Source organism: Leifsonia sp. CL147, from assembly GCF_900114565.1.
GTDB lineage: Bacteria > Actinomycetota > Actinomycetes > Actinomycetales > Microbacteriaceae > Leifsonia.
Genome location: NZ_FOTM01000001.1, coordinates 449885 through 507555 on the forward strand (window position 1 = coordinate 449885; position 57671 = coordinate 507555).

Genomic DNA, 57671 nt, shown 5'->3' on the forward strand with positions numbered 1-57671 from the left:
GAACATCCATGCCGACATCACCGAAGCAGTCGGTCGCACCCCCCTCGTCAAGCTCAACCGGATCGCCGCCGACGCCGCCGCGACCGTCGTGGTGAAGCTCGAGTCGTCCAACCCGGCCGGAAGCGTGAAGGACCGCATCGGCGTCGCCATCGTGGATGCGGCCGAGAAGTCCGGCGCGCTGCGCCCCGGCGGCACGATCGTCGAGGGCACCAGCGGCAACACCGGTATCGCGCTCGCGATGGTCGGCGCCGCCCGCGGTTACAAGGTCATCCTCGCCATGCCGGAGACGGCGAGCAAGGAGCGCCGCGTGCTGCTGCGTGCCTTCGGCGCCGAGATCGTCCTGACCCCCGGTCCCGATGGGATGCGCGGAGCCGTCGAGAAGGCGCAGGAGATCGTCGCTTCGACCGAGAACGCCATCTGGGCGCAGCAGTTCGCCAACGAGGCCAACCCGGCCGTCCACCGCGCCACCACCGCCGAGGAGATCTGGGCAGACACCGACGGCGGCGTCGACATCCTCGTCGCCGGGATCGGGACGGGCGGCACGATCACCGGTGTCGGCCAGCTGCTCAAGGAGCGCAAGCCCGAGGTGCAGGTCGTCGCGGTCGAGCCGATCGACTCCCCGATCCTCACCGGCGGCAAGCCCGGCCCGCACAAGATCCAGGGCCTGGGCGCCAACTTCGTCCCCGAGGTCCTCGACACGGACGTCTACGACGAGGTCATCGACGTGACGTTCGACGACTCGATCGCGACGGCCAAGAAGCTCGCGAGCGAGGAGGGCATCCTCGCCGGGATCTCGTCCGGCGCGATCGTCTGGGCCGCCCTGCAGGTCGCCGCCCGCCCGGAGAACGCGGGCAAGACGGTCGTCGCCGTGGTCGCCGACACCGGCGAGCGCTACATCTCGACGGCGCTCTGGGCCGACCTGCTGGACTGACCCTCGCGAGCCGGGACCGGCGGCCGTCGTTCAGCTCCGCTGACCGGCGGCCGCCGCGTCGTCGCGCCCGCGCGGGCGCGCCCGCTCGCGCGCGGCCGCGACTGCGCTCGTACGGAACGTTTGCGGCCGGGCGAGCAACCGCAGACGTTCCACAACGCCGCACTCACGGAACCGCTCCGGGCGGGTCTCCGCTCAGAGGGTGAGCAGGACCTTGGTGGCGCGCCGCTCATCCATCGCCCGGTAGCCCTCCGCCGCCTCCTCCAGCGGGAGGGTCAGGTCGAACACCGCTCCCGGGTCGATCTCGCCGGCCATGATGAGCCGGATGAGCTCGGGCAGGAACCGGCGGACCGGGGCGGGACCGCCGTGCAGGTGGACTCCGGAGAAGAACAGCTCCTCGCCCGGCAGCTCGACGTCGTGGGCGACGCCGACGTAGCCGACGTGGCCTCCGGGGCGGGTGGACCGGATCGCCTGCATCATCGACTCCTGCGTTCCGACCGCCTCGATCACCGAGTGCGCACCGAGCCCTCCGGTGAGGTCCCTGACCTTCGCGACGCCTTCGTCGCCGCGCTCCTCCACGATGTCGGTGGCGCCGAAGTATCGCGCGAGCGCTTGACGGTCCGCGTGGCGGCTCATCGCGATGATGCGCTCGGCGCCCAGCTGCTTGGCGGCGAGGATGCCGAGGAGGCCGACCGCGCCATCCCCGACGACCGCTACGGTCTTCCCGGGACCGGCCTCGGCCGCCACGGCGGCGAACCAGCCGGTGCCGAGCACATCCGAGGCCGCGAGCAGACTGCGCAACTGCGCATCCGTCGGGGTGCCGGGGACCACGACGAGCGTGCCGTCCGCCAGCGGGACCCGCAGCTTCTCGGCCTGCGTTCCGATCGCGCCCATCGGGACGGCGTGTACGCAGCGGGACTGGTAGCCGGCCCGGCAGATCTCACAGGTGTTGTCGGAGGCGAAGAAGGATCCGACGACGATGTCGCCGACCGAGAGCTCCCTCACCTCGTCGCCGATCTGCTCGACGACGCCGACGTACTCGTGACCCATCGGCGTCGGCCCGATGACCGCGTCCGTGCCGCGATACGGCCACAGATCGGAGCCGCAGATGCAGGCCGCGGTGACCCGGATGACCGCGTCGGCCGGCTCCTCGATGGCCGGGTCGTCGCGCTCCTCGACGCGCACATCCCGGGGGGCGTACATGACCACTCCACGCATGCGGGTGTTCCTTCCGGTTCAGGGTGACGGTTGGGGCCGCGCCAGGATCCGATCCGCGCGTCCGGCGCAGGAATCCGTCACGACATCCCAGTCAAGCCCTTTCGTCGACCTCGAGGGAGACCCTGGTGAGAGGTGTACTGGCAGGGCACCCCTGGAGCTCGTCCGGCTTCTGAGCTCCGTCTGGGTCTATGCCGTGGACCCGAGAATGCGGAAACCTCCTGTGGGTCTGGCAGGCAAGCCCGGATGAGCGCCTTAGGCCGGGTAACAGGACACGTCGGCGATCACGGCACGGCCCTCAGAGCCATTCGGCCACTCCGCCGTGCGAGGAGCAGGTTCCCCGTCGCGTCTGGCTGAAACTGTAGGTTCCGTCGTTGCACCGTGCGGTGGCACCGGGGGGTGCACCCGCTGACGTCTCCGGTCTGCAGACAGTGTTGCCGGCACTGTTCACGTAGGTTCCGTTCGTGCAGGTCGGAGCAGCCGGTGCAGGAGGGGGAGGAGGGGCGACGTACGTCCCGACGGTCGTCACCTGCGCGACGGGCGGAGTGGTGACCACGTCGCTCTGGAGCACTCTGGTCGTCTCGACGCCGTCCGAGTAGGTGACGAGATACGTCTTCGTCTCCACCCCGTTGGCGCCGGGAGTCGTGATCGAGGATGTGCCCTGCGGCGCGGTCGCGCTGTCGACGGTCGTGGACGTGAACGGGATGACGGCGGTCTCGGCGACGACCTTGGTGGTGATGACAGGCGTCGGGGTGGCAGACGGGGTCGGCGTCGATGAGGAGACGACCCTGTGGGTCACGCCCGCCGGTGCGGAGGTCTCGGGATGCGCGGAGCCGTATGCCGCGGAGGAGCCGAGCAGAACGACGAAGGCGATCGCCGCGCCGATAGCGGCGGTCGCGCGTTTGCGAGGCAGCCTGAGCCACGTGCGTTGCTGGAACGCCCATCCATAGATGGCGGTCGGGAGCACGACGAGGGCAGCGAAGAAGATCATCATCCACACGCCCCCCGACGCCAGCCCGATCAGGGCCAGAAGTGCGGTGCAGCCGATGCCGATCCAGGTCGTCACAGGCACTTTTCGACGTGGACCGGCACCGCTTTTCGGATCGGTCGGCGGAGGCGCGGTCATGGTGCTCCTCGGATTAGTGACGACACCTCAGTTTGTTGGTTCGGCAACCCGTGTTCCTGCCCCAGTTCTGGGGGTGAGTGCGCATGTACGGAACATGTGCGGTGCGGCGAGCACCAGCAGACGTTCCGAACAGCCGCAGTTACGGAGAGCAGCCACGCACCCCGGAGGCAGGGCTCAGCAGACGGCGTTCTCGAGCGTCCCGATCCCGTCGATGGTGATCGTGACGCGGTCGCCGGGGCGGACGGGGATCGAGGTGCCGGGGGCTCCGGTGAGGATGACGTCGCCCGGGCCGAGCTCCAGCCACGCACTGACGTAGACGAGCACCTCGATCAGCGACGACGGCAGGCGGGCCGTCGAGGACACGAGCTGCTCGGTGCCGTTCACCGCCATGTGGATGTCGCGGTCGCCGGGGTGGTGCAGCTCCGTTTCGATCCAGGGGCCGATGGGCGTGTAGTTGGTGCCGTTCTTCACCTGGCTGAACTTCTCGTCCACGTGCACCTGTCCGGCGTTCGTGACGTCGTTCACGATGGAGTAGCCGAAGACGGCATCCATCGCGTCGTCCGGGGTGAGCCGGCTGCAGCGCGTCCCGATGACGATCGCCAGCTCGCCCTCCATGTTCACGGTTCCGATGCCGTGGCGGTAGGGGACCTCGTCGCCGGGGCCCGCGACCGTGCGGGACGACTTGAGGAAGGCCTGGATCGGGAGGCGATGGTCGTTGGCGCCCTTGTTGTGCGAGATGCCGACGACCACCGTCGGTTCCCACGGCGCCAGCAGCTCGGCGCCGTCGACCGCGTAGGTCTCTCCGGTGTAGACGAGGTCCGGCGCGAACGGATCCTCGATGCCGGCCCAGGCCTCGCCCGTGTGGATGACCGATCGCGGCCCGTCGTCGGTGCGGAGTCGCGCGATCCGCATCAGTCGTCCTGGCCGGCGCCCCAGAGGCGCAGCACGACTTTGCTCGAGACGGCCGGATCGGAGGCCGTTTCGAAGGCGGCGATCGCGTCGTCGGCCGGGAACGTGTGCGTGACGACCAGATCGAAGAGCGGGTCGTCCGTCAGCATCCGGATGGCCGTGTCGATCTCGGTGTCGAACCGGAAGGCGCCGCGCAGGTCGATCTCTCGGCTGACCAGCTCCGAGAGGGCATACGGCTCCGGGGTGGCGGGCACCATGCCGATCTGCACCACGACACCTCCGCTCGCCACGGCCCGGATGGCGGACGTGACGGCCGCCGGGACGCCGGCCGCCTCGATCACGACGTCGAAGGCGCGTTCGGCGACCGGCTCCGAGCGCAGGGCGAACGTTCCGGCGGCGCCGAGCCGCTTGGCGAGAGCGAGCGGGCGTTCGAGCACATCCGAGGCCCACACCTCCCAGGCGCCCAGCCGCACGGCTGCGCGCAGGGCGAGCAGCCCGATGGGGCCGGATCCGCTGATCAGGACCTTCTTGCCCGCCACACCGCCGGCGCGGGAGAGTCCGTGCAGGCCGACGGCCAGGGGTTCGGCGAGCACGCCGCGTTCGAGCGGCAGCGTCCCGGGCAGCACGCGCACCTGATCGGCGCGCGCGGTGAACAGCTCCGAGAAGCCTCCCTGCGTGTGGGGATGCGTGGCCGCGCTGCCCAGGTACCGCGCACCCGGGCTGATCGTCGGCCGCAGCGGGTCGAACTCCCGGTTGTCCCGGTCGTAGGTCGCAGGATGCAGCGTCACCGCAGTCCCCGGGGCCAGCGCCGCCGCCGGGTCGGTGCCGGCTCTTCCGTCCTGCACCACGCGACCGGCGACCTCGTGGCCGAGCACCAGCGGCTCGGTGATCGCGAAGGACCCGACGCGGCCCTCCTTGTAGTAGTGGAGGTCCGAACCGCAGATGCCGCCGTGCGTCATCCGGATCAGGACCTGGTCCGGTCCCGGGCTCTGCGGGGTGCGCTCTTCGATGCGCAGATCACCGGCGCCGTGGGCGACGAGTGCCTTCATGGGAGTGCCTTTCGGTGGGTCAGACGACCGCGGTCATGCCGCCGTCGACGTAGATGATCTGTCCGTTCACGAAGTCGGACGCCGGTGAGACCAGGTACAGCAGCGTTCCCACCAGTTCGTCGACGGAACCCCAGCGGCCTGCGGGGGTGCGTCCACGGACCCAGGCGCTGAACGCCTCGTCGTCGACCAGGGCCTTGGTCAGCTCGGTGGCGAAGTAACCGGGGGCGAGGGCGTTCACCTGGATGCTGGAGCCGGCCAGGTCGGCGCACATCCCGCGCGTGAGCATGACGATGCCGCCTTTGGAGGCTGCGTACGGTGCGATCCCCGGCCGGCCGAGCCGGCTCTGCACGGAGCCGATGTTCACGATCTTGCCGCCGCCCCGCGCGGCCATCCCGCGCGCGACGCGCTGCCCGACCAGGAAGGCGCTGGTGAGATTCGACGCGACGATGGCGTTCCAGTCCTCGACGGGGAAGTCCAGGAATGGCGCCCTGCGCTGGATGCCGGCGTTGTTCACCAGGATGTCGATGGGCGCGACGTCGCGTTCGATCTCGTCGATGCCCTCGGCGACCTGTCGAGGGTCGGTCACATCGAAGGTGACCACGTGCACGTCTGCGTCGAGCCGCTCCCGGAGTTCGGCGGCGGTGGAACGCGCGACGTCCGCATCCCGTCCGTGGACGACGACTCGGGCGCCTGCAGCGCCCAGCCCTTCGGCCAGGGCCTTTCCGATGCCCCGGCTCGATCCGGTGACGAGTGCCGTCTTCCCCCGGATGTCGAACAGCCGGTGGGGGTTCACGTGGTCCGGCATGGGCGCTCCTTCACGCTCGCAGCCGGACGGATTCCCGTTCCGGCATCACGGACAAGGTATCACTATGCTGAACGCTGTCCATCATATTGGACAGCGGGCTGAACAGCCGGCTGAACTCCGTCAGCGATCGCTGGTCAGCACCATCGGGTTCGAGAGCCGCTCGACCGCCGAGCGCAGCGCCTCGACGACGCGGTCGCGATGGTCCGCAGAGTCATCGGTACGGAACATGGAGGCGCCCATCGCCATCGGCACGTCGCCGCTGGACCGCGGCGGGATCGGCATGGCGATTCCCACCACGCTCGGGAACACTTCGCCTTCGTCGAGGCTGTATCCGCGCTCCCTGGTCGCCGCGAGCTTGGCCTGCAGCGCATCGAGCGTCTGGACGGACTTCTCGGTCAGCCGCGGCCACTCGCTGACGTGCGAGAAGCGCTCGGCCACCTCCTCCGGCTCGAGATTCGCGAGCAAGGCGTTCCCGATGGCGGTCGGTGCGGCAGGGAACCGGTCGCCGATCGTCGCGGAGAGCCGCAACGGGGCGCGCCCCTCGTGCCGGGCGAGATACAGAACGTTGGTCCCGTCGAGCACCGCCAGCTGGAGGAGTTCGTGGCTGAGCACAGGAGACTCGGCGCACAGCTTGTAGAACTCGCGCACCTGGTCGAACGACCGCAGGAACGCACCGCCGAGCTCCAGGTTGCGGCGGCCGAGCGTGTAGCCGCCGTCCGTGCGCTGGATCATGCCGCCGTCTTCCAGCGCGACGCAGAGATTGGAGGTGGACGACTTGGCGATCCCGAGCGCTCGCGCGATCTCGCTCAAGCTCAGCGGTGCACCATGCGCGTCCGCCAGGAGTCCGAGGATCGCGATAGCGCGCGTCACCGCCGGCGCCGGACCCCGGTCGCTGAGGGCGTCCGTCGTCATCCGCCCACCTCCTTCGCTGCCAGCACGAGCGTAGTGGCACGTGTCATGGTTAGTAGAACTCCCGCTTGTTGATGAGGTTCCGGACGCGCCGGCCGTCGAGCAGCCGGGTCGCGTTGTCGGCGAAGAGCTCGGCGATGAGCCGGTCCTCGGCCGACGTGAGCGCTGCGGTGTGCGGGCTGATCACGACGTTGGGCAGCTGCCAGAGCACGCTGTCGGCGGGGAGCGGCTCGACGGCGAAGACGTCCAGTGCGGCGAAGCCGACCCGGCCGTCCTGCAGAGCGGAGACGAGCGCATCCTGGTCGATCACGGTTCCGCGCCCGATGCTCACGAAGGTCGTGCCGGTCGAGAGCCGGCCGAGCACCTCCTCGCTCACGAGCTTCTCGGTGGCATCGGTCCCGGGCAAGGTCACGACGATCGCGTCGACCTCACCGGCCACCTCGGCCAGACGGGAGGGATGGACGATGCGCCGAACGTGCTTCACGGGCTCGTCCGCGCGGCTCGTGCCCCACACCGTCGCGCCGAGCGCGTCGAGAGCCTGCGCCGTCGCACGGCCGATGCTTCCCAGCCCGACGACGAGGACGGTCTGCTCGCTGACCTGCCCCATCGTCCAGCGGTCGCTCCACTCCCGGGCGTCCTTGAGGGCGCGCAGCCGCGGCAGGTCCTTGGCGCCGGCGAGGACGCCGAAGACGGCGAACTCCGCCAGCGCGCGGGCGTGGACACCGGCCGAGCTCGTCAGAACGAGACGGGCCAGGTCGGCATCGCTGAGGCGCGCGGCCTTGACCTGGCCGCCGCCGCCTGCGGCCATCGTGTGCACCCAGCGCAGCTGCGGATTGGACGCGACTGTGCGCGCGAGAGCGGCGGGAGACTCATCCGGGATGCCGTAGAGGGCGTCGGCCGAGTCCAGGATCGCTTCGAAGGCCGACTGCTGGCGCGGGCTGCGCACGAAGGCGGGATCGCCTCCGTGATCGCCCGGCCAGCGCATCGGCGCGAGGAGGGTCTGATCCCGCACCAGGCGGACGCGCGGCTCGCGGGATTCGATGAGCTGGCAGAGCTCTTCGCTGAGGGGCGTGGCCACCCCCACGGTGAGGGTGCGGTCAGAAGGCTGGATCACAGTGTCGCTTTCGGTTTCGGTGCTGGTTGAGGGCGAATTCGAGAGGCTGAACTCCTCGACTTCTCCATTCATTGTGTTGAACCCTGTTCGTTATGCTGGACCCATGATGAGCGTAACAGCGCAGCCGGTTGCTCTTCGAGTGGGATTCATCGGTCTCGGGGTGATGGGGCGGCCGATGGCTCTCAACATCCTTCGAGCCGCCGAGGCCTCGGGTCTGAGCCTGACCGTGACGGCCCGGCGCCGCGAGAGCGTCGACGAGGTGATCGCCGCCGGCGCCCACTGGGCGGACTCCCCACGGGAGGTCGCTTCGGCATCCGACGTGATCGTGATGATGCTGCCGGACCTGCCAGAAGCCGAGGCGGTCCTCGACGGCCCGGACGGGCTGCTCGCCGGCGTCGAGGGGCCGCTGGTCCTCTGCATCGGCTCGACGTCCTCCCCGGACGGCGTGCGGGAGCTGGGCTCGCGACTCCGTGAGAGCTCCGGAGGCAGGGTGCGCGTTCTCGACACCCCTGTCAGCGGCGGCGAGGACGGCGCGATCGGCGGCACCCTCTCCGTGATGGTCGGCGGGAGTCCGGAGGACTTCGCGACGGCCGGGCCGGTTCTGGAGGCGGTCGGGCATCCCGTGCTGCTGGGCCCGCTCGGCGCGGGCGAGGTGGCCAAGGCGTGCAACCAGATGGTCGTCGCGGCCACGGTGCTCGCCTGGGGCGAAGCGTGCGTCATCGCCGAGCGCAGCGGGCTCGATGTGGGCGCCCTCCTCGACCTGCTGGCCGGCGGGTACGCCGGCAGCCGGGTGCTGGAGACACGCAAGGCGCGTTTCGTTGACAAGGATTACCGCCCTTCCGGTGCTGCGAAGTACATGGTCAAGGATCTGCGGTTCGCCACCGACGAGGCCCGGAAGTCCGGGACGGTGACGCACCAGCTGGATGCGCTGAGGGAGTCGTTCGAGGAGTTGACCGCCGCCGGTTTCGGCGACCAGGACATCGCCGTGACGCGGGCCTGGGTCGAATCCCTCCCGGCGGCGCCCGCGGCGCCCGCGGCGCCCGCGGAGTGAGCGGAGCGAGAAGGGGAGGCTCGGCGACCGAGCCTCCCCTTCTCGTGACTCACTTGCCCCAGACCTTCTTGTAGACGTCGCGGTACCCGCTGGCCGGGTCGAACACGTCTCCGGTCGGCACGTTCTGCTTGGTGATGAGACCCGGTGCCGGAACGAATCCGGACCACTGCTGTCCCGCCAGAGCGCGGTTCACCTCGTCGACGATCTCCCAGCCCTCCATGGTGAGCGGCTCGGCGACGGTCGCCGCCTGGTAGTCGACCGAGCGGATGCGCTGGAATTCGGCGGAGTCACCGTCTCCCGCGGCCACCGACTTGGGCGTCCCGGCCGGGTCCTTGCCTGCGGCACGGAGCGCCTGCTGGGCGCCGCCGAAGTAGTTGCCGTTGATGGCGAGGAGGTAGGTCAGCTTGTCGCCGTCCTTCTGGAGCAGGTTCGAGATGATCCCCGGCATCCGCTGATCGGCGTCCGCGATGGGGGAGTCCTGGTAGCTGAGGACACTGCATCCCGAGCATGCCGTGATGTACGCCTGCATGGCCTTCGCCTTCTCCACGGCGATCTGGTACTGGCCGTCGGTGAAGATCGCCACCCCGGCCTTGCCGTTCGAGTCCGCGACCGCGAACGCCGCCGCCAGTTGCGACACCGCGAGCGGGTCCGTGGAGACGTTCGCGAACAGCCCGTTGCCCGGGCCGGTGCTCGCTCCCGCGTGCCAGCCGACGACCGGGATCTTCGCATCGTTCGCGGTCTTGATCGTCGCGGCCTGCTCGGTGGGGTCGAACCCGCCCAGCACGATGGCCGCCGGCTTGGATGCGATCGCCTGGTTCAGCGCATCCGTGCGCCCCTGCGCCGTGGCCTTGCCGTCGTAGACGTTGACCTTCCAGCCGATGACCGCAGCAGCCTCCTTCACGCCCTCGGCGACCGTGTTGACGCCGCCGTTGGTCAGGTCGCTCCCGACGTAGGCGATGGTGGCGCCCGCCTGCTGCGCCTTGGGGCCGGACGACTTGGGCGAGAAGCCGGTGCTGGCGGACAGGCTGTCGGCCACGAGCTTCTTGGAGGCGGCGACGATGTCGCCGCTGGGGATGATCGATGCGTAGGCGTTGGCAGTCGCGGCCGGCGTGGACGTGGTTCCGGCGCCCACCGAGGCGCTGGAACAGCCGGTGAGGATGAGGGCTGCTGCGGCAGGGATCGCGGCGAAGGCCAGCGCCCTGGCGCGGTGTTTCTTGGTGATCATGTCGGTTCCTTCTCTTGGTGTCGTGGCCGGCGACGGTGCCGGTCCCTCGGGTCAGGTTCGGGTCGTGCTGGTGCTGGATAACGCTGTCTCGTCCCGTGCCGACGCGGATGGGGGGACCGCGTCGGCACGGGGAGCGGCGGGGGCCGTCGGCCCCGCGCCGTCCGGCGCGGATCCCGCGCCGGAGTTCTGGGTCGTCGTCTTGGGGGTGTCCGCCCGGTTCAGCCGGCGTCGGCTGGCGAGCGAGGCGATCGTGATCGCGGCGACGAGGGTGAGCCCGTTGAAGAGCGGCTCGAGGAAGAACTGTCCCGGGAGCAGCTGCTCCAGTCCGGAGATGCCGATCGTCGCGATGAGCACACCGAGGACGGTGCCGAGGGCGTTCACGCGGCCGGGCTTGATCGTCGTCGAGCCGAGGAAGGCGGCGGCGAGCGCCGGGAGCAGATACTCCGGGCCGATGTTCGCCTGGGCGACGCCGGCCTGGCGCGAGGCGAGCAGGATGCCGGCCACCGCGGTCAGCATCCCCGAGGCGACCATGGCGCCGACGATGTAGCGGCGCCGGTGGACGCCTGTCAGCTCCGCTGCCTTCGGGTTGGCGCCGACCGCGTAGAGGTAGCGCCCCATCGGGAGGTACTCGAGGATGAGCCAGATGATCGCCGCGACGACGAGCGCGATGATGAAGACGCCGGGGATGGGGCCGATCGACCAGGTGGACAGGGCGTCGAAGGCCGAGGCGCGCATCCCGGTGTTGTCCGTCACCTGCCGTCCTCCGGTCACCCAGTAGGTGATCGCGTAGATGACCTGCGCGGTGGCGAGGGTCGCGATGAAGGCGTCGACCTGTGCCAGCTCGATGAGCAGGGCGTTGACGAGACCGATGACCGCGCCGCCGGCGAGGCACATCAGGATGACCAGCCGGTAGTCGATCCCCTGGAGCTGCCAGAGCAGCGACATCACCTGCCAGAGTCCGACGCCGTAGCCGATCGAGAGGTCGATCTTCCCCGCCACCATCGGGAGGGTGACGGCCAGCGCGAGGATGAGGAGCACCGACTTGCTCGATGCGAGCAGCTGGAAGTTCAGCAGCGTCGCGAAGGTGGTGGGGGCCGCGACGGCGAAGATGGCGAACAGGAGGACCGTCAGCACGACCATCCCGTACACGGTGTACAGCTTGCGGTACCAGGGTGCGCCCTTCGGCGGCTCCAGCGCCGTCGACTTGAGGGAGGTGTTCATGCTCATGCGACGCTCATTTCTGTTTCGGTGGGTCGGTCGAGGTCGGATGCCGCGGCGACCAGGTTGGCGATCGTGAGATCGGATCCGGAGAGCTCGGCGACGACGACGCCGCGGCCGAAGACGATCGCCCGGTGGGCGATCTTGGAGACCTCTTCCATGTCGGTGGAGACGACGAGGGCGGCGGTGCCCTGGCGCGCCGCATCCCGGAGCAGGCCGTAGATGTCGGCTTTCGCGCCCACATCGACGCCCATGGTCGGCTCTTCGAGCACGACGACCTTGCGCCCGACGCCGAACCAGCGGGCCAGGATGACCTTCTGCTGGTTGCCGCCGGAGAAGGTGTCGAGCGGCAGCTCGGGATCGGCGGGCCTGATGCCGAAGTCGCGCACGTACTCCGCGGCCGCGGCCCGCTCCGCCTTGGCCGTGCGGAACTCGAAGGTCTTCCGCCCCCAGACCGCCGGGTTGAGGAAGAGGTTCTCGCGGACCGAGAGTCCCGGAGCGACGGCCTCGGCCTCCCGGTTGGAGGTCGCGAAGCCGATGCCGCGTGCGACGGCCGCCGCCGGGTTGCGCGGCACGAACGGACGCCCGTCGAGGCGCAGCTCGCCCGACTGGAGGGAGACCGCACCGGCGACGGCCCGGCCGATCGGCTCCTGGCCGGCTCCCCGCAGACCGCAGAGCGCGACGACTTCGCCGCGGTGCACGCGCAGCGTGACCGGGCCGGCGCTCTCCACGGCGACCTCGTCGAGCTCGAGCCGCACCTCCGCATCCGGTTCGTCGAAGACGGTGTTCTCGGTGTGGCGCCCGACGATCAGCTCGACGAGCTCGCCGTGGCTGAGTCCGGCGACCGGACGCTCGGCGACGACGTGGCCGTTGCGCATGACGACGGTGCGGGTCGAGATCTCGTAGATCTCGTCGAGGCGGTGGGAGACGTAGATCATCCCCACGCCGCTGTCGCGGAGCCGGCGGAGCACGGCGAAGAGCCGCTCGACGTCGGCGGCAGGGAGGGACGCCGTCGGCTCGTCGAGCACGAGCAGTTTCGGCTTGGTGACGAGGCCTCGCGCGATGGCGAGGAGGCTCCGCTCGGTGCGCGGCAGATCGAAGACACGTGCTTCGGGATCGATGCCTCCGCCCACCAGTTCGAGCACCTCGGCGGCCCGGCGGTTCATCGCTTTGCGATCGATCAGGCGCAGCCGGCGCGGGTAGCCCAGGACCTGCGCCATGTTCTCGGCGACGGTCATCCACTCGATGAGTCCCAGGTTCTGGTGGACGATCGAGATCTGGCGGCGGATCCCGGAGGAGTCGAGGTCGGCGCCGGACAGCTTCATCTCGCCGCTGTCCGGCTTGTACACGCCCGCGAGCATCTTGATGACCGTGGACTTGCCCGCGCCGTTCTCCCCGAGCAGGGACACGATCTCGCCCTGGTGGACGGCGAAGGTCACGTTCTCGGCGGCGCGCGTGGCGAAGAAGGACTTCGTCAGGTCGGTGACCTGCAGAAGGGGTATGGCAGCCGGGTCTGCGGTGTTCATGGGGTCCTATCTCTCGGCGATGGGCGAAAGCTGACGGGCGAGCGATGTGAGGTCGGCGATGAGCCGCTCGCGAAGCTCCAGACGGACACGCTGGGTGAGCAGCGTGGTGGACACGGCGATCGGCTCGCCCGTCGTGGGGACCGGCACCGCGAAGCAGGTGACGCCGATGGTGTTCTGCTCGTCGTCGATGGCGAAGCCGCGCAGTCTGACCTGGGTGAGCTCGCGCCGCAGCTCGGCGACGTTGCGGGGCGCCCGCTTCGTGGGACGGGGCAGTGCATCCACCCCGGAGAGGCGCGCATCCAGTTCGTCGGGCGGGAGGCTGGCCAGCATCGCCTTGCCGAGCGCGGTGACGGACGCGGGCATGCGCCGGCCGATGTCGCTGGCGAGCCGGATCGGTTGGCGGCCGTCGTGCCGGGCGAGGTAGATGACCTCCATCCCGTCGAGCGTGGCGAGCAGCGCGGTGTCGTTCTGCAGCGTGGGCAGCGCGTCGGTGATCCTCCGGAACTCGCCGACCAGCGTGGTGGATGCCAGCATCGACTGGCCGAGTTCGAGCACCTTGTAGCCGAGCATCCATCTCCGGCCGGACCGCCTGAGCATGTGCGCCGCCTCGAGCGTGGTCACCAGGTTCGAGGCCGACGACTTGGCGATGCCGAGTCCGATCGCGATGTCCGTGAGGGTCGCCGGTTCGGAGCGCGCGCCGAGGTACTCGAGCACCTGGACCGCCCGGAAGGCGGCGGGCGCCGGAGTGTCGCCGGCGGCGGGATGCGACGAGGCGATGGCGGTCATGACGGCACCGTCACAGTGCGTGCGTCGCGCACGAGGGTCTCGATCGTGTAGATGCTCGTCGTCGCGGCGATGAAGAGGGTACGTCCGTCGGCGCCTCCGAAGCAGAGGTTTCCGACGCACTCGGGCACCGGGATGCGGCCCAGGAGGGTGCCGTCCGGAGCGTAGACCTGCACGGCGTCCGCACTCGACGTCCAGATGTTTCCGTGCTCGTCGACCCGGAAGCCGTCGGAGAGGCCGGGCTGGATGACGGCGAAGACGCGGCCGTCCATGCAGCGTCCGTCCTCGACGCGGTAGCAACGGATGTGGTGGTTCCCCGTCCCGTCGGTGCGCAGCGCGGCCGACGTGTCGGAGACGTAGAGGAGGGATTCGCCGGGGGAGAAGGCGAGTCCGTTGGGCTCCTCGATGTCGGTCACGACCGCATCGACCGACCCGGACGCCGGGTCGAACCGGAAGACGTAGTTGCCGCCGTATTCGGGGACGCCCGGGTGGCCTTCGTGCGGCTGGACGATGCCGTACGGCGGATCCGTGAACCAGATCGTTCCGTCGCGGGCCACGACCACGTCGTTGGGGGAGTTGAACCGCCGTCCGTTCCAGCTGTCGACCAGCGTCGTGACGACGCCGTCGCGATCGGCTTCGACGGCACGCCGGCCGTGCGAGCACTGGACGACGGTCCCGTCGTTCGCGAGGGTGCGGCCGTTGGGGTACTCGGCGTCGCTCAGATAGACCGTGACCTGGCCCGTCGTCCCGTCCGCTTCGAGGATGCGGTTGCCGGGGATGTCGCTCCAGCGCAGCGCGCCCCGGCTCGGGAGCCAGACCGGGCCCTCCGACCAGGTGGCGGCGGTGCACAGCAGGCGGAGGCTGGAATCCTCCGGCACGAGGTCGCGGAGGCCCGGCTCGGCAGCTCTCTGATGTGACACGCTCAACCTCCCTTGGTTGTTCACCTGATCTAACACGGTTCCGCATAGTGAACGCAATGGACGTGTTCGAGATTTCGAACCGCGTTCAAAAAATGGAACCAGGTGTCTACCGAGGGGCGGCGGCGATCCCGTCGCGGATGCGGCCGAGCTGCTGCTCGAGGCCGGCTTCGGCCGGAATCACCAGGCCGCGCTCGTCGGGCTCGAGAGGTTCCAGTGTCGCGAACTGGGAGGCGAGGAGTCCGGGCGGCATGAACTCGTGGGAGCGACCCGCCAGTCGCTCGGCGATGAGCTCCGCGGTGCCGCTCACGTGGGCGAAGTACACGTCCGGCGCATGAGAGCGAAGGCGATCGCGATAGGCCCGCCGGAGGGCGGAGCAGGCGACCACATCCGCCGTTCCGTCGGCGAGCACCTCACCCACCAGGTCGAGCCACGGCCAGCGGTCCGCATCCACGAGGGGGATGCCCGCGGCCATCTTCGCGATGTTCCCGGCGGGATGCAGGGCGTCGGCATCGACGAAGACGAGTCCCTGCTGCTCTGCGAAGGCGGCGCCGACCGTCGACTTCCCGCACCCCGAGACCCCCATGACGACCAACGGTTGTGTGCGATGCGGCATCGGCTTCCTCTCGATCCCTCGGACAGTACCAACGGTCGTCGCCGCCCGGAGCCCTCCGGGTCACCGCGCATCCAGCCGGCTGAACACGGGCCGAAACCCTGACCCGCGACAGCGCCGAGATCCGGTACGGACGAGGCCCGGAAACCGCTCCTCACGTCTCCCGCAGCGAACGGATCATCCGCTGGAGGAGCCGGAACGCGTCCGTCTGCTCCTCCGGCGTCAGCTCCCGCAGGTTAGCGTGTAGCCGTGAACCAGAACGCCGCACCGACCCTCTCGGACGTCGCCGCGCACGCGGGAGTCTCGCTGGCCACGGCCTCGCGTGCGCTCAACGGCAGTACCCGGCAGGTGCGGCCCGACCTGAAGACGCGTGTCCTCGCGTCGGCGGCCGCATTGGGATACAGCGTCAACTCGCAGGCGCAGGCGGTGGCGAAGGGCACCTCCAGCACGGTCGCTCTCGTCGTGGGCGACATCGCCGATCCGTACTTCTCCTCCATCGCCGCCGGTGTCGTCCGGGGCGCCCGGGAGCACGGTCTCTCGGTGACGCTGACCGGGCTCGAGGCGTCCGCGGTGCAGGAGGACTCCGGGCAGGAGGCCGCGCTCATCGCCGCGCTCCGCGCGCAGCGTCCGCGGGCGGTGATCGTTGCAGCCGGACGGGAGACCGACGCGGGGTGGGAGGCGTTCTCGCACCTGAACGCGTTGACGGTGATCGGGCCCGACGTTCCGGGGATCCGGTCGGTCGCCGTCGCCAACCGTGACGGGGCCGCCGCGCTCGCGACCGGCCTCCGCGGGCTCGGATATTCCGACTTCACCATCGTCGCCGGCGATGTCCGGCTGTCGACCGTCTCGGAGCGGATCGGCGGCTTCCTCTCCGTGGCCCCCGGAAGCCGCATCGTCGAGGGCGCGTTCTCGCGCGATGGCGGCCATCGGGCGATGGCGGAGTTGCTGGCCGCAGGCGCGCGGCCGGAGTGCGTGTTCGCGGTCACGGACGTCATGGCCATCGGCGTCGTCGGCGCCATCAAGGACGCCGGTCTGACACCAGGCGAGGACATCGCCGTCGCCGGATTCGATGACGTGCCGATCCTGCGCGACCTCACTCCGCGGCTGACGACGGTCGCGCTGCCGCTGGAGGAGATCGGGGAACGGGCGCTGGCCCTCGCCGTGTCCGACGTGTCCGACCTGCGGCTGAGCGAACCGATCGTCGGAGAGGTCCGCATCCGCGAGTCCACTCCTCGCACGGCCTAGTCACGACAGGGCGGGGTGTCTCTGAGAACGAGCCCAGATTGCGCGCATCCGATTTGCATGGACCAGAACTCGTATCCCCAGTTACAGGTGTAGATACGCACCTCGGTCCAATCCGCGAGGAACTTGCCGGGGCCGTCGGTGAGTTTGTATCTGGAATTTTCAAAGCTGATTTCGAATAGATAATCATCGACTTTCCGCCACGTCACCGGGCCGTCATACCGATCCTCGCTGGTGAGCTTGATACACACATTGCCCGGCTCTTCCTGATACCCACGAGGCACACCGACCGCGTAACCGGTTCCATCGGTTCGCAGCGTTAGCGTCATGGGTCCCAGCGGTTCTTGGATGAGCCCCTTCCCTTCGTTGTAGAAGGTGCCACCCTTCCATTTGATGGTCTCTGTGAACAGTCTGCCGTCCGAGCACCCTGTGAGCGAGAGATACGTAAGGAGTGCGGCGAGGAGCACGCCCCATCTGGTCGCGGGCTTTCGCGACCACGGTGTTCTCATGATCCCGGCACCTGATTGAGACCGTTGAGTTTCGAATTCGCGATCTCCTCGTAGAACTGCTTCTCAGACAGCCCGTTCGGATACTTCTTGTAGAGGTCGTAACCGACCTGCACGGCCTCATCATCGAGAGGATCGTTTCCCTTCCCCGCGTCGAACCCTGCAGAGGTGCCCAGGTTCGCACCTTGGAGCGCCGTGTCGAGGTCGACATCCCAGTGGGCGAGCATGGAACCGTACATCACGTTGCCGAAGACATCCGACCGGACGACGCGCCCCTGCCCGTCATGGAGATAGAAGAAGCCGCTTTCATACCCGAAGTCTTTCGCGAGGTAGACCTTCATAACCCATTCCCCATCGGTGGGGAATTTCTTGAGAAACGCTCCGACGCCCTGCACAGCGACCAGGTTCTCGAAGTTCGCGCCGCCGATGTTCACGAGAACACCGAAGAGGAATTCTCCCTACTGACATTTGTCCCCTCGTCACTGCATCGGGCACGGCAAAGATGGTGCCTACCGGTCCGAAAACCTACCAGCCGCCGGAACACACGCCCGCGAGACGACGCGATTGCGGACACTACCCGGACGGACCTGCGGCTCAGCGAGCCGATCGCGGGAGAGGTCCGCATCCGCGAGTCCACTCCTTCCCGGGCGTAGCGCTCTCGCGGCGTGTTGCCCCGGCCTCGGAGCCTCGACCCCCCGCCCAATGCGTTCACACCTCACGGGGAAGAACAAGCAGAATGCACACGTCGGCGTTGCCGCGTGTTGCAGTCCTCCTCCGCGATCGTCCGATTGGTGGCCGCAATCACACCGTCTCGCGATCCGGTGTTCCTGTGGTTGGTATGTTTGCGGACCAGCCGGCATGCACATCGTTGCCGTGCTCGACGCAGTGACGAGGGGTCAGATGTCAGCAGGAAACATCGTTTCGAGCACGGTCGGCGCCGATGCCGCGGTGCATGAGTTGGTAGGTATCGACGCCTCCGGGTATCCGGATCAGCAGGTGACGTTCGGTTTCACCGGCGGCATCCCCGGGATGGACGCGGGCCGCGATGTCACCAACGAGATGTGCCAGACCATCAGCCGGTTCTGTGCTGCGGTGTTGGGGCAGGCGAACACGTTCCCGGAGCTTGCCAGCAGTATCGAGAAGCGTGATGTCGCGGATGCCGAACGCTGGGCGAGCTTCCCGTGAGCGCAGACAAGAGCGCGAGGGAACGCGCGGAACTGGACTGGCAGATCGAGCGCGTCGAACGGCAGGAGGACGAGTTCTCCGAGGCTCGGCAGCGTTACGAGCGTTCGTTGGAACAGTTCCGTGAGCAGTTCCATGCCGTGGGCCGGCACCGGGAATCCTCCCTCGGAGAGCGCATGCAAGCGGGGGATACCGGCGCGCAGCACGAACTCGAGACACGTCAAGAGCTGCTGTGGCAGGTTCACCGGTATGTCGAAGAGACCTCGGAGGAGTTGGAGCAGACACGTTCACGGGTCCGGCGGTCGTTTGACGATGAATTGGACAAGCTCGCCAAGGAGAGGAACGCGCTGCCATGGGAGTAAGGTTCAGCGCCGCTGATTCGAGCAACCTCATCAGCGCGATGCGTAACAACATCACGAACGCGGACCTGATCATCGTCCGCCTCGATGCGGGCTCGCAGCATCTGGTCGCCCAACTCGACGCGGGCGTGCTGCGGGGGGCCGCGTTCACGGCCGGGCGGGGCTTGTTCGCGGAGTTGATCCTTCCGGGCATCGCGAAACTCCGTGAAGCCGTAAGTGATATCCAGGCCGAGCTGGCGTCGTACGAGTACGCGCACTCCGTGATCGCCGGGTACGGCAACTTGGACCATGACGACCTCACGACCGCGTTGCAGGAGGCGAACGAGCGTCTTCGCCTCATCGAGGAGCAGATCGAACGCAACAGCGACTTTCTCACGCAGGTGCAAGCGGTGTTCAGGGGCGACGTGGAGAAGCTCGCCCACCAGAACCAAGTGCTCCAGCGGCTCAAAAACCAAGTCGAGAACGAGATTGAAGACCTCAAGGAAAAGATCGACAAGCTGGAGTGGTTCGTGGCTGACGTGTCGAAGTACTTCTCCGACAGTCTGGAGGTGATGCGTCTCGCCACTCAGGCTGCAATCGAGTTGAACAAGGTCGCGGTCGAGGCCGATGGCAGTTACTACACGAACGGCGTGGACCTGGCGATCATTCGTGGGCTGTCCGGCGCGAGGATTTCCACTCACAGCCACGCCGGCCTCGGTATCCCTGACGGCTTCGTCGTCTACGACACCCTGGAACACGCTTCGGCGCTCAGTTACGACAAGCTCGTGGAGTGGCTCGGTTCCGAAGAGGCCAGCCGGCTCCACTCCCTCGCCCGGAACAACCCGGGGCTCTTGGACTCGATGCTCCGCGAGGCCTACAAGCTGAAGGTCGACGGCGACCCACTGGGCGCGCTGGGTGCCCTCTTCAACCTCCTGAGTGAGAACGGCTGGATCGCGCTCCAGGGCGGTCAAACAATTCTCGATAAATTCAAAACCAACGGCGATTGGGACATGAAGCGCTACCTCGCCGAAGACGCGGGGTACGAAAGCGGTGCCTTCTATCTCCATGACGAGCAAGGTCGGGTCGTTCGATCGGATGTCTTCGGAAACGTCATGTACGGCGCAATGCTCGCCCATTGGGGCGTCGACCTGGAGGTGGCGCTCAAAGGCGCAAACGCCGGCACCGCTGCAGGAGTCGATGCCGGAGTTAATGACGAGTTGGATGATCGGGCCGCGAGGTACGGTTACGACCTCTACAAGAAGTATCCGAACGGACTTTCTGAGAAGCAGTACTACGAAGAAGTCGCGAGTGCGAAGCTTACGGGCTAGGGCATTCCTGCTACTGGCGCTGACAATGGCTGTCCTGTCGCTGACGGGATGTTCGGGCCCGTTCACGGATACAGTCACGTGGCGAGGCGGCACGTTCTACGCCGAAGGCACCGGCTCGCCCCACGTGGACAATGGACGGATGTCTCTGACGCTGCGGGCCGACGGAACCGGCTTCGTCGTGGACCTCCCGCGTGGGTATCGGAAGACGTCCGACCGCCCGTGCACCCCGGTAACTGGCGAAAAGCCCTACAGCGGCAAAATATCGTGGCACAAGGTGAACAATTTCCTGTTCGAGATCAAGTTCCCAGGCTCTCACTACGGGGTCGCGGCCCGACCAGAAAAGTTCGACGGAGACTGGACCGAGGCGCGCATCCAAGCCTGCAACGGGAGGGGCGGGTATTGGTCGGTAAAAATCGACTGCGGGCAGCCGGGTCTCGTCGCCAAGGAGATTCCACGCTGTCGTGACTAACGGCCCTCCCGCCGATCACAAGGCACTTCCGCCGTTGGCGTCCGATATTCGGCTTGGGCTGGGAGATACTCCGCGCTGCTGTGACGAGAGCCACTCGCCCATCACCCGTTGTGCGCGTGGATCATTGGCGCAGCCAGACCAGCTTGTGTCAGCTGAGTGTGCGTCGCGGACTCTATTGACGCGCTCTTGGCGCTTCCCGCCGCGTGTTGCCGTTTCGGGCAAATCGCGCTACCGTCTGGTAAGCGCTTTCCGCCGGTGACCGAACAGAGCCCGGAAGGCATCTTCTTCCGCAACCGCAAGGAGCACACATGACGTCCATCGGCATCATCATGAACGGCGTCTCCGGGCGCATGGGATACCGGCAGCACCTGCTCCGGTCCATCCTCGCGATCCGGGAGCAGGGCGGTGTGCTGCTCTCCGACGGCCGGCGGGTGCAGGTCGTTCCGCTGCTCGTCGGCCGCAACGAGGAGAAGCTCGCGGAGCTCGCCCGGCGCCACGACCTCGCCGACTACACGACCGATCTGGATGCGGCGCTCGCCGACGACCGCTGGCAGATCTACTCGGACTTCCTGGTCACGAAAGCTCGCAGCGCCGCGATCCGCAAGGCCATCGCCGCCGGCAAGGCGATCTACACAGAGAAGCCCACCGCGGAGTCCTTCGAGGAGGCGCTGGAACTCGCCCGCCTGGCCGAGGCGGCCGGAATCAAGAACGGCGTCGTGCACGACAAGCTCTACCTCCCGGGCCTGCGCAAGCTGAAGCGGCTGATCGACTCCGGGTTCTTCGGCCGCATCCTCTCGGTGCGCGGCGAGTTCGGCTACTGGGTGTTCGAGGGCGACTGGCAGGCGGCGCAGCGGCCCAGCTGGAACTACCGGGCGGAGGACGGCGGCGGCATCATCGTCGACATGTTCCCGCACTGGAGCTACGTGCTCGAGAACCTGTTCGGCCGCGTCGAGTCGGTGTACGCACAGGCGGCGACCGAGATCCCGCAGCGTGTCGACGAGCAGAGCCGCCCCTACGCGGCCACCGCCGATGATGCCGCGTACGCGATCTTCGGGATCGAGGGCGGCATCACCGCGCAGCTCAACTCCAGCTGGACCACCCGCGTCAACCGTGACGAACTGGTGGAGTTCCAGGTGGACGGCACGCACGGCAGCGCGGTCGCCGGCCTGTTCGGCTGCAAGATCCAGCCGCGCAACGCGACACCGAAGCCGGTCTGGAACCCCGACCTAGCCGACGAGCACGACTACGACGCCGACTGGATCGAGTCGCCCTCGAACGAGGTGTTCGAGAACGGCTTCAAGACGCAGTGGGAGGAGTTCCTGCGCCACGTGCTCGAGGACGCCCCGAACCCGTACGGCTTCCTCGCCGGCGCGCGCGGCGTGCAGCTGGCCGAGCAGGGCCTGCGCTCCTCCCGCGAGGGCCGGCGCATCCAGCTGGCCGAAGTCGGCCTCTGATGGCGCGCACCACCCTCCTCCACGCAGACGGTTCGACGACGGCGATCGAGCTCCGCGACGCTCCCGGTCACCACCGGCCGACGCGGCCCCTGGTCTCGCGAGTCGCCTACGCCGCCGCTCATGTCATCCCCCGGCCGTGGGCGGACAACGTGCCCGGCGCGCCGGCCGAGATCGACTGGGATGCGACTCTCGCGTACCGCCGGCACCTCTACTCCTGGGGTCTCGGCGTCGCCGACGCGATGGATACCGCCCAGCGCAACATGGGGCTGGATGCGGCCGCCACCCGGGAACTGATCACCCGCTCGGCGGAGACCGCCCGCGAGTCCGGTGGCCGCCTCGTCGCCGGGGTGAACACCGACCACGTCGAGGACGAGGTCATCTCGCTGGACGCGGTGATCGACGCGTACAAGGAGCAGGTGCACTTCACCGAGGACGCGGGGGCCGGGGTCGTCCTCATGGCCAGCCGCCACCTGGCCCGGGCAGCGCAGTCGCCCGCCGACTTCGAGCGGGTCTACCGGGAGGTGCTGGAGGCCGCAGCAGGTCCCGTCGTCCTGCACTGGCTGGGCGAGGCATTCGATCCGGCCCTCGCCGCGTACTTCGGGTCTGCCGACACGGCGGCCGCGAGCAGCACGGTCCTCCGGATCATCGAATCCGGCGGGGACAAGATCGCCGGAATCAAGCTCAGCCTCCTCGACCCCGGTGCCGAGATCGCCCTGCGCTCGCAGCTCCCCGACGGGGTCAGGATGTTCACGGGAGACGACTTCAACTACGTCTCGCTGATCGAAGGCGACGAACGGGCGCACTCGGACGCGCTGCTGGGCGCGTTCGCCGCGATCGCACCCAGTGCGTCGGCGGCCATCCAGGCAGTGGACGCGGGCGACACGGACCGGTACCGCGACATCCTCGGCCCCACCGAATCCCTCTCGCGGCAGATCTTCGCCGCGCCGACCTACTTCTACAAGACGGGGATCGCGTTCCTGTCCTGGCTGAACGACCACCAGCGCTCGTTCACCATGGTCGGCGGTCTGCACTCGGCGCGCAGCCTCCCGCACCTGTCGGAGATCGTGCGGCTGGCCGACGCCGCCGGGGCGCTGGAGCGGCCCGAAGTGGCGGCTGCACGGTGGAACCACCTGCTGAGCCTGAACGGAGTGGACGCGTGACCCGGGCGGACCCCCGGCTGTCGCTCAACCAGGCGACCATCCGGCATGCGGATCTCGCCGACGCCCTCCGGGTCACGGCGGACGCGGGGGTCGAATCCATCGGACTGTGGAGGGAGCCGGTCGCCGAGGTGGGCCTGGAGACGGCGACGCGGATGGTCGCCGACTCCGGACTGCGCGTCTCCACACTGTGCCGGGGCGGCTTCTTCACGGCGATCGACGGCCCCGAGCGGCGCCGGTCGCTCGACGACAACCGGCGGGCGATCGCGGAGACCGCGGCGCTCGCGGCAGCCGGTGCTCCGGGCTCGCAGGCGGTGCTCGTGCTCGTCGCGGGCGGCCTGCCCGCGGGGTCCGTCGATCTCCGCGGCGCCCGCGGCCGGGTGGCCGATGCGATCGCGGAGCTCGAGCCCGATGCCCGCGCCTCGGGGGTGACCCTGGCGATCGAGCCATTGCATCCGATGTACGCCGCCGACCGCGCCGTCGTCTCCACTCTCGGCCAGGCGCTCGACCTGGCGGCGCCCTTCCCGCCCGAAACGGTCGGCGTCGCCGTGGACACCTTCCATGTCTGGTGGGACCCGGAGGTGCTCCCGCAGATCGCCCAGGCCGGTGCGGAAGGACGCATCGCGACGTACCAGGTCTGCGACTTCGTCACGCCGCTTCCCGCCGATGTGCTGCTCGGCCGCGGCATGATGGGGGACGGGCACATCGACTTCAGAAGCCTGACGGATGCCGTTGCGGCGGCCGGGTACGAGGGAGACATCGAGGTGGAGATCTTCAACGCCGCCATCTGGGAGGCGGATCCGGCCGAGGTCGTCGCCCGCACCGTCCAGGCGTTCGCCGACCACATCCCGCTGGCCGCATCCCGCCGGTCAGGCTGGTGACCTGACGTGGCCCCGACCGTCGTGATCGCGCCCGACTCGTTCAAGGGCACCGCCACCGCGGACGAGGTCGCCGTCGCAATCGGCGCGGGATGGTCGAGCGTCCGCCCAGGCGACCGCGTCATCCTGGCGCCGATGGCGGACGGCGGTGAGGGGACGCTTCTCGCCCTGCTGCGGGCCGTCCCCGACGCCGCACGTCACGCCGTCGATGTGACCGGGCCGGATGGCCGCAGGGTGAGCGCCGAATGGCTGATGCTCCCGGATCGAACCGGCGTGATCGAGCTCGCCGCGACGAGCGGAATCGGGTTGATGCAGCAGCTGGCCCCGATGACCGCAAGCACGGTCGGCTTCGGGGAGGCGATCGCCGATGCCCTCTCCGCCGGGGCGACGAGGCTGCTGCTCGCGCTCGGCGGGAGCGCGTCGACCGATGGAGGAACGGGCGCACTCACGGCGCTCGGCGCACGGTTCCTCGACGAGCAGTGCGAGCAGGTTCCGGCCGGCGGGGGAGGGCTCACCTCTCTCTGCTCGGCGGATCTCTCCGGGCTGCCGCCCCTCCCGCCGCGCGGCGCGCACATCCTCAGCGATGTCGACAGTCCGCTGCTGGGTCCGGCGGGCGCCGCGCACGTCTTCGCGCCGCAGAAGGGGGCGACCGCGGAACAGGTCGCGGAGCTCGAGGCGGGACTCGCCCGGCTGGCCGCCACGGTGGGAGCACCGGACGTCGCGGGTGCCGGAGCGGCGGGCGGCACGGCCTACGGCCTTCTCGCCTGGGGAGCGACGCTGGGCTCCGGCGCCGCAGCGGTCGGGGAGGCCGTCGGCCTGCCGGCCCTCATCGCGGACGCCGACGTCGTCATCACCGGCGAGGGCCGCTACGACGCTCAGTCGAGCGCCGGCAAGGTCACCGACTACGTCGCCGGACTGGCGCGGGACGCGGGCGCCGACGTCCTCCTCGCGGCAGGTCTCATCCGTGCCGACACGGGCAAGTACCTGCTGGCGTCGTCCCTCAGCGACCTGTCCGGGAGTCCCGAGGCCGCGATGCGCGAACCGCGCCGATGGTCGGAGGCCGCGGGCGCGGACCTGGCCCGCCGCTACTCGGCGCTCCGCTGACCCGAGTCGGGCCCTCGATCGGCGCGACTGCCGGTGTTCGGAACGTTTGCGGTCCGGCGCGCACCGGCATACGCTCCCAACCGCAGCAGTCGCTGCGCCGCGACGTGCGCCGCGCTTCTCAGTCGGCGCTGGACAGCAGCCAGCGCACGCACCGGGCGAGCAACGCCTGGTGCCCGGCCGACTCGTAGGCTGCCGTGTCGTGGCCGAGCGCGTCGTAGACCACCCGGGCGGACGCCGGGCCGACGGTGCGCGCCCAGACCACGGGGACCTCGTCCCCGCCCGATGATGCCGTTGCCGATGCCGTTGCCAGGACGATGTTGTCGGGCTCGAGGGACAGGTTCGAGTACAGCTCGTCCTGCACCGCGAAGTCGTCGAGGCCGGCGATGAACGCGGGCGGCTCGGCGGCGAGGTGAACGTTCAGCCGGGCATAGTCCGGGTGGAAGCTCTCGCCCCTCACCCAGACACCGCCGAGGATGGACTTCCATTCCGGGATGCCGCGCAACGACGTGGATGTGGCGTGCACGCCCAGCAGCGGACGGCCTGCAGCGAGGTACCCCAGAAGGCCGGCCCGGCCCTCCGCTTCCGCGTCAGGCGCCGGATCGTCGGGGAAGTTCAGGGCCGGGTCCCCGAGGTTCAGCACGAGAAGGTCGGGCAGCTCCGAGGGGAGTGCCGCCATCCGGGCGTCGACGTCGCCGCTGACCTCCGCATCCATCCCGAGTGAGGTGAGCAGGCCGGCCAGCCGGTCCGAGGTGCGTGCGAACGGGTGCCAAGGATCGGCGTACCGTCCTTCACCGGACAGGATGAGTGCGCGCGTCATGCCTCGCCAGCCCGGTCGTGCTCGGCCGCGGTCGCACGCGCCCGTTCCGTTGTCTCTGCGGGCTCGAGCGTCAGCGCATCCCGGATGATCCGGCGGGGGTCGTAGCGCCGAGGGTCGAGGCGGGTCCAGTCGATGTCGTCGAACTCCGGCCCGACCTCCTCGCGGAGGCGTCCAGTGGTGTCGTCCGCGAGCTTCCGGAGCGTTCGGACCATGCGGCCGAGTGCCGCGGCCGCGGCCGGAAGGCGCTGCGGCCCGAGCAGGAACCCGGCGATCAGCGCGATCACAACGATCTTGTCGAAAGTCAGCCCGAACATGATGATCAGCTTTCCACGAAAAGGGACTCGGCCACGGTCGCCTCCAGGCGGCGGACGCGGCGCCGGTCGTTGAGCAGGCTCACGCCGCACGCGAGCCCGTACAGAGCCAGCATCGGCGCCGCCAGCAGCAGCATCGACATGACGTCGGCGGCCGGCGTCGCGATGGCCGTGAACAGGCAGATGCCGAGCAGAGCCCAGCGCCAGGCGTGGGTGATCGCGCGTCCTGACACCACTCCCGCGAAGTTGAGCAGGACGACGAACAGCGGAAGCACGAAGGCGACTCCGGTGACGAGCGTCAGCTTCAGCACGAAGTCGAAGTAGGCGCTCGCATCCAGATAGGAGGACGTGAGAGCGGGCGCGAATCCGGTCATGAGCTGGACGATGTGCGGCATCACCCACACGCCGGCTGCGCACCCGGCGATGAACAACGGGAGTGCGCTGAGGACGAAGCCGGAGGTGTACCGCTTCTCCCGGCGGTTCAGGGCGGGCATGAAGAAGGCGAAGAGCTGATACAGCCACACGGGACTGGACAGCACGATCCCGACGATCACGGCGATCTCGATCCGCAGGTCGAAGGCGGCGGAGATCGACGGGAAGTTGATGACGACCGCCCGGTCCTGGCTCCGTGCCGCAACGAGGACCGGGCTCCGGAGGAAGTCGAGAGCGGGTTCGGCAGCGAACCAGCCGGCGACCACTCCGACCCCGATCGCCACGGCGGCGCGCGTGAGTCGGCGGCGCAGCTCGGTGAAGTGCTCGGCCAGTCCCATGCGCCGCTCAGGGTCGCGCGCAGCTGGGTGACGCATGAGGGCTCAGGCGTTCCCCGCGCTGGTGACTTCGGGCTCGGCGACGGCGGCGGCCGCAGTCGTCGACGCCTCCGGGTCGCGCTTGTCCTTCTGCACTTCCTTCTGCAGGATGCGGACCGACTGGCCGACGCTGCGGGCCAGAGCCGGGAGCTTGGCGGCGCCGAAGATCAGCACGACGACGGCGAGGATGATCAGCGCGTGCCATCCGGTGAGATTTCCCAACATTGGTAACTCCTTCGTTTCCGTGGGTGGAACTGTTGTCGAACTGCGTGGAACTAGTTTCAGAGATGGTATGCCGGATTGTGCGAAACCGCCACAGGCAGTTCCGTCAGGCCGGGGCGGAGCTCGGACGGTCACCGGGCTCGGCGGCCAGGACGGAGTCGAGGAAGGCATCCACCGTGGCGTGGAACCGCTGCCGTTCGTCGCGCCGGATGAAGTGCCCGGCTCCCTCGAACACCTCCACTTGCGCGCCGAGCGAACGCTCGATCGCGCGGTGGGCGGCGGTGTTTCCGATGCGCACCGTCCCGGTGACGATGAGGACGGGGACGGACCGTTCGGCGAGATCGCTCAGCAGGACCGGCCACGGGCGGCTCGGGATGACATCCCCGTGCCGGACGAGGGCAGCATCCATCTGCGCCTTCGACGAGGACCAGCCGGCGAGCTCGTCGGCCGGCCAGGCGGGATGCATCGCTGCGGCCTCCTCGCGGCGCTCGTCATCGGTGAGCTCCTGCTGGCGGAGCAGCCAGGCGGTCGCGGCTTTCGCGACGTCCGGGTCCTGGTGGTGGGTGACGGGCAGGCGCCAGAACGGATCCTCGAGGACCACGGCGTCGACCTCCCGCCGGGTGCGCGCGGCGACGGCGGCAGCAGCCGAGCCGCCGGCGGAGTGACCGAAGAGGATCAAGGGCTGGTCGGAGTCGTCGCACCAGTCGTCGACCGTGCTCAGCAGCTCGTCGACGATGATGTCTCCCGGATGGGACCGCAACTGCTCCTCGGTCCAGCGGCGCGACGAACCGTGTCCCCTCGGATCGATCGCCAGCACCCGGAATCCGCGGCCGGCCCAGTGCCGGCAGGTCGCCTGCAACGACTCGGCGGACTCCGAGAGACCGGGAATCGCGACGATGGTTCCCCTCCGCGGGTCGCGGGGGAGCGTCGCGACGACATGCAGGGTCACCGGAGCGCCTCGGGGAAGGCGAGGGGCTGTCCGCGGGTGACGCGCTCGAGCTCGCCGGCGACGTGGTCGCCCATCCGCCGGATCTCCGATCCCATGGAGCCGGCGATGTGGGGTGTGAGGAAGACGTTCGGCATCGTGTAGAGCTCGCTGTTCCGCGGGAGGACGTCGGGGTGGGCCACATCCAGGATGGCGTCGATCCGGCCTGTGCGCAGCTCGGCGACCAGTGCCTCCTGATCGACGACGAGGCCGCGGGACGTGTTGATGAGCGTGGCGCCGTCCTTCATCGCAGCCAGCTGCTCCGCGCCGATCATCTTCGTCGTGGCGGCGTTCAGCGGCGGGTGCAGTGTGACGACGTCGCTGACGGCCATCAGCTCGTTCAACTCCATCAGCTCCACGCCGAGCCGGGCGGCCTCGTCCGCAGGGAGGTACGGGTCGTAGACGACGACGTCGACGTCGATCCCGCCGAGCCGTTCGATCACGATGCGACCGATCCGTGAGGCCCCGACGATGCCGACGGTCTTGCCGACGTTGCCTGCGGTCGGGAATTCGAGCTCCCGGTCGATGAAGCTGCGCCGCTGCCCGTACAGCCGGTGCGCCTGGAACGTGCTCTTGTTCGCGAGGATGATCATCGCCATCGTGAACTCGGCCACCGGGATGGCGTTCACCCAGCCGGCATTCGACACCTGGATGCCGCGGTCGTGGGCCGAGGCGGGCAGCAGCGCCGCCGCTTGGCCGCCCGCGTGGAGCACGTAGCGCAGCCGCGGGGCGGCATCGAGGTCGGCGTCGGTCAGAGCGGGAGCACCCCATCCGGTGATGAGGACCTGCGCCCGGCTCAGCGCGCGGCGAGCCTCCGGTCGGCCGAAGGATACGAACGGGTGAGGATGCGCCGGCCGCGACCCCGGGATCCGCAGCGCGCGCATCCCGTCCCCGAAGAGACGCTCGGCCAGTTCGGGCGGATCCATCGCCAGCACGAACTCCACGGGTGCGTCTTCGGTCGGTTCGGCCGGCTCGGCAGGGGCCGAGGATGTCGAAAGGCCGGGTGCGCTCGTCATGGAAACCTCATCGGATCGTGTGTGCGGCGGAAGTGGCTGATCTGAAACTAGTTACACAACGGCCAAAGCGCAAGATCCCGTGTGGCGTGCGCAGTCCGCACTTCGCGGGCAACGGAGGCGTCCTCGGCCGTTTACGTCCCGCAACTCCTCCCTTTCCCGCTGATGCGCCGGTGCCTCGCCGACTTCTCCTCCCTTTCCGGCGCCGTCGGAAACGGAGGAAGCGAGCCCGCGGTACTCCGGTCAGGTGCGGAAACGGAGGAATCCGTTGCCCCTAACAGATGCGTCTCCTCCGAAACGGTCGACCACACCCCCAGCTGCCCTCGGACCGCAGCCCCACCATCGAGTCCGCACAGACTGCACAGGACACGCCGTGTCAGCGTGCAATCTTTGCGGACTCGACGGTGGGGCGCGACGGTGGGGCGCGACGGTGGGGGCGAGAACGTCGGGCAGCGGGCCGCGAGCCGCGGCGGCTACGACCGGGGGGCCGCCGCCGAGCCGCGACGGACGAAGTGGGGCTGCAGCAGGACGCTGGAGGCGGGCCGCAGTCCGAGCGCGATCTCCGCGGCGGCGACGCCGACCTCGAAGAACGGGGGGTGCACGGTCGTCAGGCCGGGTGTCAGGTCGCCGACGATCGGGACGTCGTCGAAACCCACCACCGACAGATCCTCCGGTATCCGCACTCCCACGTGGCGCGCGGCGCGGTAGGCGCCCACGGCGATGTTGTCGGTCATGCAGACGATCGCTGTCGCGCCTGTCTCGTCGGCGAGCAGCTGCGCCACGGCGCGCTCGCCGTGGTCCTCGTAGTTGAGGCTCTCGCGGACGAGACGGGCGTCGACGGCGATCCCGTGGCGCTCGAGGGCCGCGAAGTAGCCGTCCATCCGCTGTTCCGCCGTCGTCATCCCGCGGGGTTCGCCGACGTAGGCGATCCGGCGGTGCCCCGACCGGACCAGTTCGTCGACGGCCATCCCGACACCCGCGCGCTGGTCGTAGTCGACGGCGACGAGGGACGTTCCGGCGACCGGGGGGCGGCCGCAGAGGACCAGCGGGGCGCCGATGTCCGCGAGGTCCCGGGCGTAGGCGGCCACCCGGGCGTCGAACGCCGCATCGGATGCCGTGGAGCCGACGAGAAGGACGGCGGCCACACGCTGTTCGCGCAGGGTGGCGATGAGCTCCGCCTCGCGCTCTTCGGAACCGTTCGTGGTGGACATGAACAGCAGGTGACCGTTCTCGCCGGCGACGCTCTCGACGCCTGCCGCCAGGGAGGCGAACGTCGGACCGATCATGACCCGGACGATGAACGCGATCGTCCTCGGTCCCCGGCCCTGCATGGCACGGGCCAGGCCGTTCACCACGTAGCCGAGCTCCTGCGCCGACGCGAGCACCCTCGCCCGGGTCGCGTCGTGCACTTTCGTGCTCCCTCCGAACACGCGGGAAGCGGTTGCCGGGGACACGCCGGCGTGCGCCGCGACATCCCGAAGATTGACGGCGCCGACCCTTGCCGGGCCCCGCGATCCCCCTGGGCGGCTGCGTCTCGCCCCTTCGCTGCTCTCCATGCTCGGATGGTACAGCGTTGCTTGACGCGCACGTGGCGGGTGGGTTATGTTGCCCGTTAATGAAACTAGTTCCACGATGGTTGTGGAACACCAGCAAGGAGTTCATGTGCAACGAAGCGCTGCCGTCGCTCTTCCCAAGCGGCGCAAACCGACATCCCGGGGAACCCTCGGCCTGCTGCTGCTGGCCCTTCCCGGAGTGGTGTGGTTCCTGATCTTCGCCTACGGCCCTATGGCCGGGCTGGTGGTGGCGTTCAAAGACTTCAATATCAGCCAGGGCATCTTCGGCAGCGCCTGGAACGGCCTGGACAACTTCAGGTACTTCCTCGCCAGCGGGGATGCGCCGCGGATCGTCCTCAACACCGTTGTCCTGAACACCCTCTTCCTCGGCGCCTCCCTGCTCGCCGGCCTGCTGCTCGCCCTGATGCTCAACGAGATCCGCGGGCACTTCTACCGGCGGTTCATGCAGTCGACCATCTTCTTCCCCTACTTCGTCTCGCCGATCATCATCGCGATCATGCTCCAGGTGGTGCTCTCGGGCGTCGGCGGCCGCGGCGGTCTGCTCAACAACCTCCTCAGCGTCGTCGATCTGCCGCAGGTGAATTGGTACACGGAGCCGGGCGCCTGGCCGTGGATCCTCACCATCGTGAAGGTCTGGCAGCTGGGCGGCTACACGTCGGTCATCTTCCTCGCGGCCATCACCTCCATCCCCGAGGAGGTCTACGAGGCGGCGGCCATCGACGGAGCGAGCCGGGCGCGGATGGCCCTGTCGGTCACGACTCCGTTGCTGCTGCCCACCGTCGGCATCCTCGTGGTGCTCGGCATCGGCCGGATCTTCTTCGGCGACTTCGCGACCATCTACGCGATCGTCGGCGACAACGGCACCCTCTTCCCGACCACCGATGTCATCGACACTTACGTGTTCCGTTCCCTGCGGACCATCGGCGACTTCGGGACGACGGCGGCCATCGGTCTGTTCCAGTCCGTGGTCGGCTTCGTGTTCGTCACCGCGGCGGTGCTCGTGCAGCGCCGCGTCGATCGAGAAAGCAGCATCCTGTGAGCACCACGATCACCGGCCGGACCCAGACGATCACCGACCTCGACGCCGCGGCGGTCCTGGATGACACGCAGAGCACGAGAAGGAGCGCGCGACCCAAGCGCCGCCGTCCCGCCCGGTTCGAGCCGTTCACGCTGGTCAGCTACGTATGCGTCACCCTGTTCGGGCTGTTCTGCCTCATCCCGCTGTGGATGATCATCGCCGGCTCGTTCACGGACGAGTCGGCGCTGGCGCGCACCGGCTACAGCCTGTGGCCGGCGCCGTTCTCGACCGCCGCGTACCAGATGCTGTTCTCGGGCGGCGCGCTGGTGACCAGCTACGGCGCGTCGCTGTTCATCACGATCGTCGGAACCGCGCTGTCGCTGTCGTGCACGGCATCCCTCGCCTGGGTGATCGCCCGGCGGCTTCCTCGGATCAGCCGGCCGCTGACGATCTTCGCCTACATCCCGATGCTGTTCACCGGAGGTCTCGTCCCGCTCTACCTCCTGGTCACGCAGGTGCTCAGCCTCAACAACAACTGGTTCGCGGTGATCCTGCCCGTCATGCTGGCGCCCTTCCTGATCTTCGTCGCCGTCAGCTTCTTCCGGCAGCTGCCCGAGGAGATCCTCGATTCGGCCCGGATCGATGGCGCCGGCGAGCTGCGGATCTTCTTCCAGATCGTCATCCCGCTGTCGAAGCCCATCCTCGCGGTGCTCGGCCTCTTCTATGCCGTCACGTACTGGAACGAATGGTTCATGGCCCTCCTGTTCATCTCCGACCCGAGCCTGTATCCGCTCCAGCTGACCCTCCAGAACCTGATCGCCAACGTCACCAATGCCGCCAGCCTCCCGGGTGCCACCGTCTCCCAGGCCGCTGCCCCGATCTACCAGCTGCGATTCGCGATGACCGTCCTGACCATCGCGCCCATCCTGCTGGCCTACCCGTTCGCTCAGCGCTTCTTCGTCAAGGGCCTCACCCTCGGCGCGAGCAAAGGCTAGCGAGCACCCCTACCACCCCCAACCAGAGCTGTCCCACAAAGGAGTATTCGGACATGTCAACCAGCACCCTCAATCGGCGCGGGTTCCTCGCCCTCACCGGCGCAGCGGGTATCGGAATCGGCCTCGGCCTCGCCGGCTGCACCCCCACGGGTTCCGCCGCAGGCGCCCTTTCCGGCACCTCGCAGGCGATCCTGCCCTCGACCGCACCGAGTACATGGAACACGGTCCTCGCCCAGGCGAACAAGGCTCTCCAGAAGGAGCACGGCTTCACCCTGGATGCGCAGTTCATCAACTGGCAGAACTACGGGCAGCAGGCGCTTCTCAAGTTCACGGCCGGCGCCAAGTTCGACACCGCGCTGCAGGCGCTGTGGCTGAACATGGCCCAGCTGCAGCAGAGCCACTCCCTGGCCGACCTCACCCACGAGATCGACAAGTGGCCGAACTTGAAGAAGCAGCTCTCCAGCCAGCTCATCGAGTCGAACAAGTGGAGCGGAAAGCTCTGGGGCATCCCGCAGGTGAACAGCGCCGCGCGCCTGCAGCACTTCAGCATCCGGAAGGACCTGGCCGGCAAGCTCGGGTTCGACGAGATCCAGGACTACGACACGCTGGAGAAATACTTCTACGACGTGAAGCAGAAGGAGGCCGGCGTCACGCCGTTCGGTGTGGCCTCCAACCAGACGTTCGAGCTCGTGCTCGGGACGCCGAGCGGGCTGTTCAACCAGCACTCCTGGCAGAACCCGACCGAGGCGTATGTCGCGCAGTTCGCCGGCTCCGGGCTGTGGTTCGTCTTCGACGAGAAGGCGGCGGAGAACGGCACCGTGAAGCTCGTCCCCCTGTGGGAGGACGAGGGTGTGCTCGGCGCGTTCGCGAAGATCCGCCAGTACTACCAGGACGGGATCATCAACGGGGATGGCCTCAACGCCGAGAACGCGACCGTCCAGGCGCAGTTCAAGGCCGGCAAGTACGCGGGCACGTGGGCGATCACGGATGGGACGGCCAGCAACATGCTCGTCGCCCTCCGCAAAGCTGTTCCCGGAGCGGATCTGGAAGAGGTGCTTCCCTACGGGAAAGCCTTCACCTCGGTCAAGCCTCTGCAGACCTTCCAGGCGGACAACCTCGTCGTCGTCAACGCCAACGGCGGGAACGTGGAGCGGGCGCTCGCGCTGCAGGACTGGCTCTCCGTCGAGAAGAACCACGACCTGGTCGAGTACGGCATCGAGGGCAAGGACTGGGAGGCGACGTCCGACGGCGGCATCAAGCAGCTGAGCGACTACGCCTTCCCCGGTTTCGCGCTGCTGTGGCGCTCGGGTCTCGAGCGCAAGTCGTCGTTCATGACGGACTCGGAGAAGAAGGTGTTCGCCTGGGCACAGGACTACGGCAACTTCACCAAGTCGGCGTACGCCTCCTTCATCCCGGACGTCACGCCGGTGAAGCAGGCCGCAGCTCAGATGAACAACGTCATGACTCAGTACGCCAACCCGCTCTACTACGGAGTGGTCGACGTCGCCAGCCAGCTCGACAAGCTGAAGAAGGCCGCCGACTCCGCCGGCGTGAACGCCCTTCGGGCCGAGATGGAGAAGCAGGCGAACGCGTACCTCAAGGCGCAGAAGAAGTAGTCCGCCCCTCTTTCCTGGACGGCAGGGGCCGCACCGAACGGTGCGGCCCCTGCCTGGTCTCGCCCGCGGAGCAATGCGCCCTCTACCCTGGGGGGACGCACTTCTGCGCGGAAAGGACCCGAACGTGCCCAAGCGCGCTGACACCAGACCGCCGACGCTCACCGATGTGGCACGGCTCGCCGGCGTCTCGGTGCCCACCGCATCCCGCGTCCTGAACGGCGGCGTCCGCGGGGACGCCAGCGGAACCGCCGAGCTGCGCGAGAGGGTCCGCTCGGCGGCACGAACGCTCGGCTACGCGCCGAACCCGGCGGCGCAGACCATCAAGGGAGGCCGCAGCAAGACGATCGCACTGCTCGTGGGCGATATCGAAGACCAGGGTTCTGCGACCATCATCGCCGGCGTCATGCATGCGGCCGAGCGGCGGGGGCTCTCCGTCGCTGTCCGTGCCACGGCCGACGACGCCCGCCGGGAGCGGCGCATCCTCGAGGCGCTCCGCGGAGAACGGCACAGGGGCGTCATCGTGGCGACCGGCCGGACGGTGGATGCGGCACGCGAGGCGGCCATCGGGCGGGAACTGGGAGTGCTCTCCGAGCAGGGTGCGCGGGTGGTCGTGATCGGCGACAGCACCCTCGGCTTCCCGCACGTGACGATCGACACCGCGGCGGCGGCAGCGGCGCTCGCCGGCGCCCTGGCGGACGACGGCGCGCGGAGCTTCGCCATCCTGGCCGGCCCGGAGGAGCAGATCACCTCGCGTGACCGCGTCGCCGGATTCCTCGCGGGGCTCGAGAGCCGCGGGATCCCCGCGGAAGGCGTCCGCATCGTGCATGAGGAGTTCTCGCGCAACGGTGGATACGCGGCCTTCGGTGAACTCGGAGAGGGCGCGAGCCGGTTGGATGTCGTCGCGGCGATGAGCGACGCGATGGCGGTCGGGGCGATGGTGCGCGCCAGAGAGCTGGGCATCCCGGTACCGGGGCCGCTGCAGATCACGGGCTTCGACCGCGTCCCGATGATCTCCGACCTGCTCCCGGAGTTCAGCACGGTCGAGGTGCCGCTGGAGGCGTTCGGGGAGGCGGCGGTCTCCCTGGTGCTCGACGGCACGGAGAGCAAGGTCGACGCCGTCACGTTGAAGGCGGGGCCCTTCCTGCGAGGTCGACGCATCGCTCCCTGAGCCGCGGTCTTGTCGGTCTGATTGGATAACGCTATCCTCTGATGAACCCGATCAAGGAGTCACCATCGTCATCGAACTCGCCCCGGAGCAGTCCATCGATCCCTTCCTCGCCGAGCTGACGTGGAGCGATGACTCGCCGCTGTCGGTGGCCGGCCTCGACGGCTCCGATTTCGCCGGACGTTCCTCCGTGGCGTTCGTGCAGCTGTTCACGGCGAACGAGCAGCGTGCGCGCACGAGTCAGGCGTACATCCACTCGGCCGTCGGCGACCGGCTCCGCGTGGTGGAGCACCGCGTGCACGAACGCGAGGACCACCGGGAGCTCACCGTCGTGCAGGCGGACGAGGTCACGGGACTCATCGCCACCACGACGATCCGGCGTCCCGTGGATGCGGCGGCCTACGCCTTCCAGACCACCGTCACGAACGGGTCGGATGCGCCCATCACGATCACGGCCCTCAGCTCGCTGGCCCTCGGATTCGGACACTCGGAGGACGAGCTCGACCGTGTGCTGCTGAGCAGCGCCCGCAGTGAGTGGCTCGCCGAGGACCGGTGGTCCGAACAGCCGGTGAGGACAGTGCTGCCGCGGCTGAATCTGGCCTTCCACGGCCAGGACGGACGGGGCCACCATGCTGTCAGCAGTCACGGCGCCTGGTCCACCGGCGAGCGGCTGCCGGCCGGTCTCCTCCTGCGCGAGGGCGGCGCGGCGATCGCGTGGCAGGTGGAGTCGAGCGGGCCGTGGCAGTGGGAGCTGTCGCAGGCGCGTGACGGAGGGGTGCTGACGATCCTCGGGCCCACCGATCTCGAGCACCACTTCGCGGTCACCCTCCAGCCGGGAGAGAGCTTCACCGGCGTGCCGGCCGCCGTCGCCGTCAGCGCGAACGGCCGAGACGGAGCGCTCGCCGAACTGACCCGGTACCGGCGCTGGCTGCGCGTTCGCAACCAGGGACTCGATGGCCTGCCGGTGGTCTACAACGACTTCATGAACACGACGATGGGTCAACCGTCCACCGAGGTGCTGCTGCCGCTCATCCACTCGGCTGCCGATGCGGGGGCGGAGTGCTTCTGCATCGACGCCGGATGGTACGCGGATCCGGCGATGGGGGACTGGTGGCCGGCCGTGGGCGAGTGGAGGGAGTCGGCGGAGCGCTTCACCAACGGCCTCGGTGAGGTCATCCATGCCATCCACTCCCGCGGGATGCGCAGCGGAATCTGGCTGGAGCCCGAGGTGGTCGGCGTCGCCAGTCCCGTGGCGCAGCGGCTTCCCGAGGAGGCCTTCTTCCGGCGGTTCGGCGAACGCGTGGTGGAGCACGAGCGCTACCAGCTCGATCTTCGGCATCCCGCCGCCCGAGCGCACCTCGACGGTGTCGTCGACCGGCTCGTCGAGGAGTTCGGGATCAGCTACTTCAAGCTCGACTACAACATCAATCCAGGCGCCGGGACCGTGGGTGCGGGTGGGGAGGACGCGGGTGCGGGCGCCGGTGCGGGCGCCGGGCTGCTGGCGCACACCCGCGCCTTCCGCGACTGGATCGCCGGCGTGCGTGCCCGCCACCCCCAGGTCAGCATCGAGAACTGCAGCTCCGGTGGGATGCGCGCCGACTACGACCTCCTGGCCGTCACGCAGCTGCAATCCACCAGCGACCAGCAGGACTTCCGCCTGTACCCGCCGGTGGCGGCCTCGGCGCCGGCGACGATCCTGCCGGAACAGTGCGGGAACTGGGCGTACCCGGCGGCCGCGATGAGCCGGGAGGATGTCCAGTTCACCCTGGTCACGGGGCTCGCCGGCAGGCTCTACCTCTCCGGGTTCCTGAACGAGCTCGACGCCGGAGCGCGAGCGATGGTGGCGACGGCGGTGCGACTCCACAAGGCCTGGCGCCCGTGGCTGGCCCGCAGCGAACCGTTCTGGCCGCTCGGCTTGCCCGGCTGGGACGACGAGACCGTGTGCCTCGGCCTGACCGACGGTGTCGCGACGCGGGTCTTCGTCTGGGACCGGGCCGAGCGCGCTCGACGGATCACGCTTCCCGGAGCGGGCCGCGGCAGCGAGGCGTCCGTGCTGAATCTCGCTGACGGGGCCGACGCGTGGACGGCATCCCTCGACGGTCCGGATCTCGTCGTGGAGACCCCTCCCGGCCTCTCCGCTCGCGTCGTCGAGCTCCGCTAGCGAGGCTTGACCTTCCTCCGCAAGCCTGGCAAACTGCCCTTCGAGTGGATAACGCTATCCACTCCACTCGCGGCGACGAGGCCGCGCACCCCTGGAGGAGAAACGCATGTTCGCACTGCGGAGCACTCGCGTAAGCATATTCACGTCCGTCGTCGCGGCAGCCGCACTCGCGGTCGGGACCTTCGTCCCCACCGCAGGCGCCGTGGCCGAGACCGCGAGTGCCGCGAGCGCGGGAGCCGCCGCGGGCACCGTGGGCGCCGCAGACCCGGCCGTCAGCGATGCGGTCGTGATCGAGACGACCACCAGCTCCGCCGGATTCGTGCACCCTGGCATCGGCGTCGACGCAGGGAGCCTGGAGAAGACGCGAGCGCAGCTGCTCGCGGGCGCCGAGCCGTGGACGGACTACTTCCACGGAATGGTCGTCACCAAGTACGCCAGCCCCACCCTCGGCTCGGCCAACCAGGGTGCGGGCGACGGCGTTCCGGCGACCGACGCCTTCGACACCGTCGGAGTCAGCAACAAGCTGTTCGCGGACTCGAGCGGTGCGTACACGCAAGCAGTCCTGTACTACCTCACCGGAAACCCGGTCTACCGGGAGAACGCGCTGAAGATCATCCGGATCTGGAGCCACATGGATCCGGCCAAGTACAAATTCTTCACCGATGCGCAGATCAAGACGGGTCCCTTCGTCTACCGGCTGATCGCCGCCGCCGAGCTGCTGCGCTACACCTCCGCGCTGCCGGCGGCCGATGGGTACCCGACGTCGTGGACCGACCGGGACACGACGGATTTCAGCGCGAACTTCGTCGTACCCGCCGTGCAGACCTTCGACTACGGCAACGCCTGGTACATGAACCAGGGGACCCTGCCCTTGCTCGGCGCGATGGCCGGCTACATCTTCACGGATAATCGGGCCAGGTACGACCAGGGCGTGGAATGGTTCAGCGTCAACTCGACCGCGCCGAACCAGGACGTCAACGGCGCGCTCGCCTCCATGTACCGGCTGATCGAGAAGAGCGACCCGCGCAACCCGTACGGTTTCTCCTTCGTCAACCACATCGAGATGGGACGCGATCAGGCGCACGCCGCGGACGACGTGCTCACCCTCACAACGCTCGCCAGGATCGTCGCCACGCAGAAGACGCGTCTCGATCCGGTCGCTGGAACCGTCTCCACCGCCGCGAACGCGGTCGATCCGTACGCCTTCCTCGGCGACCGGCTGCTCGCCGGCTCGAACGCATTCGTCGGCTTCATGATGGGCTACAGCGTGCCGTGGATCGACATCACGCAGCAGGGCGGTTCCCTGGCCCAGTCCTACCGGGGGCGCTGGAGCAACTCGCTCAACGAGCTCTACCGGATCTACACGTACCAGGAGCACGTCGACGTCGCGAAGGTCGCGCCGTACATCGAGCAGCAGTTCGAGCAGCGGGACGGGCCGCTGTATTACAACTTCAACGTCAACGAGGTCGGAACCGCCGTCGGCTCCGACGGCCTGCAGAGCTTCTGGGGCGGCACCCTCACCGGTGACGACTACTGGCTGTCGATCCCCGCAGCGGCGAAGGGCGAGAAGGAACCGGCACCGCAGAAGAACCTGCCGTTCGTCCAGAAGGCGTCGGTGATCTCCGGGAAGGCGACCGCCGTGACCGAAGGCGATCGCACCTTCCTGCGAACCGCCGTGCAGAAGAAGCCCGCAGTGATCGCAGTCCGCACCATGCAGTACGGAGCGCGGACCGGCTACAGTCCCGTCGCGATCGAGGTGCGCACGGACTCCGTGTCCACGCTGGAGGTGCGGCGCGTACCCGACGCCGCTCCGTACACGACGATCACCGTTCCCGACACAGGCGGACACTGGCGCACGATCACCTACGACATGAACACCGCCGTGGTCTCGCCCGCGCAGATGGGCGACAACAACATCGTCTACTACTCGTTCAGCGGTCAGAAGGGCCGGATCGATCTCGACTACGTCACCGCGAACGCGGCCGCCGACGTCACCCCGCCCGTCTTCCCCCAGGGCACCGGGACGACGCTGATCGGGGTCGAAGGGGCGCAGCTGTCCGCGGACCTCTCCGCCCAGGACTCCTCGACGACCGACACCGTCGCGTACTCGCTGTCCGTCGCCCCGAAGGGCGTGAGCCTGAACCAGTCCACCGGAGCTTTGCTCTGGACGCCCACTACGCAGCAGGTGGGCGACCACACCATCGTCGTCCAGGCCGACGACGGGACGACCGACACAGCGCTGAATGTGCGCGCGCGGATCGCGAAGGACCGCGCCGACGCGATCACCCTCGCCGAGGACGGTTTCGATCCGGCCACGGTGTACACGACAGTGAGCCGATCGCCGTTCTACGCGGCGGTGGCCGCTGCGACCGCGCTCGCGGCATCCGGCAGCGACGCGGACTTCCTCGCCGCACTGGTGAAGGTGCAGGAAGCCGTCACGCGGCTCCAACTGCTGAACCCCAGGCTCCCGGATGGAACCCTCGACTACCACACGATCGCGACATCCTCGCTCGGTTCCACCGTGCTCGGCTACCTGGTGGACGGAGACAACTACACGTTCTCGGGCGACCTGACCGTCCGGTCCTTCACGGTCGACTTCGGCCCGGCCTACCGGGTGAAGGCGAACGCCTTCGGAATCCAGGCACGACAGACGTTCGGGAACCGCTCGCAGGGGAGCAACGTCTACGGGTCGAACGACGACGTCACCTGGACGAAACTCACCACGGCGATGACCACGAACACCAACGCGATGGAGACTCTGCCGGTCGATCCCTCCCTCACGGACAAGACGTTCCGGTTCTTCAAGGTGCAGGTCGACCAGCCGGGGGCGCCGACGGATCCGAACTTCCCCGGAATCTTCAGCGTCGCCGAGTTCCACATCCACGGTGACCGTTCCGAGGCCGTGGACCGGATCGCGACGGCGACGATCTCGTCGAACGACCCCGTTCCGGGCATCGCCACCGACGGGGACACCGTCACGGTCGCCTTCACGACGACGGAGCCCGTCACGAATGTGGCCGGCACCATCGAGGGAGCGCCCGCGACGGTCACGGGTTCGGACACGTCGTGGAAGGCTCAGGCCGTGCTGCCCGGCACCATCCCCTCGGGCCAGTACGCCGCGTTCTCGATCGGCTACACCACCGCGGATGGAAGGACGGCCGACCCGCTCGTGGTCAGCAGCGATGGGTCGAAGCTGTTCCTGTCGAACTCCTCCGGGCTGGTGGCGAACGTTCCGGCCATCACCACGCCGGTGGCGCCGGACGGGACGGTGGAGGCGTCGAAGGTCCCGTATGTGGCCAAGATGTTCGACGACAACGCCGCCACGTTCTCCGACGTGGGCTCGATCAACAGTCAGTACTACATCACCCTCGACTTCGGCGACGGCGGCTCGCTCGCGCTCGATCACGCCGAGCTGCTGGTCCGTCAGGACAGCAACGGCACCAGCCGGGCGCCGAGCCTTCACCTCGAAGGATCGAACGACCAGACGACCTGGACCGTGCTGACGAACAACGCGAAGCCGACCCTCGATTGGCAGACCTGGGGGCTGCGGCCCGGAGTGTCGCCCACGCCGTACCGCTACCTCAAGATCGCGAACAACAACTGGATCAACATCGCGGAGCTCCGCCTGTTCGGAACGCGGCTCGCACCCTTGCCGAGCTCGGTCACCTCGGCGCACATCGCATCCACCGGGGCAGTGGGCAGCCGCGCGGTGAAGGGCGACACCGTCAACGTCGACTTCACCACCTCGGAAGCGATCACGGGCGTCTCGGCCACGATCGACGGCAACCCCGCGACGGTCACCGGCTCGGGGACGACGTGGCGGGCGTCGCTCGCCCTGACTTACGACGCACAGCCGGGGCGGAAACTGCCGTTCCGGGTGCAGTACTCCGGGCCGGCCGGAGAGACGCGGCAGGCGCTGGTCCGCACGACGGATGGCTCGACCGTGTTCCTTTCGTCGGACCAGAGCGTGATCCAGAACGTACCGTCGCTCGCGGCGGTCGTCTCGCCGACCGGGCAGCCCGAGACCGCCAAGCAGGTGTACGTCGACAGGATGTTCGACTCGAACCCGGCCACGTTCTCCGACATCGGGCCGGTCAACGGCCAGTACTACGCCATCCTCGATTTCGGCGCCGGCCACACTGTTGCGCTCGATCACGCGGAGCTGCTCGTCCGGCAGGACAGCAACGGAACCGGCCGAGCGGGGAACCTGCACCTGGAAGGCTCCAACGACTTGACCACCTGGACGACGGTGACGAACAACGCCGTCGGGACGCTCTCGTGGCAGACCCTTGCCGCCCCGGCGGGACAGCCCGCCACAGGATACCGGTACCTCAAGATCGCCAACACGGACTGGATCAACATCGCCGAGCTTCGGCTGTTCGGCGCCTACGGCGACTGATCCGCGTCTGCGCCCACCGCATCCCTCCCGCCGAGGTGCTCGTTGTTGCACGCCCGCACGGCGTGTCGGCTGCAACAACGAGCACCTCGGCGGGAGTGGATGCGGGTGTGTGCGGGAGGTCGAGCCGATTCAGAGGGTGGAGAGGTGAATTCGAGAAAGGGGACCTGTTGGACTCCTGAATGGGGGAGCGCCTAGCATCGCAGAGACGACCTCGTTCAGCGGTGAAGGGAAACGACTGTGCAGTTCAGGTACCTGGGCAACTCCGGCTTCAAGATCTCCGAGATCACCTACGGCAATTGGCTCACCCATGGCTCCCAGGTCGAGAACGACACGGCCGCCGCGTGCGTCCGGGCCGCTCTGGATGCGGGCATCACCACGTTCGACACGGCCGACGTGTACGCGAACACGGCGGCGGAGACCGTCCTCGGCGAGGCGCTGAAGGGGGAGCGCCGGCAGTCGATCGAGATCTTCACCAAGGTGTTCGGGCCGACCGGGCCCAAGGGTCACAACGACGTCGGGCTGTCGCGCAAGCACATCCTCGAGTCGATCGACGGGTCGCTCTCGCGGCTGCAGACGGACTACGTCGACCTGTATCAGGCGCACCGGTACGACTACTTCACTCCGATCGAGGAGACGATGCAGGCGTTCGCCGACGTCGTCCGGCAGGGCAAGGCGCTCTACATCGGCGTGAGCGAGTGGACGGCCGAGCAGCTGCGGGCCGGCGCCGCGCTCGCGAAGGAGCTCGACATCCAGCTGATCTCGAACCAGCCGGAGTACTCGGCGCTGTGGCGGGTGATCGAGGCTGAGGTCGTCCCGGCCTCCAAGGAACTCGGTATCTCACAGATCGTCTGGTCCCCGGTGGCGCAGGGCGTGCTGAGCGGCAAGTACCGTCCGGGCGCTCCGTTGCCGGAAGGCAGCCGGGCGACCGACGAGAAGGGCGGTGCGGGCGCCGTCAAGCGGTGGCTCACGGATGACGTGCTCACCCGCGTTCAGGAGCTGACGCCGATCGCTCGGGAACTCGGCCTGACCCCGGCGCAGCTCGCCGTCGCCTGGGTGCTGCAGAACGAGAACGTGGCCACGGCGATCATCGGCGCCTCCCGGCCCGAGCAGGTTCTGGAGAACGTGAAGGCTTCGGGCGTCACGATCCCCGCCGAACTGCTCGCGCGGATCGACGACGTGCTCGGCGATGTCATCGAGCGCGACCCGTCGCACACCCGGGAGCGTTCCCCGAAGACCCGCGAGGCCTGACCGACCGGCGCTCCTTCCTCCCTCTTTCTGTGACGGCGGAGGAGGAGCGCCGGACGCAACGCCGGCGTCATAATGAGTGGATGGCGGACGCCCTGAGCGAGGCCCGCACGGCTTTCGCGAGCCGGCGCTGGGAGGACGCGTACGCCCTCTTCGCGCAGGCCGACGCGAGCGCCGCTTCGGACGCCGCCTCGGACGCCCACGCGGCCGCCGGCGCAATCGACGCCGACGCCGACGCGGCCGCCGGCGCAGACGCCTCGGACGCCGCCGCGGATGCGGCATCCGCACCCCTCGGGCTGGTCGACCTCACCCGGTACGCGCGCTCCGCCGCTCTGACCGCCCGCGACCCGGAGGCCTTCGCGCTGCTCGAACGCGGCTACGGGCTTTCGCTGGCCGCCGGCGAGGAGCTCACCGCTGCGGACTGCGCGTTCTGGCTGGGCTTCCGGCTGTTCTCCCTCGGTGAGGCCGGCCGCGCCCAGGCCTGGCTCGAACGTGCGCGGGAGCTCGCCGACCGCCACGGCGACTGCGTGCAGCAGGGATACCTGCTCGTGCCGCGCATCCACCGGGAGCTCCTGGCGCACCGCAACCGGGAGGCGCTCGCCCTCGCCCGGGAGGCGGTCGCCTGCGCCGAACGGCACGGTGAGCCCGATCTTGCGGCTCTGGCCCTCCAGCTCGGCGGGCGGGCGCTGATCGAGGACGGCGACGTCGAGGCGGGCATCCGGATGCTGGACGAGGCGATGCTCACCGCCACGTCGGCCGTCGCCGGCGAGCTGACTCGTGGCCTCGTCTACTGTGCGGTGCTGGGATGCTGTGACCGTGTCTTCGCCGTGGACCGAGCACGGGAGTGGTCGGCGGTCCTGGGCGAGTGGTGCGATTCGCAGGCGCAGCTCGCTACGTTCAACGGCACCTGTCGTGTTCACCGGGCCGGGTTGTTCCTGTTTGCGGGGGAGTGGGATGCCGCGCTGAAGGAGGCGGACCGGGTCGCGACGGCTCCGGCCGCGGACCGGCGCGAGCGCGCCGGCGCCGCTTACGAGACGGCCGAGGTGCTCCGCCTGCGCGGTGCGTACCCGGACGCCGAAGCGCACTACGCGGCCGCAGCCGCCGGGGGCGTGGATCCGCAGCCCGGACTGGCCCTCCTCCGGCTCGTCCAGGGAGACGTCGCGACGGCGGCCGCCGGAATCGGGCGGGCTCTCGGCACGACGTCCAGCCCGCTGGGACGGGCGCGGCTCCTGCCCGCAGCGGTCGAGATCCTCCAGGCGGACGGCCGCGACGACGAGGCGGCCGCTGCCGCACGAGAACTGGCGTCGATCTCCGAGCGCTTCGCGACTCCGGTCCTCCGGGCCGAGGCGGCGCACGCCGCGGGCCGCATCCTGCTGGCCGGTGGAGACCCGGCGGCGGCCGTGGATCCGCTCACGCAGGCGCTCGCCGGATGGCAGGAGCTCGGTGCCCTCTACGACGAAGCGCGCGCACGCCTGCTCCTGGCCGAGGCGTTCGACGCGCTCGGCGACGCGGAGGGCGCGCGGATGCAGCGAGAGACCGCCCGGTCCGCGTTCGAGGCGCTCGGCGCGGCGGGTGCTCCCGGCGTGCTCGGCCCATTCGGTGCGCCCGGTGCGCCCGGCCCCCTCGGCGCTCGGGACCGGAGTGACCCCGCGGGGCCCAGCATCCTGAGCCCGCGCGAGGCGGAGGTGCTCCGGCTCGCGGCGACCGGGATCACGAACAAGGAGATCGCGCAGCGGCTCGGGCTCAGCGCGCGGACCGTGGACCGCCACGTGAGCAACATCCTCGCGAAGCTGGGCGTCCCTTCTCGCGCGGCGGCCACAGCGTACGCGTACGAGCACGACCTGCTCCACGTCTGAGCCGTCCCGGCTGGGTGGAAATACCCATCCCCGGCGCCGAGTCCGGCCCGATACGCCGATGCGCACCCACGCGCGTGAAACCTACCGTGAGCGCATGGACACCACGACAGACACGCTCGTCATCGGCGGAGGCCAGGCCGGACTCTCCGTCTCGTACCACCTCCGCCGGCTGGGGGTCGAGCATCTCGTGCTCGACGGCCGGGACCGCATCGGCGACGCCTGGAGAAGCAGGTGGGACAGTCTCGAGCTGTTCACGCCCCGCCGCTACGACGGCCTCGACGGGATGCGGATGCCCGGCGACCCTGCCGGAAGCCCCTCGAAGGATGAGATGGCGGGTTACCTGGAGTCCTACGCGGCCCGGTTCGGCCTGCCGGTTCTGACCGGCCGGCGGGTGACCGCCTTGAGCCGCGACGGCGACGTGTTCACCGCCGAGACGGCAGCCGGCGCCTTCCGTGCGGCCCGGGTGATCGTCGCGATGTCGAATTATCAGCGACCGCGCATCCCGGCCTTCGCCTCCGAACTGGATGCCGGGATCCGGCAGCTGCACGCCGTCGCCTACACGAGTCCCGCACAGCTTCTGCCGGGCAGAGTGCTCCTCGTCGGCGCCGGCAACTCCGGGGCGGAGATCGCCAAAGATCTCCGCGCCGACCACGAGGTGGTCCTCGCGGGCCCGAGCACGGGTGAAGTACCCGGCTCGTACACCGGGTTCCTGAACCGGCACCTCCTCGTGCATGCCCTCAACGGCGTGGTGTTCCCGCACCTCCTGTCCGTGAACACGCCCGTGGGGCGCCGCGTCCGGCCGAAGGTCATGAGGCGCGGCGTCCCCCTCATCCGCGTGAAGGCGCGCGACCTGGAGCGTCTCGGGGTCGTCCGTGCCGCGCGCGTGACCGGTGCGCGCGACGGACTGCCGGTCGTGGACGGCGCAGCTCTGGAGGTGACGAACATCGTCTGGTGCAGCGGCTACGATCCGGGATTCGACTGGATCCGGCTTCCCATCCTCGATGACCGCGGCGAGCCGCGGCACGATCGCGGGGTGGTCCCCGAGGTGCCGGGGCTGTACTTCGTCGGCCTGCACTTCCTGACCTCGATGGCGTCGGCCATGGTGCACGGCGTCGGGAGGGACGCCGCCCGGATCGCTTCGCTCGCTGCGTCGCCGGTGCTTCAGCCGGAGGCCGCTTGAGCTCCGCCGCACGCGGGGTACTGTGAGCGGCAGCTTCCGAGACCCCGTAGCTACGGGTATGGGGAAATGAAACCCAGGGCCCGGCCCTCGTGCCGGGTCCTGGCTCTGCGTTCACGGGGCCGGCAGAGGGAAGCACCGAGCGAGCGCTTCGTCAACCGGTCCTCCTTCTTCTCCTCTCGGCTTGATTTCGCCGGGAAGCGGGCGTCTTCTCGTGACGAGGCCAGGCGAGGCGGCACCCGCGACGACGGATCCGCCCGCGGCGATTCACGACCGGACACAGCCGAAGGAGGACTTCCCGTGCGCATCGACGACCGATCCGAAGAGCAGGTCTCCGCGTCCGATCCCCGCCCCGAGCCGGAGATCGTCAACGAGCTCGTCCTCGGCAACCTCGGCCTGGCGGAGGCGATCGCCCACCGCTACTCCCACGGCCGGCACGACACCGGCGACCTCCAGCAGGTCGCGTATCTGGGTCTCGTGAAGGCCGCTCATCACTTCGACCGGCGCAAGTGCGACGACTTCGCCCTCTACGCCGTCCCCACCATCTCGGGCGAGATCAAGCGGTACTTCCGCGATCTCGGCTGGTTCATCCGTCCGCCCCGGCCGGTCCAGCAGCTGCGGTCGCGCCTGGCGTCGGAGGGAACGCAGCTGGCCCAGGAGCTGGGACACCAGCCGACCCCGGCCGAGCTCTCGTCATCGCTCGGCGAAGATCTCGCTCTGGTCAACGAGGCGCTATCGGCTCACGAGAGTCTTCGGCCCTCGTCGCTGGATGCCCCGTGCGGGCCGGGCGAGGACAGCCAGGTCCTCGGCGACACGATCCCGAGCCCGGACCCGGGCATCGAACGCGCGGAGATGATGGCGGCGCTCGGCATCGCCTGCCGGCGGCTGAACCTGCGGGATCGACGGATCCTGTACCTGCGCTTCTTCGAGGACAAGACCCAGCAGGAGATCGGCGACCTCCTCGGCGTCACGCAGATGCAGATCTCGCGCCTGCTCACGCGCATCCTCGCCGATCTCCGGAAGCAGCTGGGCCCGGAGGACGAGGCGGTCGCCCGGAGCGCCGTGGTGGCGGAGCCGGAGCGCGCGGTCGGCTGAGCCGGGCGGTCGCGGCGCAGCAGGGCGGTCAGCTGAGCAGTGCGGACGCGGCGCGCAGCACATCCTCCACCTGAACCGCCATCAGCGCGGGATCGGGCTCGGCGCCGAACGTGTCCCCGACCCGCAGGCGGGCGTCGGTCAGGACGATGTGCGGTCCAGGCGGCGGACCCCATTCCTCGACGGGCGCCGGGCCGAAGATGATGACCGACGGAACCCGGTACGCCGACGCCAGGTGCGCCGCACCCGTGTCGGCCGAGACGACGATCCTCGCGTCGGCGATGACGGATGCGAACTCACGCAGCCCGATCCGGCCGGCCAGGATGCGGTTCTCCGGCAGGCCCGCACGTTCGGCGACGGCGACCGCCCGGTTCCGTTCGGCCTCGCTGCCGGTGAGCACGACCTCCAGCCCGTCCCGTTCGAGTGCGCCGACCACCCGGGCGAAGCGCTCGACCGGCCACTGCCGGCAGCCGTAGAACGCGCCGACATGGACGACGGCCGCTCCGGGTCTGCTGCTCGCGCCCGGGTCCCGCAGCGCGACATCGTCCGGGTCGGCCGGCATGCCGTGCGCGGTGACCAGGCGCGCCCAGCGGAGGCGCTCGTGGATTCCGTCGAGCCACTCCGGTCCGTCCCAGCCGGGGGCACGATGCCCGACCTTGCGGCGGGCGTCGAGCGCATCCAGAAGCTCCCTGCTCTCCGGCCCCGCGCCGTGCAGGTTCACCACCGTTTCGACGCGCCCGGACTGGATGCGCAGGGGCGCATCCAGCCCGGGCGTCGGCAGGAGCGCATCCACCCCCTCCACCAGGTCGAGGATCGGATCGAGCCACCCCGGCACGGCCAGGATCAGCCGGTGATCGGGATGCGCGCGCTTGATCGCCCGGATGGCGGGCACGGCCACCAGGAGGTCGCCGAGCTTGAGCGCGCGCAGAGCGAGCACCTCCGGGGTCCCGTCCGGATCGCCGAGCAGTCTCATGCGCCCACCAGTACACCTCCCCGGCCGTCCGCGCTGCCGTCGCGGCCGTCCGCGCTGTGTGCGCTGCCGTCCGCGCTGCCCGTCGCGCAGTGTGTGCTGCCGTCCGCGCTGCCCGTCGCGCAGTGTGTGCTGCCGTTTGTAACGAATGCGCATGCTCGCCGGACCGCAATTGTTCCGAACCGCAGCACTCGCGGTCGAACCCGGGTGCGGGATGCGGCGACCGCAGCACTCGCGGGTCGAGCCGGGCGCGGGATGCGGCGACCGCGGGGCCGGACGTTTATCCGCCGCTTCTCCGGGGAACAGCAGCATCATGGCTCGTTTCCGTATGCCCGGTGTCGAGGCCGTCCTGTTCGACCGCGACGGCACCCTGATCGAGGACGTCCCCGGCAACGCCGATCCCGAACGCGTTCGCCCGCTGCCGGGGGCGGCCGAGGGCGTCGCGCTCGCGCGCGAATGCGGTGTCGGTCTGGGCGTCGTCACCAACCAGGCGGCCATCGGGGACGGCCTCCTGTCGCCCGAGGATGTGGACAGGGTGAACGAGCGGGTGGATGCGGTGCTCGGCCCGTTCGACGTGTGGGAGGTGTGCCCGCACCGCGCGGAGGACGGGTGCGCGTGCCGGAAGCCACGGGCCGGGATGATCCTCTCGGCCGCCCGGCGGATGGGCGTCGACCCCGCGCGGGTCGTGGTCGTCGGGGATGTCGGCAGCGATCTGGAGGCGGCGATTGCGGCGGGTGCGGCCGGCATCCTCGTGCCCACCAGCCGGACGCGTGAGGAGGAGGTCCAGCGCGCTCCCCGGGTCGCGTCGTCGGTCTACGCTGCGGTCTCGTCGCTCCTGGAGCCACCGCTGCCGGGCGACGGAACGGACGGCGCATGGTGACCGGCGATGAGGCGACCGCTGCCTCCCGCCGCGCAGCGTCCCGCAGCGCGCTCGTCGCCCGGCTGGACAGCCTCGGCGATGTGATCGTCTCGGGCCCGGCGATCCGCGCCATCGCGGCCTCCGCCGAGGTGACGCTGCTCTGCGGACCCAACGGCGAGCCGGCCGCGCGTGCGCTGCCCGGAGTCCACGAGGTGCTCGTCTGGGACTGTCCGTGGATCAGCAACCCGGCTCCTCCTGCGACGCCCGAGACCCTCGGCGAACTGACGCAGCTCCTCGGTGACCGGGTGCCGGAGGAGGCGGTCATCCTCACGTCGTTCCATCAGTCCCCGCTCCCGCTCGCGCTCATGCTCCGTCTGGCCGGGGTCGGGCGCATCACGGCGGCGTCGGTCGACTACGCCGGCAGCCTCCTGGATGTGCGGCTCCGGCCGGGCGAGGACCTCGACGAGGAGCAGCCCGAACCCACCAGAGCGCTCGAGATCGCCGCGGCGGCGGGCTACCGCCTCCCTCCCGACGACGACGGACGCCTGCACGTGCGGCGCCCGGCCGACGTCGCCGACCTCCTCGGAGACGATCCCGGACCGTACGTCGTCGTGCATCCCGGAGCATCCGTCCCGAGCCGTCGGTGGCCGGCCGGGCATCACCGGGAAGCGGTCCGGCTGCTCACTGCGCAGGGCCTCCGCGTCGTCGTGACCGGTGGCCCGGGAGAGCGCGAGCTGACCCGCTATGTCGCGGACGGCCGAGCGACGGATCTCGGCGGCCGCACCGATTTCGGCCGTCTGGCCGGCGTGCTCGCGGAGGCCGCGGCCGTGATCGTGAGCAACACGGGACCCGCCCATCTCGCTGCCGCGGTCGGCACCCCGGTGGTCAGCCTGTACTCGCCGGTACTGCCCGCCATCCGCTGGGCGCCCTACGGGGTGCCCGTCGAAGTGCTGGGCGACCAGGATGCGCCGTGCCGGTCGACGCGCGCACGGGAGTGCCCGGTTCCCGGGCATCCGTGCCTGAGCGGGGTCTCTCCCGCGGAGGCCGTGGAGGCGTGCCTGCGCCTCGCGGCTCCGCGACTGGAGGCTGTGCGCCCCGCCGCCCGGACCGCGGCCACGGTCCCCGCCGCCGCCCACCTCCCCGAACAGAACGGACAGTTGTCATGAGAATCGCCATGGTTTCCGAGCACGCGAGCCCGCTCGCCGTTTTGGGCGGCGTCGACGCCGGCGGCCAGAACGTCCACGTCGCCGCCGTCTCCACCGCACTCGCCGCACGCGGGCACACCGTCACCGTCTATACGCGGCGGGACGATGCCGTTCTCGGCGAGCGCGTGCCCCTCGCGCCCGGCGTCGAGGTCGTGAACGTCACCGCGGGCCCGGCGCGCTCCATCCCGAAGGACGACCTCCTTCCCTATATGGATGCGCTGGCCGCCGGGATCCGCGCGGACTGCCTCCGGACCCGACCGGACATCATCCATGCGCACTTCTGGATGTCCGGCGTCGCCGCGCTCCGCGCCGCGAACGAACTCCGGGGGCACGACGGCGTGAACCCGCTTCCCGTGGTCCAGACCTTCCATGCCCTGGGGACGGTGAAGCGCAGGCACCAGAAGGCGGAGGACACCAGTCCCGTGGAACGCGAGACGCTGGAGCCGTGGGTCGGGCGGTCCGTGGACGGAGTGCTGGCGACGTGCTCCGACGAGGTGACCGAACTCCGCGCCCTCGGTGTCGATCCCGCCGCGATCAGCGTCGCGCCGTGCGGGGTGGACACGGAGCTGCTCAGTCCGGAGGGTCCGGCCGTCCCGAAAGGCAGACGGTTCCGGATCGGCGTGGTCGGGAGGCTGGTACCGCGCAAGGGCGTCGACCTCGTCATCCAGGCCCTCGCCCGGTTGCGCGCCGACGGCTGGGACGACCTCGAACTCGTCATCGTCGGCGGTGGCGACCCGGGTCCGGGCGAGAAGGACCCGGAGGTGACGCGCCTCCAGGGGATCGCCAGTGAGCTGGGCGTCGCGGATCGGGTGATCTTCCGGGGACGCGTGCCGCACGACGAGCTGCCCGAGACCATCCGTTCGTGCGATGCGATCGTCTGCGCCCCCTGGTACGAGCCGTTCGGCATCGTGCCGCTGGAGGCGATGGCCTGCGGCGTCCCGGTCGTCGGTGCGGCGGTCGGCGGTCTGCTCGACTCGGTGGTCGACGGTTCCACCGGCATCCTGGTGCCTCCGCGCGATCCGGAGGCGATCGCGTCGGCCGTCGCCCGGGTGCTGTCCGACCCGGCGCTCGCTCGCCGTCTCGGTGCGAACGGTCGCCGGCGCGCGGTCGACCTCTACACCTGGGATCGGGTGGCCGGGTTGACCGAGGAGTGCTACCGGAAGCTCCTCGAGACCTCGCAAGCTGTCGCGATGACAGGGAATGGAGCACGCATATGAATCGGAACGAGCAGTCGGGACCCGGTCGGGTGCTGATCACCGGAGGCGCCTCCGGCCTGGGGAGCGCCGTCGCACAGGCGGTCGAGGACGCGGGCGGAACGGCGATCGTCTTCGATCGCGACACGTCGCCCGCCGATCGTCCCCAGTACCGGGTGGATGTGTCCGACAGCCGCGGAGTGGAGCAGGCGGTCGCCGAGGTCCTCGACGAGTTCGGCGGCCTGGATGCGGTGGTCACGGCTGCGGGGATCGACCGGCCCGGACGGCTCGACGAGGTCGCGGCGGACGATTGGGAGCGGATCGTCCGAGTCAACCTGCTCGGCACGGTGAGCGTGACCCGGGCGGCTCTGCCCGCGCTCACCCGGTCTCACGGGCGCGTCGTCACTGTCGCGTCGTCGCTCGGTCTGAAGGCCGTCCCGGAGGCGACCGCCTACTGCGCCTCCAAGTTCGGCGTCATCGGGTTCAGCCGTGCGCTGGCCGCCGAACTGCGCGGAACCGTCGGCGTCACGACGATCATCCCCGCCGGGATGAAGACGCACTTCTTCGACGGCCGCTCGGAGCAGTACAAGCCGCAGGACGACTCCCGGTTGAACGATCCCGCGAACGTCGCCGCGGCCATCCTCTTCGCCCTGTCGCAGCCCGCCGACTGCGAAGTCCGCGAACTCGTCATCTGCCACGCCCAAGAGGAGTCCTGGCCCTAACCCTCCCCGCCCCCCACCATCGAGTACACGATGCTTGCACGCTGACCCGGCGTGTCCCGTGCAGTCTTCGTGTACTCGACGGTGGGGGGATCAGAGCGGGATCAGTTGGGCGAGGTCGGCGTAGACGGGGGCGGGAGGTACCTGGGCGACGAAGGAGACGTCGTGGGCGCAGCGGTCGGCGGCGGACGTGCAGTCGCGGCCGCAGGCCGGGCAGCGGGTCGTCCAGGAGACATGGATGCGGTGCTCGGCCCGCCCGAGCGGGCCGGCGTTGATCACGTTGCCCGCCCAGAACACCGAGACGGTCGGGCAGCCGACCGCCTGGGCGAGGTGGCGCGGGCCGCTGTCGTTGCCGAGGAACGCATCCGCCGCACTCAGCAGACCCACGAGCCCGCTCAGCGTCAGGCGGCCGGCGAGCGACCGGAGCTGCTCTCCGGCGGCTGCGCGAGCGGCATCCCGGGCCAGACGGACGATCCGCTCGCCGAGAAGAACGTCCGACGAGTCGCCCACCACGACGACCCGTGCGCCGGCATCCACCAGCCGTGCGGCGACCTCGGCGAACCGTTCGGCCGGCCAGCGGCGCCGGGGATCCGTCGCCCCCGGATGCACGACCACCAACGACACTCCGGGCGGCGGGGCCCACCTCAACGCCTCTTCCCGCTCGCGGGGCGTGACGTGGATGCGCGGTTCGAGCGCGACCGGCGGAGCACCGACGAGCCCGGCCACCTCGAGTGCCCGCATCCATTCGTGCTGGTAGTACTCGTACGGCAGGACGCGGTCGAGGCGGGCCGCGTCCGGGGTGCAGAGTCCGGCGGTGACCCGGGCGCCGAGTCGCAGCAGGAAGGGGTTGGAGTTCCGCCCGCCGCCGTGGAGCTGAAGGGCGAGATCGAACCGCTTCTCCCGCATCTCCCGGACGAACTCGTCCGCGCCGGCCGGGTCTTCGGCCTCGCCCTCGGGCAGATAGACGCCGCGGACCCGCGGCAGCACCGCCACCTCGTCCACAGGACCCGGCCGTGACCCGAGCAGTGCCGCGTGCGCCGGGGTGCCGAGCAGGGTGATCCGCGCCCGGGGATAGGCGGCCGCCAGCGAGGAGAGGGCGGGGAACGCGAACAGCAGGTCCCCGAGTCCGCCGCCGCGGAGGACGGCGATCCGCTCGACGCCATCGATCCGACCGCCGGCCGGTCCGATCCACACCTCCGGCGCAGCCATACGCGAGGCCGCACGGGCCACGTCTCCTCCTCCTGTCATTCCTGCCCAGTTCCCCTCGCCGATCGACCGCAAACCGGTCCCGCCGAACGAGTTCGACGAGTTCTGCGAATGCACGTGTACGGCTCGCCGCCAGCGGGTATCTGGTGAGTGGGAACGAGATGACTGGAGGAGCTGTGTCCGTCACGCACATTCTGGAAGCGAAGCTCGACGGAGAGTCGATCACGATCACCGACCCCCGCGACGGCGGCATGGTCGGGACGGTCCGATCCGCCGGAGCCGGCGAGGTCGCCGATGCCGTCCGCCGTGCCGGCGCGGCCTTCACGTCGTGGTCGCGCCTGCCCAGCGAGGATCGCGGCGCGATGGTGCGACATGCGGCCGGCCTGGTCGCCGCGAACGCTCCGGAGCTGGCCGAGCTCAATAGCCGGGAGACGGGCCGGCCGACCGAGGAGGCCCTCGAGGGCGTCAGGGCCGGAGTCCGGACGCTGCTGCAGTTCGCCGAACTCGGCCCGCTTCACCGCGGGCACAGTCTGCGTGGTGCAGTGGATGCCGCCGACTACACGATCCCGGAGCCCCGGGGCGTCGTCCTCGCCCTGACACCGTGGAACGATCCGGTCGCCACGACCGCCGGCCTTGTCGGAGCGGCCCTCGTGACGGGCAACACCGTCATCCACAAGCCGAGCGAGCGCTGTCCCCATCTCGGAGCGCGCCTGGGCGAGCTCCTCGCGCAGGCGCTCCCGATCGACGTGATCCAGACCTTGCTCGGCGGCCCACCGGTCGGCAATGCGCTCGCCGAGCATCCCGGGATCGACCTGATCGCTCACGTCGGTTCGACGCTGGCCGGCGAGCAGATCGCCCGCACCGCGGCCCTCACCGGCAGCCGGGTGGTCCGGGAGAACGGCGGGAACGATCCGCTCATCGTCGATGCGGATGTGGAGCCCGAGTGGGCCGCAGCGCAGGCCGCCCTGGGGGCGTTCGCAAACGCCGGGCAGCTGTGCACCTCCGTGGAGCGCATCTTCGTCCACGAGGCGATCGCGGCGGAGTTCACGGATGGGCTGGTCCGCGAGGCGGAACGGCTCCACGAATCGGACGCGCTGGGCCCCCTGGTGGATGACGCGCTCCGGCTCCAGGTGCACGGACAGGTCGCGGATTCCCTCTCCCGTGGGGCGATCGCACTGTGCGGCGGAGCCATCCCGCCCGGTCCGGGCAGCTACTACCCGCCGACAGTGCTCACGGGGTGCACCACGGAGATGCCCGTGATGTCGGAGGAGACCTTCGGGCCGGTCGCGCCCATCCAGGTCGTCCGTGGCTTCGAGGAAGGGCTGGAGCTGGCCGCCCGCGGCCGCTATGGCCTCACCGCCACCGTGCTGACCCGGTCGATGGAGAATGCCCAGCGCGCGATCGCCGGGCTCCCGGTCGGCACCGTGAAGATCAACGCGGTCTTCGGCGGAGCGCCGGGCGGATCGGCCGAGCCGCGCGGCGACAGCGGCAGCGGCTACGGCTACGGGCCGGAGCTCTTGGACGAGATGACCACCACGAAAGTCGTGCACGTCGGCATCGCCCCGCGAAGGGATTCATGGCGGAGCGATTCCCGGCCGAGCGATTCCCGAGCAGCCGGCCTGCGCACAGACGAGGAGCACTGAGATGAGGAGCGACCCCATCCTGTCGATCTGCTCGGCCCTCACCCCGGACATCCCGGTTCGGCTGCGCTACATGTCGCCCGTGATCACCGTCATCGGCGACGCCATGCTCGACGGCTGGTGGCACGGGCACAGCGAGCGGATGGCCCGGGAGGCGCCGGCTCCCGTCGTCGCCATGACGCGCAAGCAGTTCGTCCCCGGCGGGGCGGCGAACACCGCGATGAACGTCGCGTCGATGGGTGCCCGGGTGCGCTTCGTCGGACTGGCCGGGGAGGACGAGAGCGGACTGCGCCTGCGCGACGAGCTCGACCATGCCGGAATCGACGTATCTGGTCTGATCCTCCATCCGGGCGTCACGACGATCACGAAGAACCGCATCATCGTCGGCGACCAGGTCCTCGCGCGGCTCGACGAGGCGCAGCCGGGGGAGTACCCGGCGGAGGCGCTCGAGCAGGTGGCGGCAGCCGTGGGCCGCGCGACCTCCGGCGTGGCGGCCCAACTGATCTGCGACTACCGGACCGGGATGCTGCCGGGCCCGGTCAGGCGTGCACTTCTGGAGCAGACCGATCGTCCGCCGCTGACCGTGGTGGATGCGCACGACCCGTCCCCCTGGGCGGAGCTGAGACCCGACATCGTCACCCCGAACGCCGAGGAGACGGCGCAGCTGCTGAAGGTTCCGCTGGATCCCGCCACCGACCGGGTGCGCACCGTGCTGGACCTCGCTCCGCGGCTCTTCCACGACACGGGAGCCGCCTCTGTGATCGTCACCCTCGACCGCGACGGGACCGTCATGATGGGACGGGACGGCACGCAGTACCGGACCTGGGCCCAGCCCGCGGCGGACAAGCAGGCGTCGGGCGCAGGCGACACGTTCGTCGCGGCCCTGGCCGTCGGTCGTTCCTGCGGCCTCCCTCTGACGACGAGCCTCGATCTCGCCCAGTGCGCCGCCGACGTCGTGGTCAGTCGCTTCGGGACCTCCGTCTGCTCGACCTCCGACCTCGTGGCCCACCTGGCGCAGTTCTCCGACGACGCGCTGGACTGCGACGAGCTGGTCCGTCAGCTCTCCGAGCAGCGGAAGGCCGGGAGGCGCATCGTGCTCACCAACGGCTGCTTCGACGTGCTCCATCGCGGGCACACCGCCTTCCTGAACCAGGCCAAGCGGCTCGGGGACGTCCTGGTGGTCGCGATCAACAGCGACGACTCGGTCCGCCGGCTGAAGGGCGACGGCCGTCCGATCAATCCGGTGGCCGACCGTGCCGGTGTCCTGGCCGCGCTCAGCTGCGTCGACTACGTGACCACGTTCGAGACGGATACCCCCGTGCCGCTCATCGAACGCATCCGGCCGGACATCTACGCGAAAGGCGGGGACTACCGGGCCGAGGAGCTGGCGGAGACGGAGGTGGTCCGCGGGTACGGCGGGGATGTGCGCATCCTCGACTACCTGCCCGCCCACTCCACGACGGCGGTGGTCCGGCGCATCCGGTCGGAGCGGCCGCTGGAGCGGGGGTCGGAGCGGCCGCTGGAGCGGCCGGCGCGGCGGGGGACGAATGCCGCCGGATCGGCGTGAGGCGGTCGAAATGGCGGCGATGAATGGCGACGGCACGGGCACCGGCAGCGGCGGTGGTTCCGGGGCCGCCCCCGTTTCCCGGCGGTGGTCCGGCGACTGGGGGCTCCCTGTGGAACCGCGCCCGGCCGAGGTGGATGTGCTGATCCCCACGATCGGACGCATCGCCGAGCTGGCGGTCACCCTCGCGGGCTTGTGCGCACAGGACGACCCGCCGTTCTCGGTCGTCGTGAGCGACCAGTCCCCGGACGGAGCAGCGCTCCGGGCACCCGCCGTCCAGGCGATGGTCCGGGTGCTGCGGGCACAGGGTCGGGAGGTGCGGCTCCTGCGCCACGAACGGCGCGGTCTGGCGGAGCACCGGCAGTTCCTGCTGGACCAGTCGAGCGCGCCGCTCTCCCTCTTCCTCGACGACGACGTCTGGCTGGAGCCCGGCTCGATCGAACGGATGCGGAACGCCCTCCTCGCCCTCGACTGCGGGTTCGTCGGCAGCGCCGTCCAGGGCCTGTCGTACCTCGACGACCGTCGTCCGCACCAAAGGACCGCGTTCGAGCTGTGGGAGGGTCCCGTCGAGCCCGAGCGCATCCGGACCGATCAGCCCTCGATCGAGCGTGCCTCCCTGCACGCGGCGGCGAACCTGGTGCACGTCGCGGAGGAGCTGCGCGTCGAGCGCGGTGGCTGGCTCCCGTACAAGATCGCGTGGCTGGGAGGGTGCGTGCTCTACCGCAGGGATGCGCTGGTGGAGGCCGGGGGCTTCGACTTCTGGAAGGACCTGCCGCCCATCCACTCGGGGGAGGATGTCGCGGCGGAATGGCGGGTC

Annotated in this window: 52 protein-coding genes (2 of these 52 running past the window's edge); 28 read left to right on the forward strand and 24 right to left on the reverse strand. The window is 69.5% G+C overall.

Annotated elements, in window-relative coordinates:
* Nucleotides 1-931, forward strand: the 3' portion of a protein-coding gene (gene cysK, locus BM287_RS02065) for a cysteine synthase A (RefSeq protein ID WP_090034682.1). 8 nt of this gene lie to the left of the window's left edge; 931 of the gene's 939 nt are visible here — the last part of the coding sequence; its start codon lies off the left edge, out of view; its stop codon occupies nt 929-931.
* Nucleotides 932-1123: 192 nt separating this feature from the next.
* Here cysK and BM287_RS02070 read toward each other — a convergent pair whose 3' ends face one another.
* The 7 genes from BM287_RS02070 to BM287_RS02100 form a co-directional block, all read right to left on the reverse strand.
* Nucleotides 1124-2146, reverse strand: a complete 1023-nt coding sequence (locus BM287_RS02070; protein ID WP_090034679.1) for a zinc-dependent alcohol dehydrogenase family protein — start codon at nt 2144-2146, stop codon at nt 1124-1126.
* A gap of 295 nt (nt 2147-2441) precedes the next feature.
* Entirely contained in the window at nt 2442-3209 is a 768-nt protein-coding gene (locus BM287_RS02075; protein WP_244527821.1) for a DUF3761 domain-containing protein, read from the reverse strand.
* A gap of 234 nt (nt 3210-3443) precedes the next feature.
* On the reverse strand, nt 3444-4181 hold the full coding sequence (locus BM287_RS02080; protein WP_090034675.1) for a fumarylacetoacetate hydrolase family protein: 738 nt from the start codon (nt 4179-4181) through the stop codon (nt 3444-3446).
* On the reverse strand, nt 4181-5227 hold the full coding sequence (locus BM287_RS02085) for an L-idonate 5-dehydrogenase (RefSeq protein ID WP_090034671.1): 1047 nt from the start codon (nt 5225-5227) through the stop codon (nt 4181-4183). Before BM287_RS02085 ends, BM287_RS02080 begins: the two co-directional genes overlap by 1 nt.
* 19 nt (nt 5228-5246) lie before the next feature.
* Nucleotides 5247-6032: an SDR family oxidoreductase gene (locus BM287_RS02090; RefSeq protein WP_211772939.1), complete on the reverse strand. Its 786-nt coding sequence runs from the start codon at nt 6030-6032 to the stop codon at nt 5247-5249.
* A 120-nt stretch (nt 6033-6152) separates the two neighbouring features.
* Complete coding sequence (locus BM287_RS02095) at nt 6153-6944, reverse strand: IclR family transcriptional regulator (protein WP_090034668.1); 792 nt, start codon at nt 6942-6944, stop codon at nt 6153-6155.
* Between the two features lie 49 nt (nt 6945-6993).
* Entirely contained in the window at nt 6994-8055 is a 1062-nt protein-coding gene (locus BM287_RS02100; protein ID WP_348271689.1) for a D-2-hydroxyacid dehydrogenase, read from the reverse strand.
* 103 nt (nt 8056-8158) lie between these two features.
* Here BM287_RS02100 and BM287_RS02105 point away from each other — a divergent pair, with 103 nt between their 5' ends.
* Nucleotides 8159-9106 carry an NAD(P)-dependent oxidoreductase gene (locus tag BM287_RS02105; protein WP_244527822.1) on the forward strand — a complete coding sequence of 316 codons (948 nt, stop codon included), beginning with the start codon at nt 8159-8161 and terminating at the stop codon, nt 9104-9106.
* A 49-nt stretch (nt 9107-9155) separates the two neighbouring features.
* On the opposite strand, the gene BM287_RS02110 is transcribed toward BM287_RS02105, so the two are convergent.
* The 6 genes from BM287_RS02110 to BM287_RS02135 form a co-directional block, all read right to left on the reverse strand.
* Nucleotides 9156-10331: an ABC transporter substrate-binding protein gene (locus BM287_RS02110; RefSeq protein ID WP_090034659.1), complete on the reverse strand. Its 1176-nt coding sequence runs from the start codon at nt 10329-10331 to the stop codon at nt 9156-9158.
* A 51-nt stretch (nt 10332-10382) separates the two neighbouring features.
* Nucleotides 10383-11558, reverse strand: coding sequence for an ABC transporter permease (locus tag BM287_RS02115; protein WP_211772940.1), 1176 nt, complete (start codon nt 11556-11558; stop codon nt 10383-10385).
* Nucleotides 11555-13075 carry a sugar ABC transporter ATP-binding protein gene (locus BM287_RS02120; protein WP_090034653.1) on the reverse strand — a complete coding sequence of 507 codons (1521 nt, stop codon included), beginning with the start codon at nt 13073-13075 and terminating at the stop codon, nt 11555-11557. The genes BM287_RS02115 and BM287_RS02120 overlap by 4 nt, the downstream gene beginning before the upstream one ends.
* A 6-nt stretch (nt 13076-13081) precedes the next feature.
* Nucleotides 13082-13861, reverse strand: coding sequence for an IclR family transcriptional regulator (locus tag BM287_RS02125; RefSeq protein ID WP_090034649.1), 780 nt, complete (start codon nt 13859-13861; stop codon nt 13082-13084).
* Complete coding sequence (locus tag BM287_RS02130) at nt 13858-14778, reverse strand: SMP-30/gluconolactonase/LRE family protein (RefSeq protein ID WP_170857389.1); 921 nt, start codon at nt 14776-14778, stop codon at nt 13858-13860. Before BM287_RS02130 ends, BM287_RS02125 begins: the two co-directional genes overlap by 4 nt.
* A 106-nt stretch (nt 14779-14884) precedes the next feature.
* Entirely contained in the window at nt 14885-15391 is a 507-nt protein-coding gene (locus BM287_RS02135; protein WP_090034646.1) for a gluconokinase, read from the reverse strand.
* A gap of 246 nt (nt 15392-15637) precedes the next feature.
* Here BM287_RS02135 and BM287_RS02140 point away from each other — a divergent pair, with 246 nt between their 5' ends.
* The gene (locus BM287_RS02140) at nt 15638-16633 is read left to right on the forward strand and encodes a LacI family DNA-binding transcriptional regulator (protein ID WP_090034642.1); all 996 of its coding nucleotides are present in this window, start codon (nt 15638-15640) and stop codon (nt 16631-16633) included.
* Here BM287_RS02140 and BM287_RS02145 read toward each other — a convergent pair.
* Together BM287_RS02145 and BM287_RS02150 are read right to left on the reverse strand one after the other, a co-directional pair.
* On the reverse strand, nt 16630-17097 hold the full coding sequence (locus BM287_RS02145) for a hypothetical protein (protein ID WP_090034638.1): 468 nt from the start codon (nt 17095-17097) through the stop codon (nt 16630-16632). The genes BM287_RS02140 and BM287_RS02145 overlap by 4 nt on opposite strands.
* Before the next feature lie 38 nt (nt 17098-17135).
* Nucleotides 17136-17570 carry a polymorphic toxin type 44 domain-containing protein gene (locus BM287_RS02150; protein WP_090034634.1) on the reverse strand — a complete coding sequence of 145 codons (435 nt, stop codon included), beginning with the start codon at nt 17568-17570 and terminating at the stop codon, nt 17136-17138.
* 466 nt (nt 17571-18036) lie between these two features.
* Between BM287_RS02150 and BM287_RS02155 the strand changes: the two genes are divergently transcribed.
* From BM287_RS02155 to BM287_RS02190, 8 genes are all read left to right on the forward strand, one after another.
* The gene (locus tag BM287_RS02155; RefSeq protein WP_090034630.1) at nt 18037-18321 is read left to right on the forward strand and encodes a TIGR04197 family type VII secretion effector; all 285 of its coding nucleotides are present in this window, start codon (nt 18037-18039) and stop codon (nt 18319-18321) included.
* Complete coding sequence (locus tag BM287_RS02160; protein WP_090034627.1) at nt 18318-18680, forward strand: hypothetical protein; 363 nt, start codon at nt 18318-18320, stop codon at nt 18678-18680. Before BM287_RS02155 ends, BM287_RS02160 begins: the two co-directional genes overlap by 4 nt.
* Nucleotides 18671-19984, forward strand: a complete 1314-nt coding sequence (locus BM287_RS02165) for a polymorphic toxin type 44 domain-containing protein (RefSeq protein WP_090034623.1) — start codon at nt 18671-18673, stop codon at nt 19982-19984. The genes BM287_RS02160 and BM287_RS02165 overlap by 10 nt, the downstream gene beginning before the upstream one ends.
* 139 nt (nt 19985-20123) lie before the next feature.
* A complete protein-coding gene (locus BM287_RS02170; protein ID WP_090034621.1) occupies nt 20124-20453 on the forward strand; it encodes a hypothetical protein in 330 nt (109 codons plus the stop codon).
* Between the two features lie 308 nt (nt 20454-20761).
* A complete protein-coding gene (locus BM287_RS02175; RefSeq protein WP_090034618.1) occupies nt 20762-21907 on the forward strand; it encodes a Gfo/Idh/MocA family protein in 1146 nt (381 codons plus the stop codon).
* On the forward strand, nt 21907-23067 hold the full coding sequence (locus BM287_RS02180) for a dihydrodipicolinate synthase family protein (protein ID WP_090034616.1): 1161 nt from the start codon (nt 21907-21909) through the stop codon (nt 23065-23067). Before BM287_RS02175 ends, BM287_RS02180 begins: the two co-directional genes overlap by 1 nt.
* Nucleotides 23064-23945, forward strand: a complete 882-nt coding sequence (locus BM287_RS02185; protein WP_090034613.1) for a sugar phosphate isomerase/epimerase family protein — start codon at nt 23064-23066, stop codon at nt 23943-23945. The genes BM287_RS02180 and BM287_RS02185 overlap by 4 nt, the downstream gene beginning before the upstream one ends.
* Before the next feature lie 6 nt (nt 23946-23951).
* On the forward strand, nt 23952-25046 hold the full coding sequence (locus BM287_RS02190; RefSeq protein ID WP_090034610.1) for a glycerate kinase: 1095 nt from the start codon (nt 23952-23954) through the stop codon (nt 25044-25046).
* Between the two features lie 118 nt (nt 25047-25164).
* Here the strand turns inward: BM287_RS02190 and BM287_RS02195 are convergent, their stop codons facing one another.
* The 7 genes from BM287_RS02195 to BM287_RS02225 form a co-directional block, all read right to left on the reverse strand.
* A complete protein-coding gene (locus BM287_RS02195; RefSeq protein ID WP_090034607.1) occupies nt 25165-25863 on the reverse strand; it encodes a ThuA domain-containing protein in 699 nt (232 codons plus the stop codon).
* On the reverse strand, nt 25860-26177 hold the full coding sequence (locus BM287_RS02200) for a twin-arginine translocase TatA/TatE family subunit (protein WP_090034602.1): 318 nt from the start codon (nt 26175-26177) through the stop codon (nt 25860-25862). Before BM287_RS02200 ends, BM287_RS02195 begins: the two co-directional genes overlap by 4 nt.
* A 5-nt stretch (nt 26178-26182) precedes the next feature.
* Nucleotides 26183-26944 carry a twin-arginine translocase subunit TatC gene (gene tatC / locus BM287_RS02205; RefSeq protein WP_090034595.1) on the reverse strand — a complete coding sequence of 254 codons (762 nt, stop codon included), beginning with the start codon at nt 26942-26944 and terminating at the stop codon, nt 26183-26185.
* Between the two features lie 42 nt (nt 26945-26986).
* On the reverse strand, nt 26987-27205 hold the full coding sequence (gene tatA, locus BM287_RS02210; protein ID WP_090034593.1) for a twin-arginine translocase TatA/TatE family subunit: 219 nt from the start codon (nt 27203-27205) through the stop codon (nt 26987-26989).
* A 103-nt stretch (nt 27206-27308) separates the two neighbouring features.
* Nucleotides 27309-28151, reverse strand: a complete 843-nt coding sequence (locus BM287_RS02215) for an alpha/beta hydrolase (RefSeq protein WP_170857390.1) — start codon at nt 28149-28151, stop codon at nt 27309-27311.
* Entirely contained in the window at nt 28148-29203 is a 1056-nt protein-coding gene (locus tag BM287_RS02220; protein WP_090034590.1) for a hydroxyacid dehydrogenase, read from the reverse strand. Before BM287_RS02220 ends, BM287_RS02215 begins: the two co-directional genes overlap by 4 nt.
* Before the next feature lie 470 nt (nt 29204-29673).
* Nucleotides 29674-30756 (reverse strand): LacI family DNA-binding transcriptional regulator, encoded by a 1083-nt coding sequence (locus BM287_RS02225; protein ID WP_090034587.1) that lies wholly within the window; start codon nt 30754-30756, stop codon nt 29674-29676.
* 106 nt (nt 30757-30862) lie between these two features.
* Between BM287_RS02225 and BM287_RS02230 the strand changes: the two genes are divergently transcribed.
* The 10 genes from BM287_RS02230 to BM287_RS02275 all read left to right on the forward strand — a co-directional run bounded on the left by BM287_RS02230 (nt 30863) and on the right by BM287_RS02275 (nt 47501).
* Nucleotides 30863-31813: an ABC transporter permease subunit gene (locus BM287_RS02230; protein WP_170857392.1), complete on the forward strand. Its 951-nt coding sequence runs from the start codon at nt 30863-30865 to the stop codon at nt 31811-31813.
* Nucleotides 31810-32787, forward strand: coding sequence for a carbohydrate ABC transporter permease (locus BM287_RS02235; protein WP_090034579.1), 978 nt, complete (start codon nt 31810-31812; stop codon nt 32785-32787). The genes BM287_RS02230 and BM287_RS02235 overlap by 4 nt, the downstream gene beginning before the upstream one ends.
* 53 nt (nt 32788-32840) lie before the next feature.
* Nucleotides 32841-34403 (forward strand): ABC transporter substrate-binding protein, encoded by a 1563-nt coding sequence (locus tag BM287_RS02240; RefSeq protein WP_090034575.1) that lies wholly within the window; start codon nt 32841-32843, stop codon nt 34401-34403.
* A gap of 124 nt (nt 34404-34527) precedes the next feature.
* On the forward strand, nt 34528-35571 hold the full coding sequence (locus BM287_RS02245) for a LacI family DNA-binding transcriptional regulator (protein WP_244527823.1): 1044 nt from the start codon (nt 34528-34530) through the stop codon (nt 35569-35571).
* A 187-nt stretch (nt 35572-35758) separates the two neighbouring features.
* Nucleotides 35759-37729 carry a glycoside hydrolase family 36 protein gene (locus tag BM287_RS02250; RefSeq protein ID WP_244527824.1) on the forward strand — a complete coding sequence of 657 codons (1971 nt, stop codon included), beginning with the start codon at nt 35759-35761 and terminating at the stop codon, nt 37727-37729.
* A gap of 106 nt (nt 37730-37835) precedes the next feature.
* Complete coding sequence (locus tag BM287_RS02255; RefSeq protein ID WP_090034565.1) at nt 37836-42128, forward strand: putative Ig domain-containing protein; 4293 nt, start codon at nt 37836-37838, stop codon at nt 42126-42128.
* 237 nt (nt 42129-42365) lie between these two features.
* Nucleotides 42366-43376, forward strand: a complete 1011-nt coding sequence (locus BM287_RS02260; protein ID WP_090034562.1) for an aldo/keto reductase family protein — start codon at nt 42366-42368, stop codon at nt 43374-43376.
* Between the two features lie 80 nt (nt 43377-43456).
* Nucleotides 43457-45229 carry a LuxR C-terminal-related transcriptional regulator gene (locus tag BM287_RS02265; protein WP_090034558.1) on the forward strand — a complete coding sequence of 591 codons (1773 nt, stop codon included), beginning with the start codon at nt 43457-43459 and terminating at the stop codon, nt 45227-45229.
* Nucleotides 45230-45323: 94 nt separating this feature from the next.
* A complete protein-coding gene (locus tag BM287_RS02270; RefSeq protein WP_090035566.1) occupies nt 45324-46409 on the forward strand; it encodes a flavin-containing monooxygenase in 1086 nt (361 codons plus the stop codon).
* A 297-nt stretch (nt 46410-46706) separates the two neighbouring features.
* The gene (locus tag BM287_RS02275; RefSeq protein ID WP_170857393.1) at nt 46707-47501 is read left to right on the forward strand and encodes a sigma-70 family RNA polymerase sigma factor; all 795 of its coding nucleotides are present in this window, start codon (nt 46707-46709) and stop codon (nt 47499-47501) included.
* A 28-nt stretch (nt 47502-47529) separates the two neighbouring features.
* Here the strand turns inward: BM287_RS02275 and BM287_RS02280 are convergent, their stop codons facing one another.
* A complete protein-coding gene (locus BM287_RS02280; RefSeq protein WP_090034551.1) occupies nt 47530-48471 on the reverse strand; it encodes a glycosyltransferase family 9 protein in 942 nt (313 codons plus the stop codon).
* 310 nt (nt 48472-48781) lie between these two features.
* Between BM287_RS02280 and BM287_RS02285 the strand changes: the two genes are divergently transcribed.
* From BM287_RS02285 to BM287_RS02300, 4 genes are read left to right on the forward strand one after another with little or no spacing between them, the layout of a single operon-like run.
* Nucleotides 48782-49348 (forward strand): HAD-IIIA family hydrolase, encoded by a 567-nt coding sequence (locus BM287_RS02285; RefSeq protein WP_090034547.1) that lies wholly within the window; start codon nt 48782-48784, stop codon nt 49346-49348.
* Complete coding sequence (locus BM287_RS02290) at nt 49342-50493, forward strand: glycosyltransferase family 9 protein (protein ID WP_090034544.1); 1152 nt, start codon at nt 49342-49344, stop codon at nt 50491-50493. The genes BM287_RS02285 and BM287_RS02290 overlap by 7 nt, the downstream gene beginning before the upstream one ends.
* Nucleotides 50490-51749, forward strand: coding sequence for a glycosyltransferase (locus BM287_RS02295; RefSeq protein ID WP_090034539.1), 1260 nt, complete (start codon nt 50490-50492; stop codon nt 51747-51749). The genes BM287_RS02290 and BM287_RS02295 overlap by 4 nt, the downstream gene beginning before the upstream one ends.
* On the forward strand, nt 51746-52447 hold the full coding sequence (locus tag BM287_RS02300) for an SDR family oxidoreductase (RefSeq protein WP_090034536.1): 702 nt from the start codon (nt 51746-51748) through the stop codon (nt 52445-52447). The genes BM287_RS02295 and BM287_RS02300 overlap by 4 nt, the downstream gene beginning before the upstream one ends.
* Before the next feature lie 90 nt (nt 52448-52537).
* Here BM287_RS02300 and BM287_RS02305 read toward each other — a convergent pair whose 3' ends face one another.
* Nucleotides 52538-53674, reverse strand: a complete 1137-nt coding sequence (locus tag BM287_RS02305; RefSeq protein WP_244527825.1) for a glycosyltransferase family 9 protein — start codon at nt 53672-53674, stop codon at nt 52538-52540.
* A gap of 137 nt (nt 53675-53811) precedes the next feature.
* Between BM287_RS02305 and BM287_RS02310 the strand changes: the two genes are divergently transcribed.
* The 3 genes in view from BM287_RS02310 to BM287_RS02320 are tightly spaced (at most 10 nt apart) and all read left to right on the forward strand, a layout consistent with a single transcriptional unit that may run on beyond the window.
* Nucleotides 53812-55293, forward strand: coding sequence for an aldehyde dehydrogenase family protein (locus BM287_RS02310; RefSeq protein ID WP_090034533.1), 1482 nt, complete (start codon nt 53812-53814; stop codon nt 55291-55293).
* Between the two features lies 1 nt (nt 55294).
* Nucleotides 55295-56857 (forward strand): D-glycero-beta-D-manno-heptose 1-phosphate adenylyltransferase, encoded by a 1563-nt coding sequence (gene rfaE2, locus BM287_RS02315; protein WP_090034530.1) that lies wholly within the window; start codon nt 55295-55297, stop codon nt 56855-56857.
* Between the two features lie 10 nt (nt 56858-56867).
* A protein-coding gene (locus BM287_RS02320) for a glycosyltransferase family A protein (RefSeq protein ID WP_244527826.1) crosses the window boundary here: on the forward strand, nt 56868-57671 show its 5' portion. 141 nt of this gene lie beyond the right edge of the window; only the first 804 of its 945 coding nucleotides appear in the window; the start codon lies at nt 56868-56870; the stop codon falls past the right edge of the window.

Excerpts from the sequence above, each read along its gene's own strand:
- BM287_RS02085 (WP_090034671.1), bottom strand. The coding sequence starts at position 5,227 with ATGAAGGCACTCGTCGCCCACGGCGCCGGTGATCTGCGCATCGAAGAG.
- BM287_RS02295 (WP_090034539.1), top strand. The coding sequence starts at position 50,490 with ATGAGAATCGCCATGGTTTCCGAGCACGCGAGCCCGCTCGCCGTTTTG.
- BM287_RS02280 (WP_090034551.1), bottom strand. The coding sequence starts at position 48,471 with ATGAGACTGCTCGGCGATCCGGACGGGACCCCGGAGGTGCTCGCTCTG.
- rfaE2 (WP_090034530.1), top strand. The coding sequence starts at position 55,295 with ATGAGGAGCGACCCCATCCTGTCGATCTGCTCGGCCCTCACCCCGGAC.
- BM287_RS02220 (WP_090034590.1), bottom strand. The coding sequence starts at position 29,203 with ATGACGAGCGCACCCGGCCTTTCGACATCCTCGGCCCCTGCCGAGCCG.
- BM287_RS02095 (WP_090034668.1), bottom strand. The coding sequence starts at position 6,944 with ATGACGACGGACGCCCTCAGCGACCGGGGTCCGGCGCCGGCGGTGACG.
- BM287_RS02170 (WP_090034621.1), top strand. The coding sequence starts at position 20,124 with ATGTCTCTGACGCTGCGGGCCGACGGAACCGGCTTCGTCGTGGACCTC.
- BM287_RS02080 (WP_090034675.1), bottom strand. The coding sequence starts at position 4,181 with ATGCGGATCGCGCGACTCCGCACCGACGACGGGCCGCGATCGGTCATC.
- BM287_RS02290 (WP_090034544.1), top strand. The coding sequence starts at position 49,342 with ATGGTGACCGGCGATGAGGCGACCGCTGCCTCCCGCCGCGCAGCGTCC.
- BM287_RS02115 (WP_211772940.1), bottom strand. The coding sequence starts at position 11,558 with ATGAGCATGAACACCTCCCTCAAGTCGACGGCGCTGGAGCCGCCGAAG.
- BM287_RS02285 (WP_090034547.1), top strand. The coding sequence starts at position 48,782 with ATGGCTCGTTTCCGTATGCCCGGTGTCGAGGCCGTCCTGTTCGACCGC.
- BM287_RS02310 (WP_090034533.1), top strand. The coding sequence starts at position 53,812 with ATGACTGGAGGAGCTGTGTCCGTCACGCACATTCTGGAAGCGAAGCTC.
- BM287_RS02225 (WP_090034587.1), bottom strand. The coding sequence starts at position 30,756 with ATGGAGAGCAGCGAAGGGGCGAGACGCAGCCGCCCAGGGGGATCGCGG.
- BM287_RS02135 (WP_090034646.1), bottom strand. The coding sequence starts at position 15,391 with ATGCCGCATCGCACACAACCGTTGGTCGTCATGGGGGTCTCGGGGTGC.
- BM287_RS02105 (WP_244527822.1), top strand. The coding sequence starts at position 8,159 with ATGATGAGCGTAACAGCGCAGCCGGTTGCTCTTCGAGTGGGATTCATC.
- BM287_RS02270 (WP_090035566.1), top strand. The coding sequence starts at position 45,324 with ATGGACACCACGACAGACACGCTCGTCATCGGCGGAGGCCAGGCCGGA.
- BM287_RS02240 (WP_090034575.1), top strand. The coding sequence starts at position 32,841 with ATGTCAACCAGCACCCTCAATCGGCGCGGGTTCCTCGCCCTCACCGGC.
- BM287_RS02155 (WP_090034630.1), top strand. The coding sequence starts at position 18,037 with ATGTCAGCAGGAAACATCGTTTCGAGCACGGTCGGCGCCGATGCCGCG.
- BM287_RS02175 (WP_090034618.1), top strand. The coding sequence starts at position 20,762 with ATGACGTCCATCGGCATCATCATGAACGGCGTCTCCGGGCGCATGGGA.
- BM287_RS02200 (WP_090034602.1), bottom strand. The coding sequence starts at position 26,177 with ATGTTCGGGCTGACTTTCGACAAGATCGTTGTGATCGCGCTGATCGCC.
- BM287_RS02195 (WP_090034607.1), bottom strand. The coding sequence starts at position 25,863 with ATGACGCGCGCACTCATCCTGTCCGGTGAAGGACGGTACGCCGATCCT.
- BM287_RS02300 (WP_090034536.1), top strand. The coding sequence starts at position 51,746 with ATGAATCGGAACGAGCAGTCGGGACCCGGTCGGGTGCTGATCACCGGA.
- BM287_RS02070 (WP_090034679.1), bottom strand. The coding sequence starts at position 2,146 with ATGCGTGGAGTGGTCATGTACGCCCCCCGGGATGTGCGCGTCGAGGAG.
- BM287_RS02125 (WP_090034649.1), bottom strand. The coding sequence starts at position 13,861 with ATGACCGCCATCGCCTCGTCGCATCCCGCCGCCGGCGACACTCCGGCG.
- BM287_RS02265 (WP_090034558.1), top strand. The coding sequence starts at position 43,457 with ATGGCGGACGCCCTGAGCGAGGCCCGCACGGCTTTCGCGAGCCGGCGC.
- BM287_RS02255 (WP_090034565.1), top strand. The coding sequence starts at position 37,836 with ATGTTCGCACTGCGGAGCACTCGCGTAAGCATATTCACGTCCGTCGTC.
- BM287_RS02120 (WP_090034653.1), bottom strand. The coding sequence starts at position 13,075 with ATGAACACCGCAGACCCGGCTGCCATACCCCTTCTGCAGGTCACCGAC.
- tatC (WP_090034595.1), bottom strand. The coding sequence starts at position 26,944 with ATGGGACTGGCCGAGCACTTCACCGAGCTGCGCCGCCGACTCACGCGC.
- tatA (WP_090034593.1), bottom strand. The coding sequence starts at position 27,205 with ATGTTGGGAAATCTCACCGGATGGCACGCGCTGATCATCCTCGCCGTC.
- BM287_RS02165 (WP_090034623.1), top strand. The coding sequence starts at position 18,671 with ATGGGAGTAAGGTTCAGCGCCGCTGATTCGAGCAACCTCATCAGCGCG.
- BM287_RS02090 (WP_211772939.1), bottom strand. The coding sequence starts at position 6,032 with ATGCCGGACCACGTGAACCCCCACCGGCTGTTCGACATCCGGGGGAAG.
- BM287_RS02180 (WP_090034616.1), top strand. The coding sequence starts at position 21,907 with ATGGCGCGCACCACCCTCCTCCACGCAGACGGTTCGACGACGGCGATC.
- BM287_RS02110 (WP_090034659.1), bottom strand. The coding sequence starts at position 10,331 with ATGATCACCAAGAAACACCGCGCCAGGGCGCTGGCCTTCGCCGCGATC.